Here is a 57,671-nt window from a genome sequence, read left to right as displayed (position 1 = left end):
CGGGCCACTCGCCGCTGGTCAACGACGGCGAAGGTCTGGTTCTGCCTGAGCTGAAGGACATTCATAAGGTGTCGCGCGCTATCGCGTTTGCGGTGGGTAAAATGGCGCAGCAGCAGGGCGTGGCGGTGAAAACCTCTGCCGACGCGCTGCAGCAGGCCATCGACGACAACTTCTGGAAGCCTGAATACCGCAGCTATCGCCGTACGTCGATTTAATCCGCTTTGACCGTTCCCTCTCCTCAAAAGGGAGAGGGAATGTCATCACCCTCCTCCCTTTATTTTCTTTGCCGCTTCTACGTCATTCCTCTTCCCCTTATTAAAAAAATAAATGTTTCAACAACTATTCATACCCCATTGAAATATAAAAATTTCGCATAACACTTTTTGTCTAACAAACGTATTTTTTTAAGAGTTTAGTAACGTTTTGCATTACTAAAAATAGGCGTTTTGAAATGACAACCCTTGGATATTATTGGCTGAAAGGTGATGGAAACTCAGACATCAAGAGTACTATTGACGTGCAAAATTGCGAGGAAAGTAAGGAGCGGTAATGTACTATAAAAATGAAGTGATAAGTTATTTGCAGGCGAATAACATCCTTGCGTTAAAACTCGAGCATGCATTAACGGGTGTAGGAAAAGCCGTATCAAATCAGATTGAAACGATCGGCGCAGGTGCAACGCGCGCGCTGTATTATACCTCCTGCTTTACTGATGAATATCAAGACGTATGTCAGAAACAAAAGTCCGAAGACATCCGATTTGCTAAAGGTGTTTATCATATTATATGGCATAGAGATGTTGTGTATGAAATGCTCAATATCTACTTTGAAGAAGTATTCCGACACAAAACCTCCGATCAGCTAGAGCACATCAAACAATTGCTAATGGCAGTAAATATTCATATCGCCGCAAGTTCACTTACAAACGCCGGATTTGCTTTAGCAGCAGCATCATATGTTGCTGCAGGTATGAATCTAAGCCTTGAACTTAGTGCACTGGCTGGGCGAAGAGCGGGACAGGTTGTTGGAGGTATTGGCCTGTACGGTATTGTTCAGAAAGCAGCAGATAGTTCGCATCGCCTTCATATTACTTATCCAGCGTACTACTCAGCGCTATACGCTAAAGAGCTGGAAATGTTGTACTTCTTGATAGAGCCATTGTTTAAACGGGCTGAAGCTTTTAAAGCACAATGGGTATCGGATAGTGAGATTGCAGATATCATAACAAGGATGGTTCAGTAATCATGATGCATCTTATTAAAAGATTTTTCAGGCGGATATTCTTTTCATTGATATCGATGTACGGCCCTTCGCTATTGACACTGTTATTTGCAGTTGTCTTTTTCCAACTTTGCCCTGACGGGCCAATATGGCCTGTTCCTATATTCTTTATTTTTGTGATGGTTATTTTATCGCTATATGAAATTGTAAATCTCAAACGTTAGCTTTATCGTAATTTATCTATAAGGAAATAGTATGTCTACACCCGCACACTTATGGCTTGAAGATGAGAACGGTTCTCCGGTAATCGGTAGCTGCATGATGCCACTTCGCCTGGGGTCTATCGAGTTAAAATCCTTTTCTCACGGTGTCACTATCCCGGTAGATCCAAGCTGGGGAAAACTAACAGGAACGCGAGTCCATCGCCCTATCACGATAGTAAAGGAGTTTGACCAAACAACACCACTTTTGTACCGAGCTGTCTGTGAAGGCCGAACCATGAAGAAAGCCACAATTAAAATGTACCGTATTCTGGAATCAGGTATTGAGGCCGAGTATTTCAATATCATTCTGGAAAACGTCAAGTTTACAACGGTTGCACCCTACCTGTCTCCTAACGGTATAAGCAGCACACATCTTGAAACGCTCGAATTACGTTATGAAGCGATTACCTGGAAGTATACGGAGGGTAATATTATCTATCGTGATTCATGGAACGATCGTTGTTGTGCATGATGACGAAGGCGGCAATTGCACTGGCTGCAATGCTGCCCCTCTGTTTGGTATATGCAAAGAAACGTTGTATAGTGATAGTCACCTACAAACTCATAACATATAAGGAGGCCAATTATGCTGTATCGTGAAATTTTCAATGTTTCACATACATTTGGTGATCGCACCAGCTCAAGCGTTATCGGTATCGTGCTGCGATAACTTCTGCTTGAGCGAAGACACCAACCCCTGAAATCCCTTCTCTCGGGCTTACTGAGTTATCGTCAGCGATGTTTGACGAGGCATAAACATGCCTGTAACTCTTGGGTAAGCAACAATGAGCACTTTACTCACTGCACAATCTTTACGCGTTGATACGGCGTTTGGCACGCTCTTCGACTCACTCTCCTTTACGCTGAAAAAAGGCGACCGCATTGGCCTGCTGGGCGACAACGGCTGCGGTAAAAGTACACTGCTGAAGGTGCTGGACGGCACGGATTCCCCCGCCGCCGGAACGGTCTCGCTGGCCGGGCACTGCCTGATGGCGCGCGTGGAGCAACATCTCCCGGACGCTATTTTTCCGCTGACCATGCTGGATGCCGTACTCGCACAGCTGCCTTTTGCTGAGCGCGATAGCCTGCGCTGGAAAGCCGAAACGCTGCTGGCAAGCATGGGCTTCACGCCGCAGGATACGATGCTGCAATCCGCCACGCTGAGCGGCGGACAGCACACCCGCCTGCTGCTGGCGAGGGCGCTGATTCACGAGCCGGACCTGCTCCTGCTGGATGAACCCAGCAACCACCTGGACCTTCCGACCATGCTCTGGCTGGAACACTTCCTACAGAACTGGTCGGGCAGCTTTGTGCTGGTCTCGCATGACAGACAGCTGCTGGATGCCGTCACCAACGGCAGCTGGATCCTGCGCGATAAAACGCTGCACTACTTTGCCCTTCCCTGTACGGCAGCACGCAAGGCGCTTGAAGCAAAAGATGAGAGCGATGCGCAGCGCCACAAGGCGGAGCAAAAGGAGATCGACCGCGTGACCGCCAGCGCGAAGCGGCTGGCGACCTGGGGCAAGGTTTACGACAACGAAGACCTGGCCCGAAAAGCCAAACAGATGGAAAAGCAGGTCGAACGGCTCAGGGAGAGCCAGACGGAACTCACGGCAGGTAGCCCGTGGACGCTAACCCTTCGCGGCGACGCGCTGCGGGCCGACCGTTTACTGGAGATGGAAAACCTTGACGTGCCCCCTGCTCCGGGCCTGCCTGCGTTGTTTAGCGTCGACGTTGCGCGGTTAAAAAGCGGCGATCGCGTGGCGATTGTCGGTCGTAACGGCTGCGGTAAATCGTCGCTGATGAAGCTTATCTGGCGACAGTTTACGGATGAACTGACCCATGACGGGTTGAAGCTACACCCGCGCGTGTCGCCGGGCTATTACGACCAGACGCTGAACCAGCTGCCGGACAACGCCACGCTGCTCGACGCGCTGGAGCCTTTCGCTCCGGATCCGCAGAACCGCAAAATGGCCCTGATAAGCGCCGGTTTCCCGTGGGCGCGTCACGGACAAACGGTCAGCACGCTCAGCGGAGGCGAACGTTCGCACCTGCTGTTCGTTGGCCTGACGCTTGCCCGCTATAGCCTGCTGATGCTGGATGAGCCTACCAACCACCTGGACATGGAAGGCAAAGAGGCGCTGGCGCACACCCTTCAGCAGTTCGAAGGCGGCGTCCTGCTGGTCAGCCATGACCGTCAGTTAATTAGCCAAAGCTGCAACCGTTTCTGGCTGATTGAAGAGGGAAAACTGAGCGAGTGGCACGATGCAGAAGCGGTGTTTGAGCGGCTGCGTGAACGCGCGGGGCTGGTCACATCCACTGCGCCTGACATCGCGGCGCCGACGGATCGCCCCTCGCCTTATGACGATCTGCTTGAACGCCTGGTCGCGCTGGAAACGCTGCTGGAAAACGATCTGGCGCGTAAGCCGAAGCATCAAAAGCCGCAGCTGCAGGCGCAATGGCGTAAAGAGATAGAGGAGATAGAAGCCCAACTGTAAGTCTGCGCCCGGCGAGCGCCTCGCCGGGCCAGAATTTTCCCCCTTAATTATTAGAGGAACGGCGTATTCTTAATCTGAAATCGAATCAAATGATGACATTATGTTGCTGCAGCCTTGCATTACCCCAGGCTAATGTATTAATCCTTAAGAGGTACTACACCTGCTATGCAGATTCTTATCATGAACAAGGAGATACACATGAAGGCTGCTGTTGTCACTCAGGATCACCAGGTCAACGTTACCGAAAAAACCTTACGCCCGCTAAAGCATGGGGAAGCCCTGCTGAAGATGGAGTGCTGTGGCGTATGCCATACCGACCTCCACGTGAAGAACGGTGATTTCGGCGATAAAACCGGGGTCATCCTGGGCCATGAAGGGATTGGTATTGTGAAAGAAGTCGGCCCTGGCGTGAAGTCGCTGAAAGTCGGCGACCGCGCAAGCGTGGCCTGGTTCTTTGAAGGCTGCGGGCACTGCGAATACTGTAATTCCGGCAACGAAACCCTGTGCCGTGACGTGAAAAACGCCGGTTACTCCGTTGACGGCGGCATGGCGGAAGAGTGCATCGTCACCGCGGATTACGCGGTAAAAGTGCCGGACGGTCTGGATTCGGCGGCGGCCAGCAGCATTACCTGCGCGGGTGTCACCACCTACAAAGCAGTGAAGGTATCGGGTATTAAACCGGGCCAGTGGATTGCGATTTACGGTCTCGGCGGGTTGGGTAACCTCGCGCTGCAGTACGCCAAAAACGTCTTTAACGCTAAAGTCATCGCCCTTGACGTCAACGACGAACAGCTGAAGCTGGCGGCCAGCATGGGTGCGGATCTCACCATCAACTCCCGCAGCGAAGATGCCGCTAAAATTGTGCAGGAAAAAACCGGCGGCGCGCATGCCGCCGTCGTCACTGCCGTCGCAAAAGCCGCCTTCAACTCGGCGGTGGATGCCGTGCGTGCCGGTGGCCGCGTGGTCGCCGTTGGTCTGCCGCCGGAAGCGATGAGCCTCGACATTCCTCGCCTGGTGCTGGACGGCATTCAGGTGGTGGGTTCGCTGGTCGGTACCCGTCAGGATCTGCAGGAAGCGTTCCAGTTCGCCGCTGAAGGTAAAGTCGTGCCGAAAGTCACGATGCGCCCGATCGAGGACATCAACGCCATCTTCAAAGAGATGGAACAGGGCCAGATCCGTGGCCGTATGGTGATTGACCTGCGTTCATAATCACCTACCGTTCAATTACCGCTTCTGAGAGGGGCGGTTTTTTTATAGCCATTTTCCGGCAATCCTTATCTTAATTCCTTTGTTCCCTTGTTTTCCCCTGCGCCCGATGATGAATCCGACGCTAACAAGAAGATAACAAAGGAATTCACCATGCAAACCCCATTTCGTCTGCCGCTGCTGACGGCGCTGATTCTGACGACCACCGCCGCCTGGTCCGCGGATGCGCCTGTTAAAGGCGGCACGCTGATTTATCTGGAGCAACAGGCGCACACCAACCTCTATCCGCCTGCCGGCGGCTTCTACCCGAACGGCGGCATTCTGAACCAGATTACCGACAAACTGACGTGGCAGAACCCAAAGACGCTGCAGGTCGAACCGTGGGTGGCCGAAAGCTGGACCACCAACGCCGATAAAACCGAATACACCTTTAAACTGCGTCCCGGTATTACCTTCTCCGACGGCACGCCACTGGATGCTAACGCCGTGGCGAAAAACTTTGATACCTACGGCTTAGGTAACAAGGCGCAGCGCCTGCCGGTGTCAGAAGTAATCAATAACTACGATCGCAGCGAAGTGGTCGACCCGCTGACCGTGAAGTTCTACTTCAAAAAACCGTCACCGGGATTCCTGCAGGGCACCGCCACCATCGGGTCGGGACTGGTCTCGCTCAGCACGCTCAAGCGCAATTTTGAAGAGCTGGGTGACGCCCGGCATATCATTGGCTCTGGCCCGTTTGTGGTGAAGGACGAGAAGCTGGGTCGCGAAGTGACGCTGGAAGCGCGTAAGGACTACCAGTGGGGACCAAAAAATCTGGCGCAACAGGGGCCAGCCAATCTTGATGGCATCAAGTTTATCGTGACTCAGGAAGACAGCGTACGCGTCGGCGCCCTGCTGGCCGGTCAGGCCGACTTTATTCGCCAGGTGCAGGCGTATGACGAAAAGCAGGCGACCGATCAGGGCTATAAAATCTACGCCGCCCCGACGCGCGGGGTGAACGACAGCATTAGCTTCCGTCCGGATAACCCGCTGGTCTCCGATATTCGCGTGCGCCAGGCGCTGCTGCATGCCACCAATGCAAAACAGGTGGTTGAAACCCTCTTCTCGGCTAACTATCCGCAGGCGAAGTCGGTGATTGCCGATTCCGCCGCTGGCTTTGTCGATCTCAGCGACAAATTGTCCTTCGACCCGGCAAAAGCCAACCAGCTGCTGGACGAGGCAGGCTGGAAAGCAGGCAGCGACGGGATCCGCGCCAAAGATGGACAGCGGCTGGCGCTGACGGTGTATGAATCCCTGCCGCAGCCACAAAATAAAGAGGTGCTGCAGCTGGTTGCCCAGCAGTGGCGACAGGTGGGCGTGGCGCTGAACGTGAAAGCCGGCGACGCAGGCAGCCGCACGCTGGATAACCTTGATCCGCTGAAAACCCCGTTAACCGTCTCCGAAGTGGGCCGCGCCGATCCGGACGTGGTGAAGAGCATGTTCTACCCCGCTAACCGCGACGCCCTGCTGCAAAAAGGCGGCTCCAGCGACAAGGTCAAAAGCTTCCGTGACGACAAGCTGAATGCGCTGCTGGTGAATATCTCCTCAGAGGTTGATCCGCAAAAACGCCTGCAGCTGACCGGCGATGCCCAGCGTTACCTGCTGGATAACGCCTACGTCATTCCGATTTTCGAAGAGCCGCAGGTCTTTGCCGGTGCGCCGTGGCTGAAAGGCGTCAATTTTGAAGCGGTCGGCCGCCCGTCGTTCTACGGCGCGTGGATAGAGAAACACTGAGGAGCTGACGATGCGCCACGCACTTCTTCAACGTTTTGGGCACGGGCTACTGGTCTTGTGGGCCGCCTTTACCCTCTCGTTCGTGTTGCTCCAGGTGCTGCCGGGCGACGCGGTGCTGATTAAATTTCAGAACCCGGACCTGGGCTTAAGCCCGGCGCAAATCGAGGAGATGCGCGTGGCCTATGGCGCGGACAGCCCGCTGTGGCAGCAATACGGCCACACGCTGCTGGCGATGCTGCGCGGGGATTTCGGCTACTCGTTACAGGCCGGGGTGCCGGTCAGCGAGCTGATTGCCAGCAATCTGCCGGATACCCTGAGCCTCGCCCTGCCCGCCTTTTTACTCGCGGTCCTGCTGGCGTTTGCGCTGGCCTTTGCGTCGCGCCTGCCGGGTCTGCGCTGGCTAAGTAATACCCTCCAGTCTCTGCCGGTCCTGTTTATCTCCTTACCGACGTTCTGGCTGGGGATTGCCCTCATCCAGCTCTTTTCTTTCCAGCTGCGGCTGATCCCGGTGATTAACCCGACGCCGCTGCAGGGGCTGATCCTGCCGATCGTGACCGTCGCGATCCCGATCTCCGCCCCGCTGGCACAAATCCTGATGCGCAGCCTCGACCAGGTGGCGACGCAGCCGTTTGTCGCCGTGGCCAGGGCTAAAGGGCTGAGTGAAACCGCCGTGCTGTGGCGTCACGTCACCGGCAACGCCCTGCTGCCGGTCCTGAACATTGCCGGGCTGCTGCTGGGCGAGCTGATTGCCGGGGCGCTGATCACCGAAACCGTTTTTGGCCGCAGCGGGCTCGGGCAGCTGACCCAGCAGGCGGTGAATAACCAGGACATCGCCGTGCTTCAGGCGGTGGTCATGATTTCCGCTCTCGGTTTTGTCCTGATCAATCTGCTGGTGGATCTGCTGATGCCGCTGCTGGATCCCCGTCTGCAAACCGTTACCGGAGGTGCATCATGAGCCTGGTCGATTACGCTGCCGCCGCGCGAAAACGCGTTCCCGGCTGGCAGGGCGTCGCGTGGCAGCCGGGACTGTGGCTGGCATGGGCGGTCATTATTATTGCGCTTTTTGCCGCCGTGGCGCCCGGCCTGTTAACCCACTACAGCCCGATTGAGGGCATCGCCGGAGCGCAACGTCTGGCGCCGCAGGCGGGCCACTGGCTCGGCACCGATCAGCTTGGCCGCGATGTTTATACCCGTATTGTGTATGGTGCGTCCCACTCCCTGAGCGCGGCGCTCGCTGCCGTCACGATGGGGCTGGTGGCAGGCACCGGCCTGGGGGTCATTGCCGGGGCGTTCGCCGGACGCGTCGAGTCTTTCCTGATGCGTTTTGTCGACGTGCTGTTGTCCATTCCGTCTCTGCTGCTCTCGCTGACGGTCATTATTCTGCTCGGATTTGGCACCGTTAATGCCGCGATTGCCGTCGGCGTGGCCTCCATTGCCAGCTTCGCCCGCCTCGCGCGCGGTGAAGTGGTGCGCATCCGCCATACGGATTATGTCGAGGCAGCGTTCGGCAGCGGCGGGACGTTACTGGCGGTGCTGTGGCGACACATCCTGCCCAATGCCTTAACCGCCGTCCTCGCCTTTGCCACGCTGCAGTTTGGTCAGGCTATCCTGGCCCTCTCCACGCTGAGCTTTCTCGGCTACGGTACCCCGCCGCCCGTACCAGAATGGGGTTTATTGATCGCCGAAGGCCGTAACTATCTCTCTACCGCATGGTGGCTAACCACCTTCCCCGGCGTGGTCGTCATCGCCGTGGTGCTTGCCACCAACCGTATCAGCCAGCAGTTCAGCGGAGGCCTGAAATGACCGTACTCTCGGTAGAAAACCTGACCATCAGCTACCGTACCGCGCGCCAGTGGCGCGAGGTGGTACATAACGTCAGCTTTACCCTCAGGCGAGGGGAAATGCTGGCCTTTGTCGGCGAATCCGGATCCGGCAAAACGACCACGGCACAGGCAATCATCGGTCTGCTGGCGGATAACGCCCGGCGCGATGCGGGAAAAATCGTGCTCAACGGCGAGGAGATTAGCCGGTGGTCAGCGAAGCGTCTCGATACCCTTCGCGGGGCGCGAATCAGCCTGGTTCCGCAGGATCCGGGTAATTCACTCAACCCGGTGAAGACGATCGGCGTGCAGGTCGGGGAAATTATTCAGCTGCACCAAAAGGTAACGGCTCTCCAGCGTGACGAGCAGGTGCTCGCCCTGCTGAGAAAGGTCGGCCTGAGCCACCCCGAACAGCGCATGACGCAGTATCCGCATCAGCTCTCTGGCGGGATGAAACAGCGCGTGCTGATTGCCATCGCCATTGCCCTGAGCCCGGACGTCATCATTGCCGATGAGCCCACCAGCGCGCTGGACGTGACGGTGCAAAAACGCATTCTCGATCTGCTGGATATCCTGCGCCGGGAATCGGGTACTGCGGTTCTGTTTGTCACCCACGATCTGGCCCTGGCTGCCCAGCGCGCGGACAGGCTGCTGGTGTTTCGCAACGGTGAGGTTCAGGAGCACGGCGACACCGCCGACATTGTCCGCACGCCGCAGCACGCCTACACCCGTCAACTACTGAGCGATCTCCAGGGCCAGCGCCTGACTATCGCCCCGGTATCAGGTCTTCCGCTCTCGTCACCGGCCATTCGCGCCCGCGCCATCAGCAAACGGTTCTCGCTGGGTAAAGGTCATCAGCTTCAGGCGCTGGATCGGGTGACGTTTGACGTCAGACGCGGCAGCACCCATGCGCTGGTCGGTGAATCCGGCTCCGGGAAGACCACCCTCGCCCGTATTTTGCTGGGTTTTGAACAGGCGGATAACGGACAGGTCATTATTGATGACATTGATGCCACCGCGCTCAGCCGCGAGGCCCGCCGTCAGCTGCGCCAGAAGATCCAGTTTGTCTACCAGAACCCGTTCGCCTCTCTCGATCCGCGTCAGACGCTGTTTGACATCATCGAAGAGCCCCTGAAGAACTTTTCTCGCCTCGCTAAGGCGGAGCGAAAGGCCCGGGTGGAGACCGTGGCGCAGCGGGTTGCCCTGCCCGCCGAACTCCTGACCCGTACGGCCAGAGAGCTTTCAGGCGGGCAGCGCCAGCGCGTGGCCATCGCCCGGGCGCTGATCCTGGAGCCGACTATTCTGGTGCTGGACGAAGCCACCTCCGCGCTGGACGTGACCGTACAGGCGCAGATTCTGGCTCTGCTTCAGCAGCTGCAGCAACAGCTGGGATTAACCTATCTGTTCATCACGCACGATCTCTCCACCGTTCGCCGGATCGCCCACAGCGTCACGGTGCTGCGCAGCGGTCAGGTGGTCGAACACGGTGACGTCGAAACCTTATTCACGTCGCCACAGAACGACTATACCCGCGAACTGATTGCCGCCATTCCCCATTTTTCACCCGCTACGGAGGAGTTCGCATGACGCGAAAACGCCTGGGATTTTTCACCCGCCTGCTTGACGATGCCACGCCAAAAGAGCGCTATCGTCTTGCTACAGAACAGATCCGCCACGCTGAACGCCACGGTTTTGACAGCGCCTGGATTGCGCAGCACCACTTCCATGAGAATGAAGGCGGCCTGCCGTCGCCGCTGCTGTTTCTGGCCCACGTTGCGGCGCATACCGAAACCATTCGGCTGGGTACGGCCATCATTACCCTGCCGATGGAAAACCCGCTGCGTGTGGCGGAAGATGCCGCCGTGCTGGATTTACTCGCTGATGGACGTCTCGAAGTCGGTTTTGGTTCGGGCGGCACACCGACCTCTTTCCTGCCGTTCGGACTGACGTTTGAACAGCGCGGCGCGGCCTTTGCCGACCATCTACATGTGATCCAGAGCGCCTGGCGCGGGGATTCGCTCACCCATCCGGATAACCACCTTTACCCGCCAGCGCCACAACTGGCTGACCGGATCTGGATTGCCACCTTTTCCGTCGACGGTGCCGTTCGCGCCGCGCGGGCCGGACACGGTTTAATGCTCTCCCGCACGCAGCCGCGCCCGGCAGACCAGTTGGATCTCACGCTCGACGCGATCCAGAACCCAATTGTGGATGCCTACCTTGAGGCGCTGCCCGCCGGTACCGCACCGCGCATTCTGGCTTCTCGTACGGCATTCGTCGCCGACAGCGATGACTATGCGCTGAAGGTTGCAACGCCGGGTCTCAAGAAACAGGCCCAGCAGCATCGCGCTGCCGGACACGTGGTTAAAGGTGACACTGTCACAGATTTTCGTCGCCAGTTCGACGCCCATATTGGTTCGCCTGAGACGGTGCTGCGTTCGCTGCAGGCCGATTCCGTTCTCCGGCGCGCCACGGACATCTCATTCCAGGTCCATTCGGTCGAGCCCACTCATCGAGACACGCTGCGCTCCATCGAACTGATCGCCGAACATATTGCCCCCCATATCCATTGAGGAGATACCTATGTCATTAAGTCACGACATTCTCGCCGAGCTGGCGGAAATTAAACCCGGTTCCCCTCTGGCAGAGGCGCGCGCCACGCGGGACGCCGCCACGCGCCACGCACAGGGCAGCTACGAAATCTTATTCACTCAGCAGGATAGCGATTTTGCGCTGGACGAACGCTTCGCCGTCGCGGCAAAAGTCGCGAGATGGCACAACGCGGAGGCGCTGGCCGCGCACTATGCGGGGTTTGGCCTGGCAGACCCGACCTCAGACCGTCTGACCCCGGCGCTCAATTTCGCGCGCCTGCTGACCTTCTCCCCCGTCGAAGCCACGCCGACATCGTTAAGGGCGCTGACCCAGGCGGGATGGAGCAAGGAAGGCATCGTGACCCTAGCGCAGCTTATCGCCTTTGTCAGCTTCCAGAGCCGACTGATTGCCGGACTGCGGCTGCTGAACGACAGGCCTGTCGCCACAAGCGATGCGCCGGTGGCGGCAGGCGTCTGGCACACGACCGCCACCACGGCCACCGGAAAGGCGGCTCCCGTCGCCTTCACCCAGCAGGAACTGGGCTGGGAGCCGTGGATCGCCGCCAAACCGCTGGCGGATTTTCGTGATGACGAGGTTGCTATACTGGCGAAGTTTGGCCACACCGATTCCGACTATTTCCGCCTGCTGGGGCGCAACCTGCCGGTGCTTGAACAGCGCACGCTAACGGATAAAGGGATTTTTTATACGCCGGGGGGATTGCCGCGCGCCGAGCGCGAGCTGGCCGCAACGGTCGCCAGTAAAATTAACGGCTGCATCTACTGCGCATCTGTCCATGCGCGGAAAGCCAGCCAGCTGTCAAAGGATGACGCGGCGGTAGAGGCCCTGCTGGCCGTGCGTCCGGGACAATCCCTGAGCGAGGGGCAATCTGCGCGCTGGCAGGCGGAGATTAATTTTGCGGCAGCGCTGTCGGTTACCCCGCCTGCCGCCACGCCGCTGAACCTTGCCGCGCTGGAAAAAGAGGGGCTGGACACCTTAGCCCAGCTTGACCTGGTGCAGTCCGCCGCGTTCTTCGCCTGGGCCAACCGCCTGATGCTGACCCTGGGCGAGCCCTGGCTTGCCTGACTTCAATCAGGCTAGCGCGCGAGCGTTAGCCTGAGCCTGTCTGGCCCTCAGGTAACCGTATACCAACAGCGCGCTCATGGCCGAGAACGAGAGTATCGCCGCAGGCAGCGTGACGTAGCGCCAGCTAAAGCCGAGGGTAATCATCATCCCGCCAAAGTACGCCCCGATAGCACTGCCGAGATTAAACGCCATCTGCCCTCCGGCCGCCCCCAGCATCTCGCCGCCCTTCGCATTTTGCAGAAGCAGGATCTGCAGCGGCGCAGAGAGCGCGAACAGCCCGGCACAGCAGATAAAGCCCGTGATTAGCGAAGCCGTTTTCAGTTCACCGCAGGCGAAAAGCAGCAGCAGCGAGGCGACAATGACCATGTCGGTGGTTGCCGCAATGCGCAGCGGGCTAAAGCGTCCCGAGAGTTTGCCGCTCAACAGATTGCCCAACACCATGCCAAGGCCCATCAGCATCATGATGATGGTCATCATGCCTTCGGAAAAGCCAGAAACGTTGACCATAAACGGTTTAACGAAGCTGAACCACGCGAACACGCCAGCATTACCAAACATCGTGGCGGCAAAAATCAGCCAGGGCTCCGGTTTCTTCAGGAACTGGAACTGCTCGGTCAGTTTAATTTCTGATTTGTCATGAATGTCCGGCACCCAGATCAGCACCGAAAGGATCACCAGCGCATCGAACAAGGCAATCAGGAAAAAGGTATAACGCCAGCTGAACTGGTGTCCCAGCCAGGTGCCGAGCGGGACGCCCACCAGGTTAGCCACGGTCATCCCGGCGATCATCCCGGCCACCGCGACCGTCACCTTCCCCGGCGGCGCAATTTTAGACAGAATAATCGCCCCGACGCCGAAAATCGCGCCGTGCGGAAAACCTGAAATCAGGCGCCCGGCCGCCAGCCAGAAATATGACGTAGAAAACGTAAACAGAGCGTTCCCGACCGCGCACAGGGCAACCAGAAACAGCAGCGTGGTTTTTAACGAGAACTTGCCTGAGAACAGCGCCACAATCAGGGCGCCAATCACCACGCCGAAGGCATAAAACGAGATCATATTCCCGGCGGAGGGAATCGAAATACCGGTGTCACGCGCCAGCTCGGTTAACACGCCCATAATGCCAAATTCAGCCATGCCCAGGCCAAATGTGCCAAGCGCCAACGAAAATATTGTCTTTTTCATACCTCAACCACGGGTTAATCACTCGCAATGGGCATTATTGAATAATCTTGTATGGTGAGCCAGTTCAAATCAGCTGGCTGACAGGTTAATCCATTAATTCAGGAGTTTTCTCCAACTGCTACGCGGTGGGAGTGGCAAACAAAAAGCCCCGGCAGGAGTCAGGGCTGGAAAGGGTTCAAGGTCTAGTTTTACAGTGCGCTATCTGACGCTGCTTTAGCGCGTGTAATAGCACCAGCATTGAAAATAGGATGCTCATGATTGTTCGTTATGTCACGAACGCGGTAGATTTTCCATGCATCATCTTCACGACGAAGAAATACCTCAAGATGGATGCTTCTCCCGTTACCCGCCCCTTCAATGACCTGGACTACTTCACCGTTTAAAAATGACCTGGCGTTTCCCACTCGTAACGCAGGTATCCATTCACGAGAATAATCTTGGGTATACGTAAAATAGTCAGACTCAATTAACTCTTGTTCAGAAATTTCCTGAATGGTATTAATGCGAGCAATCGTATCAGCAGAAACATATTTACGTAGTTCGTCGGCAGGATAAGGCCTGGTTTCATCGCTGCCGAATACGGAAAGATAGGATTTATAAAATGATTCGGTAGCGTCTTGCGCGCTATGATGTTGATTGGTAGCCGAACTGCATCCCACCAGCAACAAAACGAATGATAAAAATATTCTTTTCATCAGTGCATCCTCAGCACATTCACTATGAGAGCACCCCAGAGCGTGTGAAGGAGATAAGAAACCGCAGCGTCTTTATTCCAACTCATTCTTAGTTCCTTTAAGTAAATAAGAATGAAATTATCACATTAACCACATATAGAGCATGGGATTAAATGTGCTGATTTTATTGCATCTGCATAGGGAAACAGGTGCTAAGCACCTTCGTTAATACCTCTGTATCTGCTTAAAAAAGTGTCGTGACATTAATTACCTAAAAACAATACGCATAATATCAGGTGGATTACACTTCATAGTGCGGCCTCGCTTTTTCCGCACCGGACAACCTGAGGATGACAATCATGGGAAGCAAAAAGAAAACCCCTGTCGCTGTTGATGTCGTAACGAATGCACCGCTTAAGACCAAAGAGTATGAGAAAGAGCTCCGCCGCCTGCACGTCGAACTGGTTAAGCTCCAGCAATGGGTCGTCGCCAAAGGGTTAAAAGTGTGTATTGTTTTTGAAGGACGCGACGGTGCCGGCAAAGGCGGCACCATTAAAGCGATCACCGAGCGCGTCAGCCCGCGCGTGTTTCGCGTTGTTGCGCTCCCTGCTCCGACTGAAAAGGAAAAAAGCCAGCTTTACTTCCAGCGCTATGTGCCCCACCTGCCTTCGGCGGGTGAAATCGTGATCTTCGATCGCAGCTGGTATAACCGCGCGGGCGTTGAGCGGGTGATGGGGTTCTGCACGGAGGAACAGGCGGAGAAATTTTTAGACGGCGCGCCGGTTATGGAAAAAGCGATGGTCGATGCCGGGATTATCCTGCTGAAGTACTGGCTGGAGGTGACGCCGAAAGAGCAGGAGCGACGCCTGCGCGACCGTATTAACGATGGGCGTAAGATCTGGAAGCTGTCGCCGATGGATATTAAATCCTTTAACCTGTGGGACGAGTACACCCGCGCCCGCGACGCCATGTTTGAAGCCACCGACACCGCCTGGGCACCGTGGTTTGTGGCGCGTTCAGAGGATAAAAAACGCGTGCGATTGAACATTATTTCGCATTTGCTTTCGCAGATCCCGTATAAAGAAATACACGTTGAGAAAGTGGATTTACCGAAACGCAAAATCGGTAAAATCAAACCCACAAAATATCCGTTCCGGTATGTGGAGGAGCGGTTCTGATTTGAAGAGTAGGCCCGCGCAAGCGCAGCGCCGCCGGGCAAAGCCGACGGCGCAGGTCTTACTTAATCCCTTCCGTACTTTCCTGTTTTGCTTCCAGTCGCTCCACATCACGGTACCAGCGCGGATGGTGTTTCTGCGCCCAGCGGCGGCTCACCTTCCCTTCAATCATCCCTTTGATTGACCCTTTCACCCAGAACGCCATATACATATGGATCAGGATGGCATGAATCAGGATGATGGCCGACGTCGCGTGGATAAGCAGCGCGTAACGCACCACCTGAATCGGGAAATAATGCGCAAAATACGGACGCCAGATCATCACGCCGGTCACCAGCAGCACAAAAATCATGCTCATGATGGTCCAGAACATCATCTTCTGCCCGGCGTTGTATTTCCCGACCTTCGCGACTTTGTGCTCGTTACCCTTCAGGACTTCGACAATCCCTTTCACCCACGGTATATCCTGCTTGTCAGGAATATTGTGATGGACGAAGCGCACGAACATAAACATCAGCACCACGAAAATCAGCACGCCGAAGAACGGGTGCAGAATGCGCCCCATCTGCGGCGTACCGAAGGTTTCGGTCAGCCACTGCAGCGTCGGGAAGAAGAACGAAATTCCCGATACCGCCACCAGGAAGAAGCAGATCACCACCGTCCAGTGACAGGCGCGATCGACAAATTTGGTGCGCACTATCATTTTCGACTTACTCATGATGCTCCTCCTCGTCGTCATCCACCTCTTTGTTTGGCCCGATACCAATGTAGTGATAGATCAGCCCGGCAAAGGTGGCGATAAAGCCGGCCGCTGAGAGCGGTTTAAGCGCCCCTTTCCACAGGTTGATGGAGGTATCGATCGCCGGATCCTTCGGCAGGTTGTGGTACAGCTCCGGCTGGTCGCTATGGTGCAGCACATACATCACGTGCGTACCGCCCACGCCCTGCGGGTTGTAAATGCCCGCTTTGTTGTAGCCCCGCGCTTTGAGCTTATCGACGCGCTGCTGCGCCACCTCCAGCATCTCTTTTTTGGTGCCGAAGTGGATCGCCCCGGTGGGACATGTCTTCACGCAGGCTGGTTCCTGACCGACGCTGACGCGGTCCACGCACAGGGTACATTTGTATACCCGGTTATCCTCTTTATTGAGGCGCGGAATATTAAACGGACAGCCCGCGATGCAGTAGCCGCAGCCGATGCAGTTGTCCTGCTGGAAATCAACGATCCCGTTGGCATACTGGATAATTGCCCCGGCAGACGGGCACGCCTTCAGACAGCCCGGATCTTCACAGTGCATGCAGCCGTCTTTGCGGATCAGCCACTCCAGCTTGCCGTTCTGGTCGGTTTCGCTAAAACGCATCACCGTCCAGGATTTGGCGCTCAGATCCGCCGGATTATCGTAAACCCCTACGCAGTGCCCCACCTCGTCGCGGATGTCGTTCCACTCCGAGCAGGCCACCTGGCAGGCCTTACAGCCCACGCAGGAGGAGACGTCGATAAGCTTGGCGACTTCTGCCTTGTAGTCCCGCGCGCGAGGCGCGGGGGTAATCGGGTTCGTCGCGGAGCGTTTAATAATGTCTTGTGTTTCCATCGCCATTTAATCGCTCCTTACGCTTTCTCGATGTTGACCAGAAACGCTTTGTACTCCGGCGTTTGCGAGTTGGAATCGCCAACGTTCGGCGTCAGGGTATTAGCGATGTAGCCTTTCTGCGCCACCCCTTCAAAGCCCCAGTGCAGCGGGATGCCGACGGTTTCCACCTGCTGGCCGTGCACGTTCAGCGACTGCAGGCGGCGGGTGACCACCGCCACCGCGCGGATAAAGCCGCGCTTGCTGCTCACCTTCACGCGATCGCCGTTGGCAATGCCTTTCGCCTTCGCCAGCGTTTCGCTTATCTCCACAAACTGTTCCGGCTGCGCGATGGCGTTAAGCCGCGCGTGCTTGGTCCAGGTATGGAAATGTTCGGTCAGGCGGTAGGTTGTCCCCACGTACGGGAATTTGTCCTTTTTGCCCAGACGCAGCGCGTCGTCTTCGTAGATACGCACCACTGGGCTGGAGACCACGTTCGGGTGCAGCGGGTTTGTCCCCAGCGGCGTTTCCATCGGCTCGTAGTGCTCCGGGAACGGCCCTTCCGCCAGCTTGTTGAGTGCAAACAGGCGTCCCAGCCCTTCCGGCTGCATGATAAACGGCCCGGTGTTGCTGCCCGGTGCGGCGGTGCTGTAGTCCGGGATATCGTTCCCCGTCCATTTCGCCCCGTTCCACTGGATCAGCATGCGCTTCGGATCCCACGGCTTGCCGTTGATGTCCGCCGACGCGCGGTTGTACAGCACGCGACGGTTCAGCGGCCACGCCCATGCCCAGCCCAGGGTATTGCCCAGACCTGACGGATCGGCGTTATCGCGGTTGGCCATCTGGTTACCCTGCTCAGTCCAGCTGCCGGTGTAGATCCAGCAGGACGAGGCCGTGGTGCCGTCGTCGCGCAGCTGCGCGAAGCTGTTCAGCAGCTGACCTTTCTTCGCCACCAGATTGCCGCTCGCGTCATACAGATCCGCCAGCGCTACGCCGTTGTTCTCTTTCGCGACCTCTTCGGATTCAGGACGATCCGGCTGCTTGTAGCGCCAGCTCATCTTCAGCAGCGGCTCCGCGCCTTTGCCGCCTTCGGTGCGGTACATTTCGCGCAGGCGGTGATAAATCCCGGCCAGGATCTCGCCGTCGTTGCGCGCTTCACCCGGTGCATCCTGACCTTTCCAGTGCCACTGCAGCCAGCGGCCGGAGTTGGCAATGGAGCCATCCTCTTCCGCAAAACAGGTGGACGGCAGGCGGAACACTTCGGTCTGAATCGAGGCCGGATCGACATCGTTTGATTCCCCGTGGTTCTGCCAGAAGGTGGAGGTCTCGGTCACCAGCGGATCGATAACGACCATGTACTTCAGCTTGCTCAGGCTGCGAACGACTTTGTTCTTGTCCGGGAAGGAGGCCACCGGGTTGAAGCCCTGGCAGATATACCCCGTGACGTTGCCCTTATCCATCATGTTGAAATACTTGATGACGTCATAAGCCTGATCCCACTTCGGCAGCCACTCAAAGCCCCAGTCGTTCTCTTTCTGCGCCGCATCGCCGTAGAAGGATTTCATCAGGCTGACGTAGAACTTCGGATAGTTACTCCAGTAGTTCACCTGGTCCGGCAGCGTTGCTTTTGGCGTGTTCTCCGCCAGATAGCTTTGCAGATCCGTCTGCTTTTCAGATGGCAGCGTCAGGTAGCCCGGCAGGCTGGTCGAGAGCAGTCCGAGGTCGGTCAGCCCCTGAATGTTGGAGTGACCCCGCAGCGCGTTCACGCCGCCCCCGGCCATGCCCATGTTGCCGAGCAGCAGCTGGATCATCGCCATGGTGCGGATGTTCTGCGCGCCGACGGTGTGCTGCGTCCAGCCCAGCGCGTACAGGAACGTGGTGGTTCTGTCGGCAGCGCTGGTGGAGGCCAGCACCTCACACACCTTCAGGAAGTCCGCTTTCGGCGTGCCGCAGACGTTTTCCACGACGTCCGGCGTATAGCGGGAAACATGCTGTTTCAGCAGGTTCCACACGCAGCGCGGATGCGTCAGGGTTTCATCCCGCATCGCATAGCCGTTTTCATCGAACTGATAGTTCCAGGATGTTTTATCGTACTGCCGTTTTTCGGCGTCATAGCCGCTAAACAGTCCGTCATCGAAGGCAAAATCTTCCCGCACCAGCAGGTTGGCGTTGGTGTAGTGCTTAACGTATTCCGCGTTAATTTTGTTGTTTTCGATCAGGTACAGCAGCACACCGGACAGGAACGTGATGTCCGTACCGGAGCGGATTGGCGCATAGATATCGGCCACCGATGCCGTACGCGTAAAGCGCGGATCGACGACGATAAGCGTCGCATCATTGTTGTTTTTCGCTTCCATCGCCCAGCGGAACCCCACCGGATGGGCTTCAGCGGCGTTACCACCCATCACCACCACGACGTTCGCGTTTTTGATATCAACCCAGTGGTTGGTCATCGCACCGCGACCAAATGTTGGAGCAAGACTTGCTACCGTTGGTCCGTGTCAGACGCGCGCCTGGTTGTCTACCGCCAGCATGCCGAGAGAGCGCACAAATTTTTGCGTCAGCATACCGGTTTCATTACTGGCCGCAGAGGCACATAACATGCCGGTGGTCAGCCAGCGGTTGACCGTCACGCCCTGCGCGTTCTTTTCAATAAAGTTGGCGTCGCGGTCGGCTTTCATTAATTTTGCAATACGGGAGAAGGCCTCATCCCAGGAGATACGCTGCCATTTATCAGAACCCGGCGCGCGATATTCCGGGTAGCGCAGGCGGTTTTCGCTGTGAACGTAGTCCAGCAGCCCCGCCCCTTTCGGGCAAAGCGCCCCGCGGCTCACCGGATGATCCGGATCCCCTTCAATGTGGTAAATCGCTTCTCTGGCGTTCTTCGCGCCATCGCCCAGGCTATACATTAAAAGCCCACAACCCACGGAGCAGTATGTGCAGGTGTTACGGATCTCTTTCGCGCGCAGCAGCTTATAGTTGCGTGCCTGAGCCAGCGCCATTTTGGGAGCAAATCCCAGCATTGCGGCTGTTGTTCCGGCCATACCGCCCGCGCAGATTTTAAAAAATTGTCTGCGGCTGACGTCCATTGTTGTCCTCGTTATCTGAAAAGACTTCGCGCCGCAAACTAACAGCAAAGCCCCTGATTTTTTTGCGTCAAATCAAGGTCATCTGTCTTCCCCCCCTTAATAGTCACCCCCGCAATATTTCATTACCCCTTTTTGATTAACGGCTTAAGAGAATAATTCACGACAGCGACAGTCGTAATGCGATACATTTTTCCTTTGATTTTTATTGCGATGGCGAAGTAATGGACAGAAAGAGAGCAACGCTTATTGGGCTGGCGGCGATATTGTTATGGAGCACCATGGTCGGCCTTATTCGCAGCGTGAGTGAGGGACTGGGCCCGGTAGGCGGTGCAGCAATGATCTACACCCTCAGCGGATTGCTGTGCCTGGTGACGGTAGGATTTCCTGATATCAGACGGTTCTCGCCGCGGTATCTTATTGCGGGCAGCGTTTTATTTGTCAGCTACGAAATATGCCTGGCGCTGTCGCTGGGCTATGCCGCCACGCGCGCGCAGGCGATTGAAGTCGGTATGGTGAATTACCTCTGGCCGAGCCTGACGATCGTATTTGCGATTTTGTTCAACGGGCAAAAATCGACCCTGTGGGTGATCCCAGGCCTGGTCATTTCGCTGCTGGGCGTCTGCTGGGTATTGGGTGGCGAAGAGGGATTACACCTTGAAGAAATAACCCGCAATGTCGTTTCCAGCCCTCTCAGCTATGCGCTGGCGTTTGCCGGGGCCTTTATCTGGGCCGCCTACTGCACGGTCACCAGCAAATTTGCGAAAGGACAAAACGGCATCACCCTGTTTGTCTTGCTGACCGCGCTAAGTCTGTGGGTGAAATATGCCCTGAGCGATCAGCCCGACATGGTGTTTACCCTCCCGGTGGTGGTGAAGCTCGTTATGTGCGGCATTGCGCTTGGGTTTGGTTACGCCGCATGGAATATTGGTATCCTGCACGGTAACGTCACGGTGCTGGCTGCCGTGTCCTATTTTACCCCCGTCCTCTCTGCTGCGCTTGCTGCCGCAGTGTTAAGTTCCCCCCTTTCATTCTCGTTCTGGCAAGGCGCGCTGATGGTCTGCGCCGGGTCGTTGCTCTGCTGGTACGCAACGCGAAAATAAGGTTTTCTCCTGTGGCCGGGGGAATTTCAACCCGGCAACATAATTAACATAAATTTAAAATGTGATCGCACTTCAGAATATTTATCCTGATAACAGACAGTCTGTTTAAATTCGGTTTATATTTGCTGTTATCTGTAAAGCACCCTGAAAGGAATTGACATAAACTGACAACGGCATGAAATTAGTTAACCATCAATATTAACGCGATGGATAGCCATGACTGCAATAATTCAGATCTGACACATTTGTGGAAATATGCGGAATAGCCGTCAAATATTGAGACCAACCCACTGCTTTTAAAGAAAAATAGCAACAGAACATGCCTCCAACCCTCGAATATACCGAAATCTAACGCACGATACTAAAACCTTCAGAAATTATAGCGACAGCAATAATCCCACGCATTAAATACATATTAATCGTATAAATTCCGGTCACATTGTTTAAATAACACCCTTCCTACACGATCGAGATCACACTAATTGAAATTATCTCTAATATTTTGAAACTTATTATTGAAATAAGACTACGAGATTTTTAAGAATAGCATGCCATTGACGAACAGCCTCGTTTAGAAATCGTTCAAAGTGGTTCAGGAAATACCCAAAAAAATTATAAGGAACATTTAAGATGAAACTTAAATTAGTTGCAGTGGCAGTCACTTCCATGCTGGCAGCAGGCGTTGTTAACGCTGCCGAAATTTACAACAAAGACGGTAACAAGCTGGATCTGTACGGTAAAGTGACAGGTCTGCACTATTTCTCTGATGACGCTGGCGCAGATGGCGATAAAACCTACATGCGTATCGGCTTCAAGGGTGAAACCCAGGTTAACGATCAGCTGTCCGGTTACGGCCAGTGGGAATACCAGATTCAGGGCAACAAAGACGAAGGCGACAACCAGTCCTGGACGCGTGTGGCGTTTGCAGGTCTGAAATTCGCGGAAGCAGGTTCATTCGATTACGGTCGTAACTACGGCGTGATTTACGACGTGACCTCCTGGACCGACGTGCTGCCAGAATTCGGCGGTGACACCTACGGTGCCGACAACTTCCTGCAGTCTCGTGCTAACGGCGTGGCAACCTACCGTAACCAGGACTTCTTCGGTCTGGTTGACGGCCTGAACTTTGCTCTGCAGTATCAGGGTAAAAACGGCAGCGTAAGCGGTGAAAACACCAGCGGCCGCAGCCTGCTGAACCAGAACGGTGACGGCTATGGCGCATCCCTGACTTACGATCTGGGCGAAGGCTTCAGCGTAGGTGGTGCAATGTCTTCTTCCCGTCGTACCGCTGACCAGAATGCGGCTGGCGTATACGGTGAAGGCGACCGCGCAGAAGTGTACAGCGGTGGTGTGAAATATGACGCGAACAACGTTTACCTCGCGGCGCAGTACTCTCAGACCTATAACGCAACCCGCTTCGGTACCTCTAACAACAAGCGTACCGACATCTACGGCTTTGCAAACAAGGCGCAAAACTTCGAAGTTGTGGCTCAGTATCAGTTCGACTTTGGCCTGCGTCCATCCATCGCTTACCTGCAGTCTAAAGGCAAAGACATCGAAAACTTCGGCGACCAGGATCTGGTTAAATACATCGATGTTGGCACGACCTATTATTTTAACAAAAACATGTCCACCTACGTGGATTACAAAATCAACCTGCTCGACGACAACAAGTTCACTCGCCAGGCAGGCATCGGTACCGACAACATCGTGGCGCTGGGTCTGACCTACCAGTTCTAAACTTTGTCTGTCCAAAAGCCAGCTGAACAAGCTGGCTTTTTTTTCGCCGTCCTTTACCCGACGGACGACTCCCCGCCCGCCGCCCGACGCAGCCAGGTTTGCAGCAGCTTGCCATCCTCGGTCATCTCTGAATCTGAACGCACGCAGAGGTAGTAATCGCGCCCGTCATCAATCGGTAAGTCAAAGATCTTCACCAGCTCACCGCTCTCTAGATACGGCGCAATCAGCGGCTCACGCATTAGTGCACAGCCCAGACCAGCCTGTACGCCCGCCAGCGTCAACAGTCCGTCTTCAAACAGCGGGCCGCTTCGCCGGAGAGGACGTTTTACCCCCTGCAACAAAAACCACTGCGTCCAGCTCGTACGCTCTTCATCGTGCAGGAGCGGCATTTGCAGCAACTGCTCAGGCGTATCGATATGGCCATGAATGCGTAAAAACGCGCGGCTGCACACCGGCACCATCTGACCGGAAATCAGCTTTTCACTCTGATAGCCCGCCCACTGCCCGTTACCAAAACGAATCGACATATCCGACGCGTCGCTCAGATAGTTACGGTGGTTGGCATACACCACGTTGATCTCGGTTTGGGGATTGGCGCGCATAAACGCAGGCAAACGTGGGATAAACCACCCCATACCAAAAAGCGGGATCAGGCTGATGGTGACCTGACGCGTTTGCGCCTGCTCCGCCAGATGCTCCGTCGCCTGGCGCAGCACGTTAAACGCCGCACGGATCGAGCGGTAATATTCCCGCCCGTGCTGGCTCAGCACCAGCCTGCGCCCCTGACGTTCCGTGAGCGGCATTTGCAGGTATCCTTCGAGCACCTTGAGCTGATGGCTGACGGCCGATGGAGAGATATCCAGCTCCTGTGCGGCCAGCGTGACGCTGCCCAGCCGGGCGATGGCCTCAAAGGCACGTACGGCCCGAAGCGGCGGATCGTTTGCCAGGCGGCTTTCTGCATACGCCGCCAGATTCGCCAATTGTTCTGTTTTATTCATATGTTGATTTCTTTAGGCTTTTCACCCAAAAGCAGGCATAAACTATTTTCATATAAATCATTAAGATAAAACAATATTTATTTATCATAAGAAATAATAGATGCGTATTTTACAATTTAATTCATTTATTGGATGGTAGCCGCAGAACGAGCACTTTGCGGGTACAGACGTTGGATACACTCATACAACAACTGATCAACGGTGTGATGCTGGGAAGCATCTACGCGCTGATCGCGCTGGGCTATACCATGGTGTATGGCATTTTGCGCATTATTAACTTTGCCCACGGCGATATTCTGATGGTCGGCGCGCTCACCACGCTCTCCGCCATGAACGCCCTGAACACCACCTTCCCTCATATGCCGCTGCTGTTGCAGCTTGGCATTGCCCTGATGATTGCCATGGCCGTTTGCGCCGTGCTGGCGATGGCCGTGGAACGCTTTGCCTACCGTCGACTGCGCAACGCCCCGCGGCTCGCACCGCTGATCTCGGGTATCGGCGTCTCCGTCCTGCTGCAAACCGTGGCGATGATTCTCTGGACGCGCAACCCGCTGATGTTCCCGCAGATCCTGCCTATGGATCCGATTGCCGTGACGTCTGGAAGTGAAACGCACCCGCCCGCCATCGTGACCGTTACCGGCATTGTCACCGTGGCGCTGGCGCTGGCTGTGATGACCGGGCTCTGGCTGCTGGTGGAATACACCCGTCTGGGGCGCGGCATGCGCGCCGTGGCGGAAAACCCACGCGTGGCCACGCTGATGGGGGTTAACCCAAACGCCATCATCACCCTGACGTTTGCGATTGGCGGGGCCTTTGCCGCGCTGGCAGGCGTGATGATGGCCAGCAATTACGGTAACGCCAGCTTCTCGATGGGCTTTTTGCCCGGGATCAAGGCCTTTACCGCCGCCGTGCTGGGGGGCATTGGTAACATTCGTGGCGCCATGATTGGCGGCATCCTGCTCGGCATTATCGAAGCGCTGGGCGCAGGTTACCTCGGTGAACTGACCCATGGCGTATTTGGCAGCAACTATCAGGATGTCTTTGCCTTTATGGTGCTGATCCTGGTGCTGGTCTTCCGCCCGGCTGGCCTGCTGGGCGAGCGCGTGGCGCACAGGGCGTAAGGAATACCATGACAACACTTCAACTCCAGACCCCGGCGACGACACGCAAATTCTGGTCAGGCATGAGCCTGTTCTGCCTTGCGCTGCTGATTGCTCCCGTGGTGGCCACGCAGCTTGGCGGCAACTACTGGGTGCGCGTCATCGACTTCGCCCTGCTCTACATCATGCTGGCGCTCGGGCTTAATATTGTGGTCGGCTATACCGGCCTGCTGGACATGGGCTTTATCGCCTTTTACGCGGTCGGCGCCTACCTCGCGGCACTGATGGCCTCCCCACACCTGCTGGAGGTGTTTCCGATCCTCGGCGTCTGGTTCCCGGGCGGGCTGCACACCTCGTATTTGCTCATTATTCCGCTGGCCGCCCTCGTCGCGGCAGTCTGCGGGATTTTACTCGGTGCTCCTACGCTCAAGCTGCGCGGGGACTACCTGGCGATAGTGACCCTCGGCTTTGGCGAAATTATCCGCATCCTGATGCGTAACCTCGACCGTCCGGTAAACATTACCAATGGAGCTAAGGGCATTACCGGGGTGGATACGCTGAACCTGTTCGGCCTGAAGTTCAGCGGCGTATACCACTGGTTTGGTTTCAAAGTGCCTGCCCTGTGGCTGTGGTACTACCTGCTGATGCTGGTCATTGTGGCGATTATTTTTGTCTGCCTGCGCCTGCAGCATTCCCGAATTGGTCGCGCCTGGCACGCCATCCGCGAGGATGAAGATGTGGCGCGCGCGATGGGCATCAACGTGCGTAACTATAAATTGCTCGCCTTTGCGATGGGCGCCTCCTTTGGCGGCGTGGCGGGTGCGCTTTTCGGCGCGTTTCAGGGCTTTGTCTCCCCGGAATCCTTCACGTTACAGGAATCGATTGCCGTACTGGCGATGGTGGTGCTGGGCGGCATGGGGCACATTCCGGGCGTGATCCTGGGCGCGGTACTGCTTACCGCCCTGCCGGAACTGCTTCGCAGCCAGGCAGCGCCGGTTCAGCAGGCGCTGTTCGGTACGGTGCTGATTGACCCGGAAGTGCTGCGCCAGCTGTTTTACGGTCTGGCACTGGTGCTGGTCATGCTGGTGCGCCCGTCCGGGATCTGGCCGGTACGCCACAAGGAGGCGAAGGCATGAGCCTGTTAACCGTACGCAACATGACAAAACGCTTCGGCGGGCTGACTGCTGTAGATGACGTTTCGATAACCGTGAACAGAGGCGAGATCTACGGGCTGATCGGTCCCAACGGCGCGGGAAAAACCACCTGCTTTAACCTCATCACCGGCCTTTATCCGGCGGACAGCGGCGAGTTTTCGATAGCGGATAAGCCCTATTTCCCAAAACACATAGAGAAAGTGACCGCCGCCGGGATTGCGCGCACCTTCCAGAACGTGCGCCTCTTCAACGACATGTCGGTACTGGAAAACGTGATGGTGGGCCGCCACGTGCGCACCCGTAACGGCCTGTGGGCCGCGCTGAGCCGCCACAAACGCGCCCGTGAGGAAGAGAAACAGACCCGCGAACTGGCCTGGCACTGGCTGGACTATACCGGCATTACGCAGTTCGCCCACTATCGCGCCTGCGATCTGGCCTATGGCCATCAGCGTCGCCTTGAAATCGCCCGCGCGCTGGCAACAGATCCGCTGCTGCTGGCGCTGGACGAACCCGCAGCCGGGATGAACGCGGCGGAAAAAGTGGCGCTCGGCGAGCTGCTCATCCGCATCCGTGATGACGGCAAAACCCTGCTGATGATTGAACATGACGTCAAGCTGGTGATGGGCATCTGCGACCGTCTGACGGTCCTTGATTACGGCAAAACGCTTGCCAGCGGCACGCCGGAAAACGTGCGGCGCGACCCGGCAGTGATCGCCGCCTGGCTTGGAGGCAACGCCCATGTCTGAATTACTGAAGGTAGAACGTCTGGACGTGCATTACGGCGGCATTCAGGCCGTACGCGATGTCTCCTTTACCCTGCGCGAGGGCGAACAGGCTACGCTGATCGGCGCGAACGGCGCGGGGAAAAGCTCCACCGTACGCGCCATTTCCGGGCTGGAAAGTTTTAGCGGCAGTATTGAATTCAGCGGTAAAGCGGTGCGTAAACAGAGCCCGGAGACCCTGCTTCGCGACGGACTGGTGATGGTTCCGGAGGGGCGCGGGATCTTCTCCCGCATGACGGTACTGGAAAACCTGCAGATGGGCGCCTGGCTAAGGCGTGACACTGTCACCGTCAAACGCGAAATGAACGAGATATTCGAGCGCTTCCCGCGTCTGGGCGAACGCCAGCATCAGCTTGCCGGGCTGTTGTCCGGCGGTGAGCAACAGCTGCTGGCCCTTAACCGCGCCCTGCTCAGCCGCCCACGTCTGCTGATCCTCGACGAGCCCTCGATGGGCCTTGCCCCGAAAATGGTCGAGAACATTTTTGCCGTGATCGCCGGGCTGCGTAAGCGCGGTGTCGCCCTGCTGCTTATTGAACAAAACGCCCGGCTCGCGCTGGAAGTGACCGACAGCGCGTGGGTGATGGACAGCGGCAGCATTGTTCATCATGGCGAATCGACTGCGCTGCTTAACGACGACCAGATTGCACAGATTTATTTGGGCGAAATGCCCGTTTAACCACACCAGCCAACATCAGGGAAATACAATGAAAACAGTAAAAATCAGTGCGCTCAGCGCCGCTATTCTCCTCGGCAGCTTTGCCTCGACGGCCACATGGGCCGCTGACAGCGAAACCGTGGTCATCGGTCTGGCGGGGCCGCTGACCGGCCCATCAGCCCGTATCGGGAAAGATCTGGAGAACGGCGCGCAGCTGGCCATTGACGACATTAATAAGCAGCACCCGACTATCGGCGGCAAAGCGGTCACCTTCAAACTGCAGTCCGAAGACGATCAGTCCGACCCGCGTACCGCCGTGGCCGTCGCGCAGCGTCTGGTGGACAGCGATGTGGCGGGCGTGGTCGGCCACTGGAACACCGGCACCAGCATTCCTGCGGCCCGCATTTATCACGATGCAGGCATCGCCCAGGTGGCACCAGTCGCGACCGGTCACGCCTATACGCAACAAGGTTTTGATACCAGCTTCCGCGTGATGGGACACGACGATGACGGCGGCCAGCTCGCCGGTCAGTATGCGGTCAATACCCTGAAAGCCAAACGCATTGCGGTGATCGACGACCGCACCGCATTTGGTCAGGGGCTTGCAGACCAGTTTATTAAATCGCTTGAAGCCCAGGGCGTGAAAATTGTCGATCGTCAGTACGTGGATGACAAAACGGTCGATTTCAGCGCCGTACTGACTGCCATCCGCAGTAAAAACGCCGATCTGATCTTCTTCGGCGGCGTCGACAGCCAGGCCGCACCGCTGGCCCGTCGCATCAAACAGCTGAGCATGAATGCCACGCTGATGGGCGCAGGCGGATTCGTCAGCCAGACGTTCCTGAAGCTGGCGCAGAAAGAAGGCGAAGGCGTTGTGGCGCTGGAGCCGGGTCTGCCCGTTGACCAGATGCCGGGTGGAAAGGCATTCGAACAGGCCTATCAGTCCCGCTACCACACCCATATCGAACTGCACGCCCCGTTCGCCTATGACGCCACCCGCGTGCTGGTTGCGGCAATGGAAAAAGCAGACTCCGTTGAGCCTTCCGCGTATCTGCCTGCTCTGCGCGCCATCAGCTATTCCGGCGTCACCGGGCAGATCGCGTTTGATAAAGAGGGCAACCTGAAATCGCCGTCGTTCACGGTCTACAAGGTTGTCGACGGCAAATGGCAGCCGCAGACCGTGCTGGGCGGCGCAAAAGCGAAGTAACGCAGCGAGGCAATGTGATGAGTGATAATAACGAGCTGGGCATTCTCGCCCGCCGCAAAATTGAAGCCGAAATTATTAAGCCAATTTATGAAATCCTGGTGCGCGAGATAGGGAAAGCCCGCGCCCAGGCGGTGATTGGCGAGGCCATTGAGCAGGCCGCGATTGACGCTGGCAAAGCGTTTGCCAGCAAAGAACCCAACGGCGCGAACATCAAGAGCTTTATCGCCCTGCAGTATCTGTGGGAGAAAGATAACGCCCTTGACGTGAAGGTGATCGACGCCGACGACCAGCAGTACAACTACAACGTGACCCGCTGTCGCTACGCGGAGATGTACCACGAGATGGGGCTGGGCGAGATTGGCCACCTGCTCTCCTGCGCGCGCGATGAAAAATTCATCGTTGGCTATGCGCCGGACGTTGAGCTAACCCGCACCACTACCATTATGCAGGGCGGTGCGTGCTGTGATTTCCGCTACCGCAGCAGCAAGGACAAGCCATGATCCGCGTCAACGCCGAACGGTTGTGGTCAACGCTTGAGATGATGGCGCAGATCGGCGGCACGCCTGCCGGTGGCGTCACCCGTCTGGCATTAAGCGAGGAAGATCGTGTTGCGCGTAACCTGCTGCGCGACTGGGCGCTGGACGCCGGTTTTACCTGTGACGTCGACAGCATGGGCAATATGTTTATCCGCCGCGCGGGAAAAAAACCGCAGCTTGCCCCGGTCATGACCGGTTCACACGTGGATACCCAGCCGCTGGGGGGGAACTACGACGGGGTTTACGGCGTGCTGGCCGGGCTGGAGCTGCTGCGTACCCTCAATGACCATCACGTTGAGACGGAGCGTGACATCGTGCTGGTTAACTGGACCAACGAAGAAGGCGCGCGCTTCGCGCCAGCCATGCTCGCTTCAGGGGTCTGGACGGGGCAGTTTAGCGAAGCGTACGCTCATGCCCGCGCCGATCACGATGGCATCACTGTGGGTGAAGCGCTGGATAACATTGGCTACCGGGGTGAAGCCCCTGCCCGCGCGTTTCCGGTTCACGCCTGCTACGAGCTGCACATCGAACAGGGACCGATTCTGGAAGACGAAGCCCTGGATATCGGGCTCGTCCGCGCGGCAATGGGCCAGCGCTGGTTTACCCTGACGCTGGACGGATTTGCCGCCCACGCGGGCACCACGCCAATGCACAGCCGCCGCGACGCGCTTACCGCCTTCGCGGAGCTGGCGCTGAAGGTGGAAGAGATTGGCTATCGGTATGCACCGGACGGGCGTGCGACGATCGGTATGGCGCAGGTTACGCCAAACTCGCGCAACGTCGTGCCGTCTCGCGTGGTATGCAGCGTGGAGTTTCGCCATCCGGCGCAGCAGGCTCTGGAAGCCATGGAGGCAGCGCTGCATAAGGTGGCTGAAAGCCTGAGCCTGCGCGGCGTGTCGGCTCTCGTTGAGCGCATTTTTGACTACGCGCCCATCGCGTTTGATGCCAAATGTCTGGCTCGAACGGAGAAGGCGGTGGCAAAACTGGGCTATTCGTCGAAACCGATGGTCTCGGGTGCGGGACATGACACCTGCTATGTCAGCAACATTGCCCCTGCCAGCATGATCTTTATCCCCTGCGTGAAAGGCATCAGCCATAACGAAGCGGAAAGGATCCTCCCTGAGTGGTCCGAGAAAGGGGCGAACGTGCTGTTGCACAGCGTCCTGTCCGCGGCTCAGGAGAGCTAGAACGGCGCGAAAGCAGCCCTGCTTTCGCGCGACGCTAGACGGCAACGCGGCGGCTGATTTCAACCACCCGATCGCTGGGAAGGTGGTAGTGGTTGATGACGTGCGTGCAGTTGCGCTTCATGAAGGCAAAAATGTGTCGTTGCCAGGCCGCCATACCGGCCCCGCCTTCGCCTGCCACAATGGTTTCATGCCCGACATACCAGGTGGCGTCGTCCGTGGCAAAAATTGCGTTAATCTCGCTGACGCCCTGCAACAAACGCGGGATGTCCGGGTGTTCCATAAAACCATATTGCGCCACGCCGTGCCAGTAGCCCGGCGCGCGCTGCTCCACCCTGATACGCTGCTCTTCTCCGACGTAGGGCACGTTGAGAATATCAATGGTCAGCGACAACACGTCCTGCTGTAGCGCCCGGTTTCGCGCGACATGCCAGCGCATTACCGGTGGGATATTGTTCTGCGTGCGGGTCAAAAAGACGGCAGAGCCCGTCACTCTGGGCACCGTCTTTTGCTGAAGCTGGGCAAAGAACGCATCCACGCTGACGCCCTTCTCGCCCACCGACGCGGATACCGCCTGCACGCCGCGATGCCAGATCAGCATCACCGTACAAATGGCGGCGGCCATCAGCAGCGGGATGTAGCCGCCCTCAAGGACCTTAATCAGATTGGCAAATAAGAAGGTGGCATCGATCGTCAGGAAACAGAGGGCGATAACCCCGCTGCTGAACAGGCTCCAGCGCCATACTTCCCGCATAGCGACAAACAGCAGTCCTGTCGTCATCAGCATGGTTAACGACACGGCAATGCCGTACGCCGCGGCAAGCTTGTCGGAGGATTTAAAGAACACCACCAGCCCTATCGTCACCACCATCAGCAGCCAGTTTATTATCCCGATATAGATCTGACCGTAGCTTTCTGCCGCCGTCTGTTTGATGCGTAGCCGGGGTAACCAGCCGAGCTGAATCGCCTGACGCGTCATGGAAAAAGCGCCGGTAATAATCGCCTGACTGGCAATGATCGTCGCCAGCGCGGCAAGAATGATGAGCGGCACCTGCAGGGCTGGCGGACAGAGCGTATAGAATAGATTTTGTTTGCTGTCGGCACCGGCCAGAATCAACGCTGACTGACCAGCATAGTTGAGCAGCAGCGAAGGAAAGACGACGCCGTACCAGGCAAACCAGATGGGCTTTTTACCGAAATGCCCCATGTCGGCGTACAGCGCCTCGGCCCCCGTCACGCAGAGAAATACGCCCCCCAGGACCAGGAAACTGGTGTACCCGTTCGAAAACAAAAACGCGATGCCGTAAGCAGGATTAAGGGCCAACAATACCGAGGGGTACTGAACGATCCCCCGCACGCCCAGGGCCGCAATCGCCAGGAACCACAGCGCCATCACCGGGCCAAATATCTTCCCTATGCGGGCGGTACCAAAAGGCTGGATCAGGAACAGCGCCAGCAACACCGCAACCGTGAGGGGTAAGATGTACGGCTGGGACTCCGGAATGACCATCTCCAGCCCTTCCAGGGCGGAAAGCACGGAGATGGCCGGGGTTATCGCGCCGTCACCGTATATCAACGCGGCGCCAATTAGGGCGGCAAAAATGACCCAGCGACCGCCTTTGCCTTTTTCCACCAGAAGCGACATCAGGGCCATAATGCCCCCCTCGCCATGATTATCAATTCGCATGGCGAAGGCGGCATACTTGATGGAGGTCACCAGGATGAGCGTCCAGGTAATCAGGGAGAGCAGGCCCAGGATGACGTCGGGCGTCGGGTCATGCTCAGAGAGCGAAAGCACAGTCCGGAAGGTATAAAGCGGGCTGGTGCCGATATCACCAAAAACAACACCCAGCGCGCCCCCTGCAAGCAGGGTTAACCGGGAGAGAGGTTGGGACGGTTCACTGCTGTGGCGCGGGCTCATATTTTCCAGCAAGAGTCAGATAATCCTTTAAAAAACATAGCTCATCTGCCCCGCCCGCGCCAACCGCTGCCCCTGTTTTACCACGCGGTTTACTGCGGATTGACCTTCGCCAGGCTGAACCAGATCCCCACTGCCAGCAACAGCAGCATGCCGCCCGCACTGCCCAGCGCCACGCTGTGGGAGGTAATAAACGCACTTTTCGCCGCCTCAATCACCGGCTCCGCCAGGGACGGCGTCAGATCCTGCGCCACCTTCATCGCTTCCCCAATCGATGACGAGGCTTTATCGATGAGCGAGGCATTCAGCCCCTGCGGCAGGTCAATCGACGCCGAGAAGCTGCGGGTCAACAGCAGACCAAAAATGGCGATCCCCAGCCCAGCCCCCAGCTCATAGGACATGGTTTCAATCGCCCCTGCGGCGGCGGCTTTCTCCTTCGGCGCAGCAGCCATAATGGCGGAAGTCGAGGCCAGCAGCGCGCTGGCGGCACTGAAGCCGAGCAGCACCATCAGCCCCCACGCCTGCCACTGCTGCGTGCTGAAGTCGAGCGTCGACAGGCCGATAAAGCTGACGGCGCTGAGCCCCATGCCCCCCGCAGCGACAATGCGTAGCCCCAGACGGCCCACCAGCACACCGGCAATCGGTCCGCTGAACCCGCTAGCCACCATTACCGGGAGCATAAACATGCCCGCCTCGAACGGCGTAAAACCATGGACAAACTGCAGCTCCTGCGCCATCAGCAGCTCAAACCCGACCAGGGCAATCATGGCGGTCATCGCCATCACCACGCCGCTCAGAATAATGCGATGGCAGAAGAGACGCATATCGATCATCGGTACGCGGGCACGAAGCTGAAAACGCACAAAGATAAACAACAGCACCGAGCCGGTAACCAGCGCGGCGGCCACCAGCCACGGCGACAGTACGCCCTTAAGCGCGGTTTTGGCGCTGTAGACCAGCAGCAAAATCGCCACAATCAGCATGATGGCATGGCTGATATTCAGCGGCTGCTCCGGGCGGCCCTGCTGACGGGGCACAAAATGCGCGGCCAGGGACACGACCACCAGCACGATCGGCACGTTGATTAAAAACACCGATCCCCAGTAAAAATGCTCCAGCAGCATACCGCCAATCAGCGGGCCAAACGCCGCCCCGCCGGAACCGACCGCCGCCCAGACGCCGAGCGCGATGTTGCGATCTTTCGCGTCGGTAAAAAGCGTGCGGATCCCTGCCAGGGTGGCCGGAATAATCATCGCCGCACCGATCGCCAGCGAGGCGCGCGCCGCGATCAGCCATCCTGCTGAGGGGGCAAACGCAGCCGCCAGCGATGACAGACCAAACAGCGTACTGCCGATCATCAACAGCCGTTTAAAACCGATGCGGTCACCCAGGGCGCCCATCGGCAGCACCATACCCGCCATCACCAGCGAGTAGATATCGATGATCCACAATAATTCGTTACCGCTGGCGCCCAGCGTCATGCTCAATGTTGGCGCCGCCACGTGCAGCACCGTCGCGTCAATCGCGACCGGGATATACACCAGCACGATAATCACTAACGCTAACCACTGACGAAACATAAATTTCCTTTTCATTTTAAACCTGGACACATGTCCAGATTGCGATCCTACGTAAAGTTGAACGCGTGTCCAGCTTTTTGTTACACTCGTTTCGTTCCCATTGAGAGTGAGTAACGATGCGATATCTGAGCAAGGATGAACGGCGCGAAGCCATCTTACAGGCCGCCATGCGCGTGGCGCTGGCCGAAGGACTGGCGGCAATGACGGTACGCCGCGTTGCGGCTGAAGCCGGCGTCGCGACCGGACAGGTTCACCATCATTTTACCTCCGGCGGGGAGTTAAAATCGCTGGCCTTTGTACGGTTAATCCGCGAACTGCTGGATGCGGATGTTGCGGGTGAACAGGCCGGATGGCGGGAACAGCTTCATGCCATGCTCGGCAGCGATGACGGCAGGTTCGAGCCTTATATTCGTCTCTGGCGTGAAGCGCAGATCCTGGCCAGCCGCGATGCCGACATTAAGGGCGCCTATGTGATGACCATGGAGATGTGGCATCAGGAAACGGTGGCGCTGATTAACGCGGGAACGGAGGCCGGGGTATTTCGTCCCGGCGATCGGGCGGAAAATATCGCCTGGCGCTTGATTGGGTTGGTGTGTGGTCTTGACGGGATGTATATCTTAAACATGCCCGAAATGGATGAGGCCGCGTTTAACAACCATCTGGATAAGTTAATCACGCTCGAGTTGTTTACTACCCCGTCTCAGCCGTGATGTTGCCGGGTGGCGGCTACGCCTTACCCGGCCTACAGCCCACCTCTTTGCGCATTATTTCCCGGCCTGAGGGTGCGTATCAAAGCCCGCCATCACCGCCGTCAATTCTGCGAGTGAAAAACCGTGCTTAGGATCGTCAACGCCCAGCCCAAAGCGTTTCTGCATCAACTGGTAAAGCGCCTCAGCATCCGGCAAGTGGATCTGCTCCTCCACATGACCGTTCTGCCAGTGGGTAAAGTTGAAGTTGGTCAGCGTCAGCTTGCCGCCGTCCGGCAGATGGCGGCACATCAGCAGATGATGGCGGAAGTGCGACTGCGGCCAGTGCGCCGACCAGAAATTCCCCATCACGTAATCACTGAAATACTGTGTCGTCAGGTCGAAATGGTACATCGACTGCCAGTGCTCGTGGTGACGGAACTGCAGCACCCAGTCGTTACCCTCGCTCAGCAGACGATACAGGCCGTGCGGCGTTTCCTGTTCCTCACCTGCGAGCAGACGAATTGGCGCCGTCAGCGTCTGGCCGCCAAACCCCACGTCCGCAATCCAGCGCTCGCCGTTAAGCTCAACCAGCAGCAGGCGGTGCGTGCGCGGCGGCATTTGCGGCGGGCTCGCTAATACCACGCGTCCCAGCACGCTGCGTACCGTGAAGCCGACTTCACGCAATACCCGCTCAAACAGGCCGTTTTGCTCAAAGCAATATCCTCCGCGACGGGCGGTGACCAGCTTGTCGACCAGACACCGATCGTCAAGCTGGATTTCTCGCGGCAGCACGACGTCAATATTCTCAAAAGGGATCGCACAGTTATGGTGTAAATGCAGCGCGCGCAGGGTATCGATATCCACCCGTGTCGGTTGCGTCCAGCCGATGCGGGCGAAATAGGTGGTCAGGAATGGGGGCATACATCAGTTTCCTTTGATTGTGATGTTCTGTTTATAAACTAATTTTACGCACTCACTTTGATTTACGTGCTTTTTCGTCATACTCATCGTTACAGATGAGGAGATCCTATGAGCCACTTTCGCCCTGTTGAATTACGTCATGCCAGCCGTCTGCTGAACCACGGCCCTACCGTGCTGATCACCAGCCGCGATGAAAGCCTGGACAGACGTAACGTTATGGCTGCCGCATGGTCAATGCCCGTTGAGTTTGAACCGCCACGCATCGCGATAGTCGTGGATAAAAGTACCTGGTCACGCGAGCTGATCGAACGCAGCGGGAAATTTGGCATCGTTATCCCCGGCGTGGCGGCAACCAACTGGACTTACGCGGTCGGCAGCGTCAGCGGGCGCGATGAGGACAAATTCAACTGCTATGGGATCCCGGTGGTGAATGGCCCGGAGCTCGGCCTGCCGGTCATTGAAGAGAAATGCCTGGCGTGGATGGAATGCCGGTTATTACCCGTGACCTCCGCGGCAGAGAAATACGACACCCTGTTTGGTGAAGTGGTTTCAGCGGCAGCGGATGAACGGGCGTTTATCACCGGACGCTGGCAGTTTGACGGGGATAAGCTCAATACCCTGCATCATCTTGGGGCCGGGACGTTTGTGGCGAGCGGGAAGATGGTGAAGGCGCTGGATTGAGAAAACCCGTCCCCTATGGGCTGAGGCATGCCCGGTAATTTTTAAGCAGAAGCAATAAGTTGCTTTCATGATGGCTGTAGGCTTTCAGCGACGCCCTGGTCCGGCTGTAAATCGCCGAAGCGTTTCCGTAAGGCCGGGGCGAGGCGCAGGGATGCGCCGAGAGGGTGTGGCCTGCAGGGATGCAGGCTCATGCCCGACCCGATAGCCTGAAGGAATAAGCTGAGGGCACCGCGAAGCGGCGATTTACCGCCGGGAGCCTGGGTTGCCAGGGCGGCGGCGATTGAGCCGCCCTGGCACGTTCACAGGAATTGTCGTTACAGAATAGCAAGGAACATAAAGTGAACGGAATAACCTCCACAGCCGTATGTTCCCCCTCACCCAGCCCTCTCCCTCTGTACGGTCCGGGGACATGGTAGACAGGTGTTCGGGGACATGGTGAACACTTTTTAACATCCTTTACCCATGGTGATCGACTGTTTCTTCAGGTCGATCACCCCCACTTTCGTGCTGTACCACCACACTTCGTAACAGCCATCCTCCTGCGTCTCCTTCAGACCGACCCGCTCTCCCCTGAACGCCTTACCCGCGCTCAGACTGTTACCTCTGACACTCAGCTTACCGCTGATATCCACTTTCCTGACCATCACCCCTTCGTCATATTCCGGTGGCGCTGTGTTGCTGCTGTACTGGCGTGCAGACGGCTGATACCGCGAGGCCGGTACCGCCATATCCAGCGCCTCGTGCGGGCGTTCAAGGTTATAGACCGTCCGCCAGTGGTCAAAGGCGCGCTGCAGTTCATCCCTGTCCGCGAACCACTTCCCCTGCAGCACTTCCGCCTTCAGGCTGCGGTGAAAACGCTCCAGCTTACCCTGCGTCTGCGGATGATACGGCCGGGAGTGCCCCACCCGGATACCCTGGCGCATCAGCCACAGCTCCAGTGCCGTCCAGGTGCCGGTGGTGTCGCCCCACGGTGAGCCGTTGTCCATGGTCATCCTGTCCGGCAGGCCGTAGCGTTCAAACACGCTGACCAGCTGCTGTTGCACGGTCTCACGTCGTTCATCGTTACAGTGCGCCAGGCACAGGGAAAAACGGGAGTGGTCATCCAGCAGGGTGAGCGGATGGCAGCGGCCGCCACCGAAGGGAAAGTGGCCCTTGAAATCCATCTGCCAGAGCCGGTTCGGGGCATCATGTTCGAAGCGCCCCATGGCCGGGATGCCCGGTGATGCGCCCGGCAGCAGACCGTGACGGGCCATCAGATTATGGACGGTGCTGAAGGCGGGCATACGGTGTCCCCGGTCTTCTAGCCAGCGTTTAATCTTGCGGGCTCCCCAGCGTGCAAGGCGTTCATGTGCCATGCGCAGCAGGACAGTGATGTCGTCAGATGAGCGGTTCGGGGAATGACGGGGAGTGCGGGGGCGGTCCTGAAGTCCGGAGGCGCCTTCCACAGCCCAGCGCTGAAGCCACTTGTAGCCGGTGGCAGGGGAAATGCCGTAGTGACGGCAGAGGGAACGGATGTTCGCCCCGTCCTGCGAGGCGAACAAAACAAACTCGGTACGTAATGACATGGTATCTCTCGCATCCCAGGGCATAAGCGACTCCATAAACGGGTTCTTATGCCTTAGTTGTAAGTGTCTACCATGTCCCCGAACAAGTGTTCACTATGTCCCCGGACTGTACACCCTCAAGGGAGAGGGTGAACGTACTACTTCGCACGCCGTGAAATAATCTCATCCGCAACATTCCGCGGGGCTTCCGCAAAATGGTGGAACTCCATCGTGTACGTCGCGCGTCCCTGGGACATCGAACGCAATGTCGTGGCATAACCAAACATTTCTGCCAGCGGTACGTCGGCGCGGATAATCTGGCTGCCGTACTGCTCTGCCATCCCCTGCACCATGCCGCGTCGGGATGAGAGATCGCCCATGATGTTACCGGCGTACTCTTCCGGTGTTTCCACCTCCACATGCATGATCGGCTCAAGAATCACCGGATCCGCCCTGCGGGCCCCCTCTTTAAAGCCGAGGATCGCCGCCATGCGGAACGCCATCTCCGAGGAGTCGACGTCGTGATACGAGCCAAACGTCAGCGTCGCTTTAACATCGACGACCGGATAGCCCGCCAGCACGCCGCTGTTCATCGCTTCACGCAGTCCTTTCTCAACGGACGGAATATACTCACGCGGCACCACGCCGCCCTTAGTGGCATCTTCAAATTTAAAGCCACTTCCAGGCTCCAGCGGCTCCAGGCTCAGCACCACATGACCGTACTGGCCTTTACCGCCGGACTGTCGGACAAATTTGCCTTCGATATCCTTCACCGTTTTACGCAGGGTTTCACGGTAGGTCACCTGCGGACGACCGATATTTGCTTCGACGCCAAACTCACGCTTCATGCGGTCGACGATAATCTCGAGGTGTAACTCACCCATCCCGGAGATAATGGTCTGACCGGACTCCTCGTCAGTGTGCAGGCGGAAAGACGGGTCTTCGGCCGCCAGGCGCTGCAGGGCAATGCCCATTTTCTCCTGATCGCCTTTGGTTTTCGGCTCAATCGCCAGCGAAATCACCGGATCCGGGAACTCCATGCGCTCAAGCGTAATGACGGCGTTCGGATCGGTGAGCGTGTCACCGGTGGTTACGTCTTTCAGCCCGACGCAGGCCGCGATATCCCCGGCGCGCAGTTCGTCCACCTCGTGGCGATCGTTGGCATGCATCAGCACGATACGCCCGATGCGCTCTTTCTTCCCTTTCACCGGGTTATACACCGCGTCGCCTTTGCGCAGCACGCCAGAGTACACGCGGATAAAGGTCAGTTGTCCGACGTACGGGTCGCTCATCAACTTGAACGCCAGAGCCGAGAACGGCTCATCATCACTCGGGTGACGCTCCGCGTGCTGCCCTTTTTCATCCACGCCATCAATGGCCGGCACGTCCAGCGGCGACGGCATAAGCTCAATCACCGCATCGAGCATGCGCTGTACACCCTTGTTTTTGAACGCGCTGCCGCACAGCATCGGCTGGATTTCGCCCGAAATGGTGCGAATACGTAGCCCTTTGATAATTTCCGCTTCCGTCAGGTCGCCGGTTTCCAGGTATTTGTCCATCAGTTCATCGCTGGCTTCCGCCGCCGCAGAGACCATTTTTTCCCGCCATTCCTGAGCGGTACTGACCAAATCGTCCGGCACGGGCGCATAGGTAAACACCATGCCCTGCGTCGCGTCGTCCCACAGAATGGTGCGCATCTTGATCAAATCCACCACGCCGGTGAAGTGATCTTCGGCCCCCACCGGAATGACAATCGGCACCGGATTAGCCTTCAGGCGTTCCTGCATCATCCGCACGACGCGGAAGAAATCGGCGCCCGGACGGTCCATTTTGTTGACGAAGGCCAGACGCGGAACGTGATATTTATTGGCCTGACGCCAGACGGTTTCCGACTGCGGCTGCACGCCGCCCACGGAGTCATACACCATCACGGCACCGTCGAGTACGCGCATGGAACGCTCCACCTCAATGGTGAAGTCCACGTGCCCCGGGGTGTCGATGATGTTGATCCGGTGCGGTTCATAGCCTCTGTCCATGCCTGGCCAGAAGCAGCTAACCGCCGCGGACGTAATGGTGATCCCGCGCTCTTGCTCCTGCGCCATCCAGTCAGTGGTTGCCGCGCCATCGTGTACTTCACCCAGCTTGTGGCTCATCCCGGTATAAAACAGGATGCGCTCAGTGGTGGTGGTTTTACCGGCATCGATATGCGCGGAGATACCGATGTTGCGATAACGTTCGAGAGGGATGGGTCGGGGCATGATATTTCCTTAGTCACTATGACATGTTTGTGACGACCAGGATGGTCGTGCATTCGTTCGTTTGCTATAATAGTCCTATTGTACGAGTATTATCGAACTATTTTTTAAGGGTTGACCTATTGTTGATATAGCTCAATCTGACGCCATACGCAGGAAAACGATGATCCCTAACCACCCTGAAACTGAACAAATACTCCTGGAAAATGTGCTCTTTGCCCTCGGCAACCCGCTCCGGCTATCGATTATTCGCCGGCTCGCCGATGGCAGCGAACTGAGCTGCAACGCGCTGCGCCCGGAAGATGTGGTGAAGTCCACGATGACCCATCACTGGCGCGTATTGCGCGACAGCGGGGTCATCTGGCAGCGTCCGCAGGGACGCGAAAACATGATTTCATTGCGACGAGACGATCTGGATACCCGCTTTCCAGGGCTGATGGCGATCCTGCTGCAGGTTAAGTAACTTCTGTCCCTTCCAGGCGATAGACCGGGATCTGCCGGGTTGTTTTGGTGAGCGTATCGAACACCTCGGCGTTGGACGTCACGATCCGCATCCCTGTTTTGCGTAGCCGTTGAACATCAGCCGCGATGCGCTGAATGCCAAACCAGAAAAGCCCGTCGAGCGCAGTCACAGACAGTCCGTTTTCCAGCGCCAGTTTGAGGCGCTCCTTTGGCGCTTTCACCTGCTGGGCAATTTGCCGGTAAGACGCTTCCGTCGCACCCGTGGCGTCACTGCGCTGGATACGCGTCTTCAGGTGATAGGTAAACTCGTCAGGTATGCCGTCCAGATCCCGTTTAAGGCTGTAGACGCAGCCAAAGCGCTTGCCGTTAAACAGAACATTTTTCTGACTGAGCTGAAGCTCTTTTCTGACAGCGTCAATCAACTGGGGCGCGCGGGTGAGAAGCAGCCTGAAGGGCAGCTCGAAGCTGGTGACGTAGTCCACATTAAGCAACGCGAGACGCAGACGATCCTCCGCACCGGCCTTTTGCTCACGACACTCCTCCAGCACCTCCGCCCACTGGCGCGTCAGGCGCTCTGGTTCGGCGGCTTCGGTCAGGAGATATTTTTCAATCTGATAATCAACTCTTCCGGTCATCGTGTGGTATCCCGTCGCTGTGGCTGCGGTAATTCTATACAGCGCGGTGAGTTTTATAAAGGACTGAACCGCAGCGACACGCTGTAAATGTCGTTGCGATTCAGTATCCTGAGGTTTCGAATCAGTGCGCCATAACCCAGCCCATCAGCAGCGTGGCGAAAATGACCGTCGAGGCACCGCCGATACGCGTCGCAATCTGCGCGAACGGCATGAGCGACATGCGGTTGGAGGCGGACAGAATGGCCACATCTCCCGTACCGCCCAGCCCACTGTGGCAGCAGGTTACAATCGCCGCTTCCACCGGATACATATTCAGACGCGACGCAATCACGTAGCCGCTCAGCGCCATCGCAATCACCACCGATCCGCATACCACTACATAGCCCACCGAGAAGACCGACACCACGCTTTCAAGCGGCACGTATAGCATCCCGAGGCCGATCATCAGCGGCCAGACCAGCGCAGCCGAAACGAATTTATAGCAGCTGTGCGCACCCTGCTCCATTGAGGCCGGGATCACCCTGAAGTATTTACACAGGACGGCAATCAGGATCATCAGCACCGGGCCGGGAATGTGGACCAGTTTTTCAAACAAGCCTCCGACGATGAAAAACGCGCACACCATCAGCAATCCGCCGCCCATCAGATGAAAATCCGTCTGCTGTGCGCTTTGCGCCCCGGCAAACAGGCTGGCGTCGTCTTTACTCCGCGTGAGCATGCCATTTCCCGAAAGCGCAGGACGTTTCGTCCCGAGACGCGCCAGCGAGCCCGCACAAATAATGGCGAAGATATTTCCGACGACCGCAGCGGGAGCCAGCTGCGCCACGTAGACGTCCGGCGTCTGCCCCAGGATTGCCGAATAGGCCAGAGACAGGGGCAAAATCCCCTCGCCAATTCCGCCGCCAATGATAGGGACAATGATAAAGAAGAAGGTGTGGTAAGGCGTATACCCAAACAGCGTTCCCACAATAAGCCCGCTCAGCACGGCCATCAGTGTCCCCGCCACCAGCGGAACAAACATGCGCATCATGCCCTGGATCAGCAGCACCCGGTTCATCCCCAGAATACTGCCGACCACCAGGCAGGCGATGACGAAATAGAGCAGATTCGCCTCCTTCATCAGCAGATGCACCGTATCAAGGGTTTGTTTCCCGAATGCGCCAAAATAGACCAGCACGGAAGGCACCATCAGACACAGGATCGCCGGGCCGCCGATGTCCTTCAGCACGGGGATTTGACGCCCCACTTTGGCAAACGCAAAGCCAAGGGTCATGATGACCGCCAGTCCGCCTATCATATTTTTCGGCAGCAGCCCTGCCCAGGCGGACGTCGCCACAATCGCGGCAATCCCCACGAACAGCATCAACGGGACTGCGCCAACCTCGGTATTGTTGAGCCCAAAGGCGAAACGCGAGGTCGACAGCTCAGAAGTCGGTACAGGATTATCTTTCATATAATCACCTGAAATTTGTGTTCGGATATGCAGAGAACGGAATAAACGAAAAACTATTCCTGATTCAAATAAATGTTCTTAAATAGAAAATAAAAACTTTGGTGGCCTTTTCTAAAAACAGGCTCAGCGTGAAATTAACATACCCCCCCAAAGAGAAATGTGAACACAATAGCCCTTTCCTTTTAAATAATTTAATTCATTATTATGTAACTAAAGTTATTCATGACATTCAATGCAATTCTTTTGAAATTAATAAAACCAGAAAGAATGTGAACCTTGTCACTCCTGATCCGTTAGCTAAGCGCTAAATTAGCTCCCCAACAAAACACAGAAAACTCCGTGCCTTTATCATCCTTAAAGTCACTGTTTCTACTCGTCTTATTTCTGTTTCGTTTAAATATTCAGGAGTTGACCATGTCTCGTAAAGACGTTCTGTACACGCCCTATAATGGCGCCGTACTGCTGGAAAATCCGTTATTAAATAAAGGCCTCGCCTTTATTAAAGAAGAACGGGATAATTTTAATCTGCATGGATTATTGCCGCATAACGTTGAAACCATTGAAGAGCAAACCGAGCGCGCCTGGGTGCAGTTCTGCCATTTTAAAAGCGATATTTCCCGTCATGTTTATTTGCGCAATATTCAGGACACCAATGAAACTCTCTTTTACAACCTCTTGCGTTCGCATCTGAAAGAGACGTTACCGATTATCTATACCCCGACGGTGGGTGAAGCCTGCGAGCATTTCTCCACGATTTATCGCCGCGCGCGCGGCTTGTTTATTTCATGGCCTAACCGCCATCGTATTGATGAGATGCTGCAAAGTTTCTCGCGCAACGACGTTCGGGTGATTGTGGTAACGGACGGAGAGCGCATTTTAGGGCTCGGCGACCAGGGTATCGGCGGTATGGGCATTCCAATTGGCAAGCTGTCGCTGTATACCGCCTGCGGAGGGATCCATCCGGCCTCCACCCTTCCGATTATGCTGGATGTCGGCACCAATAATCAGCAACACCTCGACGACCCGATGTACATGGGCTGGCGTCATCCGCGCATCAGCGACGACCAGTATGCTGAGTTTATGGATATGTTTATCAGCACGGTTAAGACGCGCTGGCCCAACGTTCTCCTGCAATTTGAAGACTTTGCACAGAAAAACGCCACCCGACTACTCCAGCGCTACCGCGATCAGCTGTGCTGCTTCAATGATGATATCCAGGGCACGGCAGCCGTCACCGCGGGGACGCTGATCGCAGCGGCCCACGCGGCGGGCACACGCATTCGCGATCAGCGCGTGGTCTTCCTCGGCAGCGGCTCTGCGGGATGCGGGATCGCTGAAAAAATTGTGGCGCTGATGGTCGATGACGGCCTGAGCGAGTCGGAAGCCCGCAGCAGGATCTTCATGGTCGATCGCTTCGGCCTGCTGACCGACGACATGACCAACCTGCTCGATTTCCAGAAAAACCTGCTTACCGCGCGCGACGCCGTAAGCCGCTGGCAGGTAGACGCGAAGAATATTTCCCTGCTGGACGTGGTGAAGAACGCACATCCAACGGTGATGATCGGCGTTTCAGGTCAGCCGGGGCTGTTCAGCGAAGAGATCGTCAAAGAGATGCATCGCCACTGCCCGCGCCCGATTATCATGCCGCTCTCGAACCCAACGTCGCGGGCGGAGGCCCAGCCGCAGGATCTCATCGCCTGGACCCAGGGGGCCGCGCTGGTGGCCACCGGCAGCCCGTTCGCGCCGGTATTCTGGGAGAATGCGCACTACGAGATTGCCCAGTGTAACAACGCCTATATCTTCCCGGGCCTGGGGCTTGGCGTTCTGGCCTGTAACGCGCGCCGGGTGACGGAAGAGATGCTGATGGCAGCAAGCCGCAGCCTGGCCGCCCAGTCTCCGCTCGTGACCACAGAAAGAGGAGGATTACTGCCGCCGGTAGATCAGATTGAAACGGTCTCGCGCCAGATTGCCGTTGCCGTCGCCCGGGCAGCCATTGAACAAGGCATAGCGCCATCGTTAGATGATGAAACCCTGATGGCGCGTATCGAGAAAACCTGGTGGCAGGCGGACTATGCGCCGTACCGCCGGTCTGCACTGTAGCGCCGGTCATGCCCTCACCGCAGGGTGAGGGCATCGCTGTGGTGTTAGTGCTGTATGCCTGAGCGGTCAGAAAAATCGCTGGCGGAGAGACTATCACCCCGAGTTGCCGCCTGTTTCAGACGGGCATACCGATCAGGTACCCCTTCAGGACGGGTTTTGAAGCGACGGTGCAGCCACATATACTGCTCTGGGGCCATGCGTACGGCCTGCTCAATTGCCCTGTTCATCTGCGTCGCCACGGCTTCTTTATCGCCGCCCTGCAACGCCTCACTGATATCCTCCAAAATAATCAGCTCGTAACCGGTGCCATCCGCCCTGCGACGCGGCACAAAGGGGATGACGGCAGGCTTAGCGCTTTTGACCAGCATATAGCTGCCCGCCGTCGTTGCGGCATCCGGCACCGCAAAGAACGGCACAAACACGCTGTTGGTTTTGCCATAGTCGTGGTCCGGGGCGTACCACAAAATTTCATTCTGCTTCAGCGAGCGGATCATGCCCTTTAAATCATGGCGATCGAGCATGGTTTTGTTGGAACGCAGACGTCCGCGCGTTTGAAGCCAGTCCAGCAGAGCATTGTTATTAGGGCGATACACCCCGATACCGGGGTTGAGCATGCCAAATATCCGCGCGCCCAGCTCAAGCGTCAGAAAATGCATCCCCACCAGCACCACGCCTTTTCCCTGCGCCCTCGCCTTTTCCATGTGCTCATACCCCTGCACGGTAAAGCATTTCTTCACCCGCCACGCAGGCCAGAACCATGCCATCCCGGTTTCAATCACCCCCATTCCTACCGATTCAAAATTACGCTGCAGCAATGACTCGCGTTCATCCTTTTTCATCTCCGGGAAACAAAGTTCCAGGTTGCGGCGGGCAATCTCGACGCGGCGAGGAAGTAAGCGCATCGCCAGTCGCCCCAGGCCATGACCGATTCTGAACAGAAGCGGATAAGGGAGCAGCATGATGAGCCACAGAGCCGCAATGCCGGCCCAGCTTAGCCAGTAACGGGGATGAAGAAAGGCGAATGAAAAACGGGGTAATTTTGTCATCAGAAAATTATCCTTTAACGTGTCTGTCCTTAATTGATTCTGTTGAAGATCTTTCCTAAGGATGAATAATATGCCAGTCAGAAACGTTAAGTGTAGCGGATAAGACAAAACGCATTTTTATCGATTTTTGCGAAAACGGGAAAACAAGCCGGGGAGGATTTATTCGCTCCCCGGCAGAAGATCTTACATCGAATACCCGGGCTTCTTAATAAGCTCCTCCAGCTTCGGTCCAATTTCGGTATCCCAGACCTGCGCCTTCCAGTCTTCAGGCGCGATCTGCTTCAACGCCACCGACACGGAACTGTCTTTGCTGTTGAAATGGCGAATAATCACGTCGGCAATATCTGCCGCCAGGGCAGCTTTTTGTTCGTCGTTCAAATCACGGGGAAAACATTTGATATCTACGTGTGGCATGTACAGGCTTCCGGTTGTGAATGAGGGTTCCACGTTATCAGATAATATTGTTTGCCTTTAACACCTTGTGCAGTTCCGGTCGCTGACATACGGCGTCCGCAATCGCCGTGAATTTAGGGGTATTTTCGGCAAACCAGGCGTGACGGGGCCCCCAGGTGCGCGCTACCGCAATATACACATCCAGCAGCGTCAGCCGTTCCCCCAGCGCAAACGGGGCAGCCTTAAGCTGGCTTTCGAACCACAAATAAAGAGATTTCCGGTATTCGATGCAGTTTTTCTGCAGCTGTTCCGGCGCATCCGGCACCCAGCGTTCGGGATAGTCTGCATAGGTAAACGTGGGATAGACGTTGGCCACAAACCAGATGAGCAAACGCTGAAACTGCTGACGCTCTGCCTGCCCCACGGGTGGAGCAAGATCGGGACACCGGTCGAGCACCATCAGGGCAATCGCCGCTGTTTCGGTCATGATGGCGCCATTTTCCAGCTCCAGCGTCGGCACCTGGCACAGCGGATTGAGCTTGTGCAGCAATTCACGCTGCGGACCGGGCTGGTCAAACCCATCCACGTTGATAAATTGATAAGGGATATCAGCCAGGGTCAGCATCACCTCACTGATTGCCGAGCCCCAGCCGGGTACGCCATAAAGTTTAATCATGTTGCCCTCTCAGGAGTGAAAATCCTAAGTGTAGAGCACCATTAGTATGTTATCCCAGGCGGGTTGACCTCCGATTGCGCCACCGCTTCGCCCTGCTCGCCCCAGCGCGCCAGCACCTTCTGGTACTCTCCGCGCTCAATCGCACCGTTCAGCGCGGCCTGCAGGGCATAAACCAGTTGATTGCCTTTTTTGGTCGTGGTGGCGACATAAGCTTTCTTCGGCCCTAAACCGACCACGCGGGTTTTGCCGGTGAGCGCCGCTTTGTAAGCTGAAACCGACTGGGGGCCAAAGAACACATCCGCCCTGCCGGACTGGATATAGAGATTGCCTGAGGCATCGTCGTGAAGATAGACCGGCAGCGCAGGCGCCCGCCCCGCCTTTTTATTTTCTTCGTTCCAGCCCAGCAGGATGCGCTCCTGATTGGTACCCGAGCCGACAATCACCCTTTTCCCGGCCAGATCTTCCGCGCTTTTGATTGACTGAATCTCGTTGGTGGATTTCACCGAAAATGCCAGCGAATCGACGCGGTAGGTCGCAAAATCAAACTTCTCTTTACGCTGTTCGGTCACCGCAATGTTCACCAGCGCCACGTCGTAGCGCCCGGAAGCGATTCCCAGCGGCCAGTCTTCCCACGCCGTCGGCACCAGCTTTAGCTTCAGCCCCAGGCTGCCCGCCAGCAGGCGGGCAATATCCGGGTCGCTGCCGATCCGCGTGCGGTTATCGCTGGCCAGCAGCGCCAGCGGCGGGGAGTTCAGCATCGAGACGGCGACCGTCAGCGTACCTGGCTCAACGAATTTATAACCGGCGGGGATTTTCGCCACGGCCTGCCGATCCACCGTCACCGGCAGCGGCTGCTCGTTGGCTTTCAGATCGATGCTGGCGTGGCTCGCCGTCGTAAAAAGCAGTCCTGCCAGAAGTCCATATTTCATCTGCGCTCCTTACAGCACTTTTGACAGGAACTGGCGCGTTCGCGCGTGCGACGGGCGGTTCAACACCGCGTCGCTGCTGCCCTGTTCCACGATTTTTCCGTCGACCATAAACACCACCTGATCCGCCACCTCGCGGGCAAAGCCGATCTCGTGAGTGACCACCACCAGCGTAGTGCCGGACCGGGCCAGTTTTTTGATTACGTCCAGCACTTCCCCTACCAGCTCCGGATCCAGCGCCGAGGTGGGTTCATCAAATAGCATCACGCGGGGACGTAACGCCAGCGCGCGGGCAATCGCAATGCGTTGCTGCTGGCCGCCGGAGAGATGGCGGGACCAGGCATCGGCTTTGTCCCGCAGCCCGACCACGTCCAGCAGGCTGTACGCTCTTTCCACCGCCTCTCTTTTGCTGAGCTTTTTATGCGCGATGGGCGCTTCAATCAGGTTTTCCAGCACCGTGAGATGGGGAAAGAGATTGAAGTTCTGAAACACATAGCCCACGTTGACGCGCTGTTTGAGGATCTCTTTCTCCTTCAGCTCGTAGAGCTTGTCGCCCTGACGACGGTAGCCAATGTAGTCCCCGTCGATCTGAATAAAGCCTTCGTCGACGCGCTCCAGGTGGTTAATGGTACGCAGCAGCGTCGATTTTCCCGACCCGGACGGCCCGAGGATGACCGTCACGGATCCCGGCGGGATCTCAAGCGACACGTTGTCGAGCGCCTTATGGCGTCCAAAATATTTGCTGACGCCGGTAATCGAGATATGTCCTTCAGGAGAGGCTTGCATGGATAGGCTCCTGTGCTGGCGTGGTGGTGACAGAACGGGTACGACGGGCGGCACGGTTCTGATTAACCGCAGAGCGGCGTTCGCTGCGGGCAAGTGCGCGTTCAACACCGTACTGGATAGCGGACAGGACGGTGGTGATCGCCAGGTACCAGGCGGCACCAACCATCAGCAGCGGGATCACCTCCTGCGTGCGGTTGTAGATCATCTGGATGGTATAGAACAGCTCCGGCATTGCCAGGACGTACACCATCGCTGTGCCCTTGGCGAGGCTGATGATTTCATTGAACCCCGACGGCAGAATGGTACGCAGCGCCTGAGGCAAAATGATGCGCACCGTGCGGCGCCAGGCCGGCAGACCGAGCGCGGCGGCGGCCTCATACTGCCCGTGATCGACCCCGAGGAAACCACCGCGAATGATCTCGGCGGTATAGGCGCTCTGCACCAGCGTTAGCCCCACCACGGCGGTAGAGAACTGCCCCAGCACGTTGATGGTTTCAAAACTGCCCCAGGTGATGCTGGTAAACGGCACGCCGAGCGAGAGCGTGTCGTAGAGATAGGAAAAGTTGTACAGGATAATCAGCACGACGATCAGCGGCAGCGACCGAAACAGCCAGATGTACGCCCACGCCAGGCTGCTCAGCAGCCAGGATGACGAGAGTCTCGCCAGCGCCAGCATGCCGCCAAACACCACGCTCAGCGCGGTACCGATCAGCGTCAGCAGCAGGGTCTGCCCGACACCTTCGAGGATCACCGGGTCGAAGAACCAGCGGGCGAACACCGTCCACTCCCAGCGCGGGTTAAAGGCTACGGACTGAATCACGACCGCCAGGACAAACAGCGCCACCGCGGCGCCGACGGCCCGCAGCGGATAACGCGCCGGGACCACCTTAATGGTTTCAACGTTGCTCATCGTCGTTCCTCATGCGGTTTTACTGAACGCTTCACGTACCAGCGTTTTGGTGAAACGCAGCCGACCGTCAAACGGCGGCTGGCTATACTCTTCCGGATCGCGGTTCAGATCGAACTGCGGCTGATAGCCCTGGCTAAGATAGAGCCTGACCGCTTCCGGCTGACGAAAGCCGGTTGTCAGGTAGATTTGGCTATAGCCTGCCAGCACCGCCCTGCGCTCCAGCTCCTGCACCACGCGCCCGGCAAGCCCCTGCTGACGCAGGGTTTTGTCCGTCCAGATACGTTTGATTTCCGCGGTGCGTTCGTCGAACGGTTTGTACGCGCCGGTGGCGATAATCTTCCCGTCGCGCTCCAGGACGATAAACAGCCCCTGCGGCGCCAGATACCACTCGGTGAGCTCCACTTCCGCGTCTTTAGAGAAGTAGTCCCCGTAGCGGGCCGCATATTCCCCGAACAGCCCCTCGATAATGGGCTGAAGTTCGGCATCTTCCGGTGATACATCACGAAATCGTTCGCTCATTACGCCTCCTTAATCGCCCAGGCCAGCCGGGTTCACTTCGGACTGAGGAATGCGCTCAACCCCTTCCCCCCAGCGGTTCAGCACTTTGTCGTAATCGCCGTTTTTGATGACGCCGTTCAGCGCGGTTTGCACCGGCTCAACCAGTCCGCTGCCTTTTTTCAGCGTCACCGCGATGTGTGCCGCCTTCGGCCAGCCGCCGTCGACGCTGCCCACCAGTTTGGTTTTCCCGTTCAGCGCCGCTTTCCATGCGCCAATCACGTTCGGGCCAAAGTAGGCATCCGCGCGTCCGGACTGCAGCGCCAGGGTTTGGGCCGCATCGTCTTTGGTGTAGATCGGGGTAAAGGGCTTCAGCCCCTTCTTCAGGTTTTCGGCATTCCATGCCAGCAGGATGGCCTCCTGGTTGGTGCCGGAGCCGACGATAATCTTCAGCCCGGCGATGTCTTCCGCCTTCTGCAGCGACGTAATCGGGCTGGTGGATTTCACGTAAAAGCCGAGGGAATCCTTACGATAGGTAGCAAAATCAAACTTCTGTTTGCGCTCTTTAGTGACGGTGATGTTGCTGATGGCGGCATCGTATTTCCCGGACGCCACGCCCAGCGGCCAGTCCTCCCAGGAGGTGGGCACCACATTGAGCTCCAGCCCGAGGCTGTCGGCGACCAGACGCGCGACGTCAACTTCGCTTCCCAGCAGCGTTTTGTTGTCGTCGGAGAAGACCGTCAGCGGCGGCTGATTGAGTCCCGCCACCGCAACGGTAAATTTCCCCGGCACGGCAAAGCGATAGTCTTTCGGCAGTTGGGCTACCGCCTCGCTATTTTTCGCGGTGTTAATCGGGGTTTTATTGGCCTCGATGCTCACACCGGTGCCGTTAATATTGACGTTCTCTGCCCAGACGGCAGGGGTAAAGGCCAGCGCGAGCGCCAGAATAAGCGATGATTTCTGCATAGCGGGGTTCTCTTTTATTGTTGTGTGTACTGGTTTTTCGGTTGGTCTAAGCCAAGGCTTTCACGCAGCGTGGTGCCCGGGTAGTCGGTACGGAACAGGCCGCGGGCCTGAAGAATGGGCACCACCTGGTCAACAAAGCGCGGGAAGGTGTCCGGCGTGCCGCCCTGAATAATGAAGCCGTCTGCGGCATAGCCTTCAAACCAGGCCTGAAGACCGTCTGCTACCTCCTCCGGCGTGCCGGAAAAGCGCGGGCGCGGCGAAGCGGCCTCCAGCGCCACCTGACGCAGGGTTAAGTTGCGTTCGCGGGCGTTACGCTTGATTTCATCGGTGGTGCTGCGGAAGCTATTTTTGCCTAAGTCGCCGATATCCGGGAACGGCTCGTCGAGCGGATACTGGCTGAAGTCGTGATGTTCAAAATAACGCCCGAGGTAATTGAGGGCGTCATTAATCGACACCAGCGCCGCCGTGGTCTGGTACTGGTTTTCCACATCATCGGCATCTTTCCCCACAATCACGCTGACGCCCTGGAAAATATGGAGATCCGACGCGCGGCGGCCGTTTGTTTCCAGCTGCTGTTTTACGTCGCGGTAAAAGGCTTTTGCCTCATCGAGCGTCTCGTGGTGGGTGAAAATGGCGTCGGCATGTTTCGCCGCCAGCTTTTTCCCGTCGTCCGACGCCCCGGCCTGAAAGACAATCGGGCGACCTTGCGGCGTGCGGCCAATATTCAGCGGACCGGCGACCTGGAAGAAGTCACCGTGGTGATCGAGCGTATGCAGTTTCGCCGGGTCAAAAAACTGGCCGCTCTCTTTGTTACGAATAAACGCGTCCCCTTCCCAGGAATCCCACAGCCCTTTCACCACGTCGAGATACTCATCCGCAATCCGGTAGCGCAGCGCATGCTCGGGGTGTTTTTCGCGGGAAAAGTTCTTGGCCGACCCTTCCAGCGGCGAGGTCACCACGTTCCAGCCCGCGCGGCCGTTGCTCAGGTGATCGAGGCTCGCGAACTGGCGCGCCGTGGTGAAGGGCTCGCTGTAGGAGGTGGATAAGGTTCCCACCAGCCCCAGGCGCGAGGTGATGCTGGCCAGTGCGGAAAGCACGGTTAACGGTTCAAAACGATTCAGAAAATGGGGGATCGATTTCTCGTTAATATAGAGGCCATCGGCCACGAAGAGAAAATCGAGCTTCCCTTCCTCGGCCTTTAACGCCGTCGCTTTCACAAAGTCGAAATTAATACTGGCGTCGGCGATCGCTGCAGGATGGCGCCAGGCGGACATATTCCCGGATGCACCATGCAGAATGGTGCCCAGCCGCAATTGTCGTGTTGCAGACATATTTACCTCTCCTGAATTAAACGTGTTGCAGGGCTTTTTCCGCAAGCTGTGCAAAATAGCGGGCGGCGGGCTCAATCAGTGCTTCATCCGGGTTAAAGGCCGGGTGATGTAAACCAAACGGACTGTTGCTGCCAATGCTGACAAACGCGCCAGGAACAGACTGCAAATAGACCGCAAAATCCTCCCCGCCCATATGCAGTTCCGCGTGCCGGGTTTCATATCCGGCCTCACGCGCGACCGAGGTGGCAAAATCAGCCCAGCGCTCGTCATTGACCAGTGCGGTAGGCCCGGCATACCAGGTGATATCAATCTGCGCGCTGAAGGCGCTGGCAAAACCGGCGGCGATTTCGCCCACGCGGGCTTTCACATTCTGCTGCACTTCCGTGCGATGGGTTCGCAACGTGCCTTCCAGCTCGACGCTTTCCGGCAGCACGTTCCAGGTGTTGCCGCCCGCAATGCGGGTCACGCTCAGCACCACCGAATCCAGCGTGTTGACGTTGCGGCTGGCGACGCTTTGCAGCGCCGTTACCAGCTGGCTCGCCAGCACAATCGCGTCGTTGCCTTCATGAGGACGTGCGGCGTGCGCGCCTTTGCCGGTAATGCGGATCACAAAGCGGTCGACGTTGGCGTAGAACGGCCCGCCGCGGGTGGCGAACTCACCGACCGGCAGGCCGGGCTCGTTGTGCATACCGAAAATCGCGCTGACATCGCGCAGGGCACCGGCGCGCACCATGCTCTTCGCACCGCCAAAGTTCTCTTCAGCAGGCTGAAACAGGATACGCACCCGGCCGTTAAGCGAGGCCTCCCGCTCTTTCAGCTTTAACGCGGCGCCGAGGATGACGCTGGTGTGAATATCGTGTCCGCAGGCGTGCATCACCCCTGCATGCTGTGAGCTAAACGGCACACCGCTGCGCTCCTCGATCGGCAGCGCGTCAATGTCGGCACGCAGCGCAACCAGCCTGCTGCCCGTTCCGATTTCCGCCACCAGCCCGGTCGACAGGTCGTAAGGCTGTGGGGTGATCCCGGCGTTGGTCAGCCACTGGCGCAGGCGCGCGGTGGTTTCGACCTCCTGGCCGGACAGCTCCGGGTTCTGGTGCAGTTCGCGGCGCCAGGCAATCAGTTGTTCGCCAAAACTCATACGGTGACCTCCTTGTTAAGACGCGCCCCGGCAAGCAGTCGCAGCGACGCAACGCGCGTAGCCCCCTCCGCTACCGGCGTGTCGATGATAAATTCGTCAATGCCCCACTGCTGATGCAGCGCGTTGAGCTGTTCCACTACCGACTCAGCGGTGCCCGCCAGCAGCGACTGCGCCCGACGTGCAATGCGCACCGGCTCACTGCCCGCCTGGCGTGCAAACGCGTAGGCCTGCTCTTCGCTGGCCACGGTGACACGCTGCCCGTTTGCCAGCTCAACGCCCCACACTTCGACCTTCTGCGCCAGCGCGTCTGCCTCAGCCTGCGTCGGCGCGACAATCGCCTGCACCGCCACTATCACGTCACGCGCGCTGTTCTCGCGCCAGGTCGATACCACCTCGCGCAGCAGTTCCGGGTCACCGTTCAGGTGTGCGGCAAACACAAAGTGCCAGTCGAGCCTGGCGGCGAGCAGCGCGCTTTCGGTACTCGCGCCCAGCAGGAAACCCTCAGCAGGCAACTGCGGCAGCGGCGTGGCGCGGACGGCCTCTTCAATAGCGTGATGCTCAGGACGGATCCAGCGGTCAAGCTGGGCCAGTTGTTCGGCAAAGCTGCCCTTTTCCTGTTGATTCAGGCCCTGCTGCAGCGCGCGGGTTGAGAGCGGTAATCCGCCGGGGGCTTTCCCGACGCCGAGATCGACGCGGCCAGGCGCCAGCGCGGCCAGCACGTTGAAGTTCTCGGCGACTTTATAGGGGCTGTAGTGCTGAAGCATTACGCCGCCTGACCCGACGCGAATGCGCGTGGTTTGCCCGAGGATCCAGGCAATCAGCAGCTCCGGCGAAGGACTGGCAAGCTGTGGGGTGTTGTGGTGTTCGGCAATCCAGAAGCGGTGATAGCCCAGATTTTCTGCCTGCTGCGCCAGCGCCAGGGTACGCGCCAGTGCATCGGCAGCCGTTTCGTTTTCAGCTATGGGGCTTTTATCCAGAATGCTGATTCGCCATGACATGTTGCGTTCTCGTTTGACTTAACATGTCGACATTATTAAAGGCGCATTTCACCACTGAGAAACAATTAATTTACATTTAGTTTGCCGGAAAACAGATATAAAAAACCCTGCTAAGAATAAGACTTTAAGGAGGCAATCAGCGATTCCACCTGCTCCCGACGGGTAATGCGGACGAAGCGAATATGGCTATATTGCGGGTTTTGCAGATCGGCTTCATAGCGCGTACGGTTATTACGCCAGGTTTTCATCGTCCAGATGATAATGGATTCTCTGCTGAAGAACGCGCGCCGGAAACTCTCTTTATTCCCCGTTCCCGGCCAGAGCTCGTGCTTATGCCAGGCCCGCTTTATTGCTCGCGTGACGGCCTGCCAGAGGGTGCGGGTAAACCCGTAATCCACCCACACCACCACATCGACATCGCGCCATTTCACAGGCCGCGTGCGGTTGTAGTTACCGTCAAGCACCCAGTCTGGCGAAGCCTGTAGCGCCTGCGCCAGCTTTGCCTGAAATTCGTCGTCCGGCGTGCCCTGCCAGTCAGAGCGCCAGTAGAGTCTGTCCATCTCGATACAGGGAATAGCCAGTTCGGTCGCAATCTGCTTCGCCAGCGTGCTTTTTCCACTCCCGCTGGTTCCTATGACGTTAATTTTCATCTCAGCCTCCCTGTATTCACGAAAATGAGACCAAATCATAGCGTTTTCATTCTGTTAACGAAACGCTATTTCAGCATGACAATTTTTCCAGGGAGGCGATCTCCCTCTTGCAGTTTGGCTTATGTCATTTATTTAAATCGATTCAAAATAACACCCACTAAAATATTTTCAATTTTATTACATTCGACAACATTAACATATTAAAAATAATGGATACCGGGTATTTCGGAGGTTCTCAATTTCAGCGAGAATATGCACAGATCGTTATTAAAATAATCACTTTTATCTTGCCGGAGCGCTTTCCGGGTTTTTATTCTTGCACAACATCATGGAGTTACTCATGAGGCGTAACACCCCCGTTACACAAAACGAGTATTTACTTAACGCTGGTTCGACGTTAATGTCCACCACCGATACAAAAAGTCATATAACTTATGCCAACTCCGCTTTTATAGAAGCCAGCGGATATAAAGAAGAGCATCTTCTGGGTGAGCCGCATAACCTCATCCGCCATCCCGACATGCCTGCCGAAGCGTTTGGCGACATGTGGTTTACCCTCCAGCAGGGTGAGACCTGGACAGGGCTGGTGAAGAATCGTCGTCATAATGGCGATCACTACTGGGTGCGTGCCAACGTGACGCCGGTCTGGCAGGGGGGATCCCTGACCGGCTATATTTCGGTGCGCAATATCCCCTCACGGGAGGAGATCGCGGCCAGTGAAAATCTGTATGCAAAAGTACGGAATAATGAATTAAAACAGTACCGTTTTTATAAAGGACTGTTTGTTCGGCGCGGTTTATTTTCCTTTTTGTCGCTCTTTAAATGTCTCAGTACCGGAAAACGAATTCAGCTTGGTATTACTGCGACAGCGTTACTTTCCTGCCTGGCGATGTATTTATTCCGCGATCGTCTCGTTCAGGCCACCACTCTGGTGCTGCTTTTTTCTGCGCTGTCCTTTTATCTTCATGTGCAGATCGCCCGGCCGGTAAAATCCATTGTTCAACAGATGCAGCGCGTGGTTTCAGGACGTAAAACGGACTATTACCATTTTGACAGGATCGATGATATCGGGCTGATGATGCGCCTGGTGAATCAGTCTGGTTTAAACCTGAACTCGCTGGTTGATGATGTCGGGGCGCAAATCAGCGGTATTGGCACCATCAGCCAGCAGGTCGCGAAAGAAGGTGCGGCGCTGCAGACGCGCTCTGAGGAAACTGCAGATTTCTTGCAGCAAACCGCATCTGCGGTGGAAGAGATCGCCAGCGCCGTGAAGCAGACGGCCGAAACCGTGAACGAGGCGATTCAGATGGCGGATCGCACCCGCGAGAGCGCCCACTGCGGCGAAGCGATGATGAAAGAGACCATCGGTATGATGCAGTCCGTTTCGCAGGATAACGGCCAGATCGTCGATATTATCAGCGTTATCGATCGTATTGCCTTCCAGACCAATATTCTTGCGCTGAATGCCGCCGTGGAAGCGGCGCGCGCCGGTGAAGCCGGCCGCGGCTTTGCCGTGGTCGCGGCTGAGGTGCGCAATCTTGCACAGCACTCCGCGACGGCGGCGAAAGAGATCAAAGTGCTGATCGAGAAAAACGTTGCCAGCGTCAACGCTGGCGTTGAGAAGGTAGTACAAACCGAATCACAGCTGACGGTCATGATCGACCATGTTCTGCAGGTTTCCACCTTGATTAAGGAGATTGGCCTCGCCACGCAGGAGCAAACTCAGGCGCTGACGCTGATTAACGCCTCCCTCTCCCGTATCGGCACAATGACCCAGAGCAATACGGGGATGGTGGATAACGTCACTCACGCCGCGAATAACCTGACGCAGCGGACGACGCGCCTGCAGCAGGCGATTGCCGTTTTTGGCGGTTAGCCGTTCGGGTACTGCTCGTCGGTCACTTTTTCCAGCCATGTTACCGGGCTGCCATTTACCGCTTCGGCGATGGCGAGATGCGTCATCGCCGTTTGCGCGCTTGCGCCGTGCCAGTGCTTCACGCCGGGTGGGATCCAGGCGATATCGCCCTGATTCAGGATTTCCGCCTCTTTGCCCCACTCCTGTAACCAGCCACGACCCTGCGTCACAATCAGCGTTTGTCCCAGGGGATGCGTATGCCAGGCCGTGCGCGCGCCCGGCTCAAAGGTTACGGTTGCCCCGCCGACGCTGGTAGGTTCGGTCGCCTGAAAGGGCGCGTCAATCCGAACAGCCCCGGTAAACCAGGCTTCCGGTCCTCGTACTGACGGTAATGAACCGCTGCGGATAATTTTCATCTTTTGCTCCTCGTTGACTGTTGCGTTAACAGTAGCGCAAAGCGCTCGGGAGCATTAGGGTGCATAATCAGATAGGACACATGACTGAAACTCATAAATAGAACCTCGATGCTAAAAGATAATTTCAACGATCTGCTCTCCTTTATGGTGGTGGCCCGCGAGCGCAGCTTTACGCGCGCAGCGGCGCAGCTGGGCGTCTCGCAATCGGCACTGAGCCATGCGATGCGCAAGCTTGAGGCGCGATTAGACG

Annotated in this window: 51 protein-coding genes and 1 pseudogene (2 of these 52 only partly in view); 27 read left to right on the top strand and 25 right to left on the bottom strand. The window is 56.9% G+C overall.

The features are described from left to right. The 11 genes from ACMGGE_RS05015 to ACMGGE_RS04965 form a co-directional block, all read left to right on the top strand. Positions 1-215, top strand: partial view of an NAD-dependent malic enzyme gene (locus ACMGGE_RS05015; RefSeq protein ID WP_032674848.1) — the end only. It extends 1,483 nt beyond the left edge of the window; the window shows 215 of its 1,698 coding nt (coding positions 1,484-1,698); its start codon lies beyond the left edge, outside the window; its stop codon occupies positions 213-215. A 334-nt stretch (positions 216-549) separates the two neighbouring features. Continuing rightward, a complete protein-coding gene (locus ACMGGE_RS05010) occupies positions 550-1,242 on the top strand; it encodes a hypothetical protein (RefSeq protein ID WP_262801650.1) in 693 nt (230 codons plus the stop codon). 234 nt (positions 1,243-1,476) lie between these two features. Further along, positions 1,477-1,956, top strand: coding sequence for an Hcp family type VI secretion system effector (locus ACMGGE_RS05005; RefSeq protein WP_028013237.1), 480 nt, complete (start codon positions 1,477-1,479; stop codon positions 1,954-1,956). Between the two features lie 313 nt (positions 1,957-2,269). Continuing rightward, a complete protein-coding gene (locus ACMGGE_RS05000) occupies positions 2,270-3,982 on the top strand; it encodes an ABC-F family ATP-binding cassette domain-containing protein (protein ID WP_420293445.1) in 1,713 nt (570 codons plus the stop codon). Positions 3,983-4,180: 198 nt separating this feature from the next. Next, entirely contained in the window at positions 4,181-5,191 is a 1,011-nt protein-coding gene (gene adhP / locus ACMGGE_RS04995) for an alcohol dehydrogenase AdhP (RefSeq protein WP_008501719.1), read from the top strand. A gap of 150 nt (positions 5,192-5,341) precedes the next feature. Beyond that, the gene (locus ACMGGE_RS04990; protein ID WP_048223337.1) at positions 5,342-6,961 is read left to right on the top strand and encodes a TIGR04028 family ABC transporter substrate-binding protein; all 1,620 of its coding nucleotides are present in this window, start codon (positions 5,342-5,344) and stop codon (positions 6,959-6,961) included. 10 nt (positions 6,962-6,971) lie between these two features. After that, complete coding sequence (locus tag ACMGGE_RS04985) at positions 6,972-7,916, top strand: ABC transporter permease (RefSeq protein WP_023327539.1); 945 nt, start codon at positions 6,972-6,974, stop codon at positions 7,914-7,916. Then, positions 7,913-8,764, top strand: a complete 852-nt coding sequence (locus ACMGGE_RS04980; protein ID WP_420293444.1) for an ABC transporter permease — start codon at positions 7,913-7,915, stop codon at positions 8,762-8,764. The genes ACMGGE_RS04985 and ACMGGE_RS04980 overlap by 4 nt, the downstream gene beginning before the upstream one ends. Next, a complete protein-coding gene (locus ACMGGE_RS04975) occupies positions 8,761-10,368 on the top strand; it encodes a dipeptide ABC transporter ATP-binding protein (RefSeq protein WP_420293443.1) in 1,608 nt (535 codons plus the stop codon). The genes ACMGGE_RS04980 and ACMGGE_RS04975 overlap by 4 nt, the downstream gene beginning before the upstream one ends. Then, positions 10,365-11,354 carry a putative FMN-dependent luciferase-like monooxygenase gene (locus tag ACMGGE_RS04970; RefSeq protein ID WP_420293442.1) on the top strand — a complete coding sequence of 330 codons (990 nt, stop codon included), beginning with the start codon at positions 10,365-10,367 and terminating at the stop codon, positions 11,352-11,354. Before ACMGGE_RS04975 ends, ACMGGE_RS04970 begins: the two co-directional genes overlap by 4 nt. A 10-nt stretch (positions 11,355-11,364) precedes the next feature. After that, positions 11,365-12,456, top strand: coding sequence for an alkylhydroperoxidase domain protein (locus ACMGGE_RS04965; RefSeq protein ID WP_420293441.1), 1,092 nt, complete (start codon positions 11,365-11,367; stop codon positions 12,454-12,456). A 6-nt stretch (positions 12,457-12,462) separates the two neighbouring features. On the opposite strand, the gene araJ is transcribed toward ACMGGE_RS04965, so the two are convergent. Both araJ and ACMGGE_RS04955 read right to left on the bottom strand, forming a co-directional pair. Next, complete coding sequence (gene araJ / locus ACMGGE_RS04960; protein WP_420293440.1) at positions 12,463-13,638, bottom strand: MFS transporter AraJ; 1,176 nt, start codon at positions 13,636-13,638, stop codon at positions 12,463-12,465. A gap of 188 nt (positions 13,639-13,826) precedes the next feature. After that, positions 13,827-14,333, bottom strand: a complete 507-nt coding sequence (locus tag ACMGGE_RS04955; RefSeq protein WP_420293439.1) for a YbjP/YqhG family protein — start codon at positions 14,331-14,333, stop codon at positions 13,827-13,829. Positions 14,334-14,671: 338 nt separating this feature from the next. Here ACMGGE_RS04955 and ppk2 point away from each other — a divergent pair, with 338 nt between their 5' ends. Then, positions 14,672-15,490, top strand: coding sequence for a polyphosphate kinase 2 (gene ppk2, locus ACMGGE_RS04950; RefSeq protein WP_045908792.1), 819 nt, complete (start codon positions 14,672-14,674; stop codon positions 15,488-15,490). A 58-nt stretch (positions 15,491-15,548) separates the two neighbouring features. On the opposite strand, the gene fdnI is transcribed toward ppk2, so the two are convergent. From fdnI to fdnG, 3 genes are read right to left on the bottom strand one after another with little or no spacing between them, the layout of a single operon-like run. After that, positions 15,549-16,205: a formate dehydrogenase-N subunit gamma gene (fdnI, locus tag ACMGGE_RS04945; RefSeq protein WP_048223347.1), complete on the bottom strand. Its 657-nt coding sequence runs from the start codon at positions 16,203-16,205 to the stop codon at positions 15,549-15,551. Next, positions 16,198-17,082 carry a formate dehydrogenase subunit beta gene (fdxH, locus tag ACMGGE_RS04940; RefSeq protein ID WP_045908794.1) on the bottom strand — a complete coding sequence of 295 codons (885 nt, stop codon included), beginning with the start codon at positions 17,080-17,082 and terminating at the stop codon, positions 16,198-16,200. Before fdxH ends, fdnI begins: the two co-directional genes overlap by 8 nt. Before the next feature lie 11 nt (positions 17,083-17,093). Beyond that, on the bottom strand, positions 17,094-20,141 hold the full coding sequence (gene fdnG, locus ACMGGE_RS04935) for a formate dehydrogenase-N subunit alpha (RefSeq protein ID WP_420293438.1): 3,048 nt from the start codon (positions 20,139-20,141) through the stop codon (positions 17,094-17,096). A gap of 221 nt (positions 20,142-20,362) precedes the next feature. On the opposite strand from fdnG, the gene yddG reads away from it, so the two are divergent. Both yddG and ACMGGE_RS04925 read left to right on the top strand, forming a co-directional pair. Beyond that, positions 20,363-21,241: an aromatic amino acid DMT transporter YddG gene (yddG, locus tag ACMGGE_RS04930; protein ID WP_008501732.1), complete on the top strand. Its 879-nt coding sequence runs from the start codon at positions 20,363-20,365 to the stop codon at positions 21,239-21,241. Positions 21,242-21,871: 630 nt separating this feature from the next. Then, positions 21,872-22,981 carry a porin OmpC gene (locus ACMGGE_RS04925; protein WP_032647384.1) on the top strand — a complete coding sequence of 370 codons (1,110 nt, stop codon included), beginning with the start codon at positions 21,872-21,874 and terminating at the stop codon, positions 22,979-22,981. A 53-nt stretch (positions 22,982-23,034) separates the two neighbouring features. Here ACMGGE_RS04925 and ACMGGE_RS04920 read toward each other — a convergent pair whose 3' ends face one another. Next, positions 23,035-23,979 carry a LysR substrate-binding domain-containing protein gene (locus ACMGGE_RS04920; protein ID WP_235403409.1) on the bottom strand — a complete coding sequence of 315 codons (945 nt, stop codon included), beginning with the start codon at positions 23,977-23,979 and terminating at the stop codon, positions 23,035-23,037. Between the two features lie 170 nt (positions 23,980-24,149). Between ACMGGE_RS04920 and ACMGGE_RS04915 the strand changes: the two genes are divergently transcribed. Genes ACMGGE_RS04915 through ACMGGE_RS04885 form a run of 7 tightly spaced genes read left to right on the top strand, consistent with a single transcriptional unit; the run spans position 24,150 to position 30,600 of the window. Then, complete coding sequence (locus tag ACMGGE_RS04915; RefSeq protein ID WP_420293437.1) at positions 24,150-25,100, top strand: branched-chain amino acid ABC transporter permease; 951 nt, start codon at positions 24,150-24,152, stop codon at positions 25,098-25,100. Between the two features lie 8 nt (positions 25,101-25,108). Further along, entirely contained in the window at positions 25,109-26,215 is a 1,107-nt protein-coding gene (locus ACMGGE_RS04910; RefSeq protein ID WP_167210853.1) for a branched-chain amino acid ABC transporter permease, read from the top strand. Continuing rightward, complete coding sequence (locus ACMGGE_RS04905) at positions 26,212-26,979, top strand: ABC transporter ATP-binding protein (protein ID WP_420293436.1); 768 nt, start codon at positions 26,212-26,214, stop codon at positions 26,977-26,979. The genes ACMGGE_RS04910 and ACMGGE_RS04905 overlap by 4 nt, the downstream gene beginning before the upstream one ends. Next, positions 26,972-27,691, top strand: coding sequence for an ABC transporter ATP-binding protein (locus ACMGGE_RS04900; RefSeq protein WP_420293435.1), 720 nt, complete (start codon positions 26,972-26,974; stop codon positions 27,689-27,691). Before ACMGGE_RS04905 ends, ACMGGE_RS04900 begins: the two co-directional genes overlap by 8 nt. Positions 27,692-27,719: 28 nt before the next feature. Beyond that, positions 27,720-28,877, top strand: a complete 1,158-nt coding sequence (locus ACMGGE_RS04895; protein WP_420293434.1) for a branched-chain amino acid ABC transporter substrate-binding protein — start codon at positions 27,720-27,722, stop codon at positions 28,875-28,877. A 17-nt stretch (positions 28,878-28,894) separates the two neighbouring features. Then, positions 28,895-29,377 carry an L-2-amino-thiazoline-4-carboxylic acid hydrolase gene (locus ACMGGE_RS04890; RefSeq protein ID WP_047071799.1) on the top strand — a complete coding sequence of 161 codons (483 nt, stop codon included), beginning with the start codon at positions 28,895-28,897 and terminating at the stop codon, positions 29,375-29,377. After that, positions 29,374-30,600 carry a Zn-dependent hydrolase gene (locus ACMGGE_RS04885; protein WP_420293433.1) on the top strand — a complete coding sequence of 409 codons (1,227 nt, stop codon included), beginning with the start codon at positions 29,374-29,376 and terminating at the stop codon, positions 30,598-30,600. Before ACMGGE_RS04890 ends, ACMGGE_RS04885 begins: the two co-directional genes overlap by 4 nt. Before the next feature lie 34 nt (positions 30,601-30,634). Here the strand turns inward: ACMGGE_RS04885 and ACMGGE_RS04880 are convergent, their stop codons facing one another. Both ACMGGE_RS04880 and ACMGGE_RS04875 read right to left on the bottom strand, forming a co-directional pair. Further along, positions 30,635-32,518 (bottom strand): potassium transporter Kup, encoded by a 1,884-nt coding sequence (locus ACMGGE_RS04880; RefSeq protein ID WP_420294172.1) that lies wholly within the window; start codon positions 32,516-32,518, stop codon positions 30,635-30,637. Between the two features lie 89 nt (positions 32,519-32,607). After that, positions 32,608-34,095 (bottom strand): MFS transporter, encoded by a 1,488-nt coding sequence (locus ACMGGE_RS04875; protein ID WP_420293432.1) that lies wholly within the window; start codon positions 34,093-34,095, stop codon positions 32,608-32,610. A gap of 116 nt (positions 34,096-34,211) precedes the next feature. On the opposite strand from ACMGGE_RS04875, the gene ACMGGE_RS04870 reads away from it, so the two are divergent. Continuing rightward, on the top strand, positions 34,212-34,805 hold the full coding sequence (locus ACMGGE_RS04870) for a TetR family transcriptional regulator (RefSeq protein WP_069719164.1): 594 nt from the start codon (positions 34,212-34,214) through the stop codon (positions 34,803-34,805). A gap of 54 nt (positions 34,806-34,859) precedes the next feature. On the opposite strand, the gene nhoA is transcribed toward ACMGGE_RS04870, so the two are convergent. Continuing rightward, complete coding sequence (gene nhoA / locus ACMGGE_RS04865) at positions 34,860-35,705, bottom strand: N-hydroxyarylamine O-acetyltransferase (RefSeq protein ID WP_420293431.1); 846 nt, start codon at positions 35,703-35,705, stop codon at positions 34,860-34,862. Positions 35,706-35,813: 108 nt separating this feature from the next. On the opposite strand from nhoA, the gene ACMGGE_RS04860 reads away from it, so the two are divergent. After that, positions 35,814-36,386 carry a flavin reductase family protein gene (locus ACMGGE_RS04860; RefSeq protein ID WP_334756158.1) on the top strand — a complete coding sequence of 191 codons (573 nt, stop codon included), beginning with the start codon at positions 35,814-35,816 and terminating at the stop codon, positions 36,384-36,386. Positions 36,387-36,832: 446 nt separating this feature from the next. Here the strand turns inward: ACMGGE_RS04860 and ACMGGE_RS04855 are convergent, their stop codons facing one another. Both ACMGGE_RS04855 and fusA read right to left on the bottom strand, forming a co-directional pair. After that, positions 36,833-37,975 (bottom strand): IS481 family transposase, encoded by a 1,143-nt coding sequence (locus tag ACMGGE_RS04855; protein ID WP_420293430.1) that lies wholly within the window; start codon positions 37,973-37,975, stop codon positions 36,833-36,835. 113 nt (positions 37,976-38,088) lie between these two features. Continuing rightward, positions 38,089-40,188 carry an elongation factor G gene (gene fusA / locus ACMGGE_RS04850; protein ID WP_039262847.1) on the bottom strand — a complete coding sequence of 700 codons (2,100 nt, stop codon included), beginning with the start codon at positions 40,186-40,188 and terminating at the stop codon, positions 38,089-38,091. Positions 40,189-40,348: 160 nt separating this feature from the next. On the opposite strand from fusA, the gene ACMGGE_RS04845 reads away from it, so the two are divergent. Beyond that, a complete protein-coding gene (locus ACMGGE_RS04845; protein WP_008501755.1) occupies positions 40,349-40,648 on the top strand; it encodes an ArsR/SmtB family transcription factor in 300 nt (99 codons plus the stop codon). Here ACMGGE_RS04845 and ACMGGE_RS04840 read toward each other — a convergent pair. After that, entirely contained in the window at positions 40,641-41,282 is a 642-nt protein-coding gene (locus tag ACMGGE_RS04840) for a helix-turn-helix domain-containing protein (protein WP_252073242.1), read from the bottom strand. The genes ACMGGE_RS04845 and ACMGGE_RS04840 overlap by 8 nt on opposite strands. A 121-nt stretch (positions 41,283-41,403) precedes the next feature. Next, positions 41,404-42,735: a 2-hydroxycarboxylate transporter family protein gene (locus ACMGGE_RS04835; RefSeq protein WP_048029843.1), complete on the bottom strand. Its 1,332-nt coding sequence runs from the start codon at positions 42,733-42,735 to the stop codon at positions 41,404-41,406. Between the two features lie 414 nt (positions 42,736-43,149). Between ACMGGE_RS04835 and ACMGGE_RS04830 the strand changes: the two genes are divergently transcribed. Then, a complete protein-coding gene (locus ACMGGE_RS04830; RefSeq protein WP_420293429.1) occupies positions 43,150-44,835 on the top strand; it encodes an NAD-dependent malic enzyme in 1,686 nt (561 codons plus the stop codon). 44 nt (positions 44,836-44,879) lie between these two features. On the opposite strand, the gene ACMGGE_RS04825 is transcribed toward ACMGGE_RS04830, so the two are convergent. The 11 genes and pseudogenes from ACMGGE_RS04825 to ACMGGE_RS04775 form a co-directional block, all read right to left on the bottom strand. Continuing rightward, entirely contained in the window at positions 44,880-45,881 is a 1,002-nt protein-coding gene (locus ACMGGE_RS04825) for a Kdo(2)-lipid IV(A) acyltransferase (RefSeq protein ID WP_420293428.1), read from the bottom strand. A gap of 183 nt (positions 45,882-46,064) precedes the next feature. Continuing rightward, positions 46,065-46,295, bottom strand: coding sequence for a tautomerase PptA (gene pptA / locus ACMGGE_RS04820; protein ID WP_008501760.1), 231 nt, complete (start codon positions 46,293-46,295; stop codon positions 46,065-46,067). A 37-nt stretch (positions 46,296-46,332) separates the two neighbouring features. Beyond that, positions 46,333-46,950, bottom strand: a complete 618-nt coding sequence (locus tag ACMGGE_RS04815; protein ID WP_090392456.1) for a glutathione S-transferase family protein — start codon at positions 46,948-46,950, stop codon at positions 46,333-46,335. Positions 46,951-46,991: 41 nt separating this feature from the next. Beyond that, positions 46,992-47,879, bottom strand: coding sequence for an ABC transporter substrate-binding protein (locus ACMGGE_RS04810; RefSeq protein ID WP_262811396.1), 888 nt, complete (start codon positions 47,877-47,879; stop codon positions 46,992-46,994). A 9-nt stretch (positions 47,880-47,888) separates the two neighbouring features. Further along, entirely contained in the window at positions 47,889-48,662 is a 774-nt protein-coding gene (locus ACMGGE_RS04805) for an amino acid ABC transporter ATP-binding protein (RefSeq protein WP_048029837.1), read from the bottom strand. Beyond that, on the bottom strand, positions 48,646-49,572 hold the full coding sequence (locus ACMGGE_RS04800; protein WP_262805187.1) for an amino acid ABC transporter permease: 927 nt from the start codon (positions 49,570-49,572) through the stop codon (positions 48,646-48,648). The genes ACMGGE_RS04805 and ACMGGE_RS04800 overlap by 17 nt, the downstream gene beginning before the upstream one ends. A 9-nt stretch (positions 49,573-49,581) precedes the next feature. Next, entirely contained in the window at positions 49,582-50,091 is a 510-nt protein-coding gene (locus ACMGGE_RS04795; RefSeq protein ID WP_008501765.1) for a GNAT family N-acetyltransferase, read from the bottom strand. Positions 50,092-50,100: 9 nt separating this feature from the next. Continuing rightward, positions 50,101-52,364 (bottom strand): annotated as a pseudogene (locus ACMGGE_RS04790) (NtaA/DmoA family FMN-dependent monooxygenase). A 16-nt stretch (positions 52,365-52,380) separates the two neighbouring features. Next, on the bottom strand, positions 52,381-53,502 hold the full coding sequence (locus ACMGGE_RS04785) for an amidohydrolase (protein WP_045908821.1): 1,122 nt from the start codon (positions 53,500-53,502) through the stop codon (positions 52,381-52,383). Beyond that, positions 53,499-54,500 (bottom strand): LLM class flavin-dependent oxidoreductase, encoded by a 1,002-nt coding sequence (locus ACMGGE_RS04780; protein ID WP_420293427.1) that lies wholly within the window; start codon positions 54,498-54,500, stop codon positions 53,499-53,501. The genes ACMGGE_RS04785 and ACMGGE_RS04780 overlap by 4 nt, the downstream gene beginning before the upstream one ends. Before the next feature lie 110 nt (positions 54,501-54,610). Then, on the bottom strand, positions 54,611-55,150 hold the full coding sequence (locus tag ACMGGE_RS04775) for an AAA family ATPase (protein ID WP_048029836.1): 540 nt from the start codon (positions 55,148-55,150) through the stop codon (positions 54,611-54,613). 340 nt (positions 55,151-55,490) lie between these two features. Between ACMGGE_RS04775 and ACMGGE_RS04770 the strand changes: the two genes are divergently transcribed. Further along, complete coding sequence (locus tag ACMGGE_RS04770; RefSeq protein ID WP_420293426.1) at positions 55,491-57,026, top strand: methyl-accepting chemotaxis protein; 1,536 nt, start codon at positions 55,491-55,493, stop codon at positions 57,024-57,026. Here ACMGGE_RS04770 and ACMGGE_RS04765 read toward each other — a convergent pair. Beyond that, positions 57,023-57,421 carry a (R)-mandelonitrile lyase gene (locus ACMGGE_RS04765; RefSeq protein WP_420293425.1) on the bottom strand — a complete coding sequence of 133 codons (399 nt, stop codon included), beginning with the start codon at positions 57,419-57,421 and terminating at the stop codon, positions 57,023-57,025. The two genes, ACMGGE_RS04770 and ACMGGE_RS04765, sit on opposite strands and share 4 nt — an antisense overlap. Before the next feature lie 108 nt (positions 57,422-57,529). Between ACMGGE_RS04765 and ACMGGE_RS04760 the strand changes: the two genes are divergently transcribed. Further along, positions 57,530-57,671, top strand: partial view of a LysR family transcriptional regulator gene (locus ACMGGE_RS04760; RefSeq protein ID WP_063621792.1) — the start only. 773 nt of this gene lie beyond the right edge of the window; the window shows 142 of its 915 coding nt (coding positions 1-142); it begins with the start codon at positions 57,530-57,532; its stop codon lies beyond the right edge, outside the window.

It is taken from the genome of Enterobacter sp. BNK-22, assembly GCF_048684805.1.
Classification (GTDB): Bacteria; Pseudomonadota; Gammaproteobacteria; order Enterobacterales; family Enterobacteriaceae; genus Enterobacter; species Enterobacter quasiroggenkampii.
This window is presented reverse-complemented; position numbering and strand designations above follow the sequence as displayed.

Bases quoted from the DNA above. Each gene is read 5' to 3' on its own strand.
- ACMGGE_RS04805 (WP_048029837.1), bottom strand. From the start codon at position 48,662: ATGCAAGCCTCTCCTGAAGGACATATCTCGATTACCGGCGTCAGCAAA.
- ACMGGE_RS04975 (WP_420293443.1), top strand. From the start codon at position 8,761: ATGACCGTACTCTCGGTAGAAAACCTGACCATCAGCTACCGTACCGCG.
- ACMGGE_RS04830 (WP_420293429.1), top strand. From the start codon at position 43,150: ATGTCTCGTAAAGACGTTCTGTACACGCCCTATAATGGCGCCGTACTG.
- ACMGGE_RS05005 (WP_028013237.1), top strand. From the start codon at position 1,477: ATGTCTACACCCGCACACTTATGGCTTGAAGATGAGAACGGTTCTCCG.
- ACMGGE_RS04980 (WP_420293444.1), top strand. From the start codon at position 7,913: ATGAGCCTGGTCGATTACGCTGCCGCCGCGCGAAAACGCGTTCCCGGC.
- ACMGGE_RS04900 (WP_420293435.1), top strand. From the start codon at position 26,972: ATGTCTGAATTACTGAAGGTAGAACGTCTGGACGTGCATTACGGCGGC.
- ACMGGE_RS04835 (WP_048029843.1), bottom strand. From the start codon at position 42,735: ATGAAAGATAATCCTGTACCGACTTCTGAGCTGTCGACCTCGCGTTTC.
- ACMGGE_RS04845 (WP_008501755.1), top strand. From the start codon at position 40,349: ATGATCCCTAACCACCCTGAAACTGAACAAATACTCCTGGAAAATGTG.
- ACMGGE_RS04860 (WP_334756158.1), top strand. From the start codon at position 35,814: ATGAGCCACTTTCGCCCTGTTGAATTACGTCATGCCAGCCGTCTGCTG.
- ACMGGE_RS04825 (WP_420293428.1), bottom strand. From the start codon at position 45,881: ATGACAAAATTACCCCGTTTTTCATTCGCCTTTCTTCATCCCCGTTAC.
- fdxH (WP_045908794.1), bottom strand. From the start codon at position 17,082: ATGGCGATGGAAACACAAGACATTATTAAACGCTCCGCGACGAACCCG.
- ACMGGE_RS04780 (WP_420293427.1), bottom strand. From the start codon at position 54,500: ATGTCATGGCGAATCAGCATTCTGGATAAAAGCCCCATAGCTGAAAAC.
- ACMGGE_RS04770 (WP_420293426.1), top strand. From the start codon at position 55,491: ATGAGGCGTAACACCCCCGTTACACAAAACGAGTATTTACTTAACGCT.
- nhoA (WP_420293431.1), bottom strand. From the start codon at position 35,705: ATGCCCCCATTCCTGACCACCTATTTCGCCCGCATCGGCTGGACGCAA.
- ACMGGE_RS04970 (WP_420293442.1), top strand. From the start codon at position 10,365: ATGACGCGAAAACGCCTGGGATTTTTCACCCGCCTGCTTGACGATGCC.
- ACMGGE_RS04890 (WP_047071799.1), top strand. From the start codon at position 28,895: ATGAGTGATAATAACGAGCTGGGCATTCTCGCCCGCCGCAAAATTGAA.
- ACMGGE_RS04910 (WP_167210853.1), top strand. From the start codon at position 25,109: ATGACAACACTTCAACTCCAGACCCCGGCGACGACACGCAAATTCTGG.
- ACMGGE_RS04955 (WP_420293439.1), bottom strand. From the start codon at position 14,333: ATGAAAAGAATATTTTTATCATTCGTTTTGTTGCTGGTGGGATGCAGT.
- ACMGGE_RS04785 (WP_045908821.1), bottom strand. From the start codon at position 53,502: ATGAGTTTTGGCGAACAACTGATTGCCTGGCGCCGCGAACTGCACCAG.
- ACMGGE_RS04885 (WP_420293433.1), top strand. From the start codon at position 29,374: ATGATCCGCGTCAACGCCGAACGGTTGTGGTCAACGCTTGAGATGATG.
- yddG (WP_008501732.1), top strand. From the start codon at position 20,363: ATGGACAGAAAGAGAGCAACGCTTATTGGGCTGGCGGCGATATTGTTA.
- ACMGGE_RS04875 (WP_420293432.1), bottom strand. From the start codon at position 34,095: ATGTTTCGTCAGTGGTTAGCGTTAGTGATTATCGTGCTGGTGTATATC.
- ACMGGE_RS04895 (WP_420293434.1), top strand. From the start codon at position 27,720: ATGAAAACAGTAAAAATCAGTGCGCTCAGCGCCGCTATTCTCCTCGGC.
- ACMGGE_RS04920 (WP_235403409.1), bottom strand. From the start codon at position 23,979: ATGAATAAAACAGAACAATTGGCGAATCTGGCGGCGTATGCAGAAAGC.
- ACMGGE_RS04775 (WP_048029836.1), bottom strand. From the start codon at position 55,150: ATGAAAATTAACGTCATAGGAACCAGCGGGAGTGGAAAAAGCACGCTG.
- adhP (WP_008501719.1), top strand. From the start codon at position 4,181: ATGAAGGCTGCTGTTGTCACTCAGGATCACCAGGTCAACGTTACCGAA.
- ACMGGE_RS04795 (WP_008501765.1), bottom strand. From the start codon at position 50,091: ATGAGCGAACGATTTCGTGATGTATCACCGGAAGATGCCGAACTTCAG.
- ACMGGE_RS04765 (WP_420293425.1), bottom strand. From the start codon at position 57,421: ATGAAAATTATCCGCAGCGGTTCATTACCGTCAGTACGAGGACCGGAA.
- ACMGGE_RS05010 (WP_262801650.1), top strand. From the start codon at position 550: ATGTACTATAAAAATGAAGTGATAAGTTATTTGCAGGCGAATAACATC.
- ACMGGE_RS04840 (WP_252073242.1), bottom strand. From the start codon at position 41,282: ATGACCGGAAGAGTTGATTATCAGATTGAAAAATATCTCCTGACCGAA.
- ACMGGE_RS04965 (WP_420293441.1), top strand. From the start codon at position 11,365: ATGTCATTAAGTCACGACATTCTCGCCGAGCTGGCGGAAATTAAACCC.
- fdnI (WP_048223347.1), bottom strand. From the start codon at position 16,205: ATGAGTAAGTCGAAAATGATAGTGCGCACCAAATTTGTCGATCGCGCC.
- ACMGGE_RS04855 (WP_420293430.1), bottom strand. From the start codon at position 37,975: ATGCCCTGGGATGCGAGAGATACCATGTCATTACGTACCGAGTTTGTT.
- fusA (WP_039262847.1), bottom strand. From the start codon at position 40,188: ATGCCCCGACCCATCCCTCTCGAACGTTATCGCAACATCGGTATCTCC.
- araJ (WP_420293440.1), bottom strand. From the start codon at position 13,638: ATGAAAAAGACAATATTTTCGTTGGCGCTTGGCACATTTGGCCTGGGC.
- pptA (WP_008501760.1), bottom strand. From the start codon at position 46,295: ATGCCACACGTAGATATCAAATGTTTTCCCCGTGATTTGAACGACGAA.
- ACMGGE_RS04810 (WP_262811396.1), bottom strand. From the start codon at position 47,879: ATGAAATATGGACTTCTGGCAGGACTGCTTTTTACGACGGCGAGCCAC.
- ppk2 (WP_045908792.1), top strand. From the start codon at position 14,672: ATGGGAAGCAAAAAGAAAACCCCTGTCGCTGTTGATGTCGTAACGAAT.
- ACMGGE_RS04905 (WP_420293436.1), top strand. From the start codon at position 26,212: ATGAGCCTGTTAACCGTACGCAACATGACAAAACGCTTCGGCGGGCTG.
- ACMGGE_RS04870 (WP_069719164.1), top strand. From the start codon at position 34,212: ATGCGATATCTGAGCAAGGATGAACGGCGCGAAGCCATCTTACAGGCC.
- ACMGGE_RS04815 (WP_090392456.1), bottom strand. From the start codon at position 46,950: ATGATTAAACTTTATGGCGTACCCGGCTGGGGCTCGGCAATCAGTGAG.
- ACMGGE_RS04990 (WP_048223337.1), top strand. From the start codon at position 5,342: ATGCAAACCCCATTTCGTCTGCCGCTGCTGACGGCGCTGATTCTGACG.
- ACMGGE_RS04985 (WP_023327539.1), top strand. From the start codon at position 6,972: ATGCGCCACGCACTTCTTCAACGTTTTGGGCACGGGCTACTGGTCTTG.
- ACMGGE_RS04880 (WP_420294172.1), bottom strand. From the start codon at position 32,518: ATGAGCCCGCGCCACAGCAGTGAACCGTCCCAACCTCTCTCCCGGTTA.
- ACMGGE_RS05000 (WP_420293445.1), top strand. From the start codon at position 2,270: ATGAGCACTTTACTCACTGCACAATCTTTACGCGTTGATACGGCGTTT.
- ACMGGE_RS04800 (WP_262805187.1), bottom strand. From the start codon at position 49,572: ATGAGCAACGTTGAAACCATTAAGGTGGTCCCGGCGCGTTATCCGCTG.
- ACMGGE_RS04925 (WP_032647384.1), top strand. From the start codon at position 21,872: ATGAAACTTAAATTAGTTGCAGTGGCAGTCACTTCCATGCTGGCAGCA.